52 protein-coding genes and 2 pseudogenes (2 of these 54 cut by a window edge) are annotated in these 55,855 nt (G+C 70.2%); 28 read left to right on the forward strand and 26 right to left on the reverse strand.

The genetic code is table 11. The features are described 5' to 3' along the window. From ACIGO6_RS08945 to ACIGO6_RS08960, 4 genes are all read left to right on the forward strand, one after another. On the forward strand, window positions 1–574 hold the 3' end of the coding sequence (locus ACIGO6_RS08945) for an NtaA/DmoA family FMN-dependent monooxygenase (protein ID WP_399873301.1). The gene continues 803 nt to the left of window position 1, outside the view; only the last 574 of its 1,377 coding nucleotides appear in the window; the start codon falls outside the window, past its left edge; it ends in the stop codon at window positions 572–574. 75 nt (window positions 575–649) lie between these two features. Continuing rightward, complete coding sequence (locus ACIGO6_RS08950) at window positions 650–1,804, forward strand: LLM class flavin-dependent oxidoreductase (RefSeq protein ID WP_399873304.1); 1,155 nt, start codon at window positions 650–652, stop codon at window positions 1,802–1,804. 85 nt (window positions 1,805–1,889) lie between these two features. Next, window positions 1,890–2,447, forward strand: coding sequence for an NADPH-dependent FMN reductase (ssuE, locus tag ACIGO6_RS08955; RefSeq protein WP_399873306.1), 558 nt, complete (start codon window positions 1,890–1,892; stop codon window positions 2,445–2,447). An 80-nt stretch (window positions 2,448–2,527) separates the two neighbouring features. Further along, the gene (locus ACIGO6_RS08960; RefSeq protein ID WP_399873309.1) at window positions 2,528–3,685 is read left to right on the forward strand and encodes an LLM class flavin-dependent oxidoreductase; all 1,158 of its coding nucleotides are present in this window, start codon (window positions 2,528–2,530) and stop codon (window positions 3,683–3,685) included. A gap of 89 nt (window positions 3,686–3,774) precedes the next feature. On the opposite strand, the gene ACIGO6_RS08965 is transcribed toward ACIGO6_RS08960, so the two are convergent. Further along, a complete protein-coding gene (locus ACIGO6_RS08965) occupies window positions 3,775–4,665 on the reverse strand; it encodes an SDR family oxidoreductase (protein WP_399873312.1) in 891 nt (296 codons plus the stop codon). Window positions 4,666–4,904: 239 nt separating this feature from the next. On the opposite strand from ACIGO6_RS08965, the gene ACIGO6_RS08970 reads away from it, so the two are divergent. The 4 genes from ACIGO6_RS08970 (at window position 4,905) to ACIGO6_RS08985 (ending at window position 9,483) form a co-directional block, all read left to right on the forward strand. Continuing rightward, entirely contained in the window at window positions 4,905–5,735 is an 831-nt protein-coding gene (locus tag ACIGO6_RS08970) for a PP2C family protein-serine/threonine phosphatase (protein ID WP_399873314.1), read from the forward strand. A gap of 52 nt (window positions 5,736–5,787) precedes the next feature. Further along, the gene (locus tag ACIGO6_RS08975; protein WP_399873315.1) at window positions 5,788–6,804 is read left to right on the forward strand and encodes an MASE1 domain-containing protein; all 1,017 of its coding nucleotides are present in this window, start codon (window positions 5,788–5,790) and stop codon (window positions 6,802–6,804) included. Window positions 6,805–7,078: 274 nt separating this feature from the next. Then, entirely contained in the window at window positions 7,079–8,638 is a 1,560-nt protein-coding gene (locus tag ACIGO6_RS08980; protein WP_399873317.1) for an APC family permease, read from the forward strand. A 23-nt stretch (window positions 8,639–8,661) separates the two neighbouring features. Then, window positions 8,662–9,483, forward strand: coding sequence for a siderophore-interacting protein (locus tag ACIGO6_RS08985; RefSeq protein ID WP_399873320.1), 822 nt, complete (start codon window positions 8,662–8,664; stop codon window positions 9,481–9,483). A gap of 299 nt (window positions 9,484–9,782) precedes the next feature. Here ACIGO6_RS08985 and ACIGO6_RS08990 read toward each other — a convergent pair whose 3' ends face one another. Together ACIGO6_RS08990 and ACIGO6_RS08995 are read right to left on the reverse strand one after the other, a co-directional pair. Then, window positions 9,783–10,721, reverse strand: coding sequence for a sigma-70 family RNA polymerase sigma factor (locus ACIGO6_RS08990; RefSeq protein WP_399873323.1), 939 nt, complete (start codon window positions 10,719–10,721; stop codon window positions 9,783–9,785). Window positions 10,722–10,731: 10 nt separating this feature from the next. After that, complete coding sequence (locus ACIGO6_RS08995) at window positions 10,732–11,922, reverse strand: NAD(P)/FAD-dependent oxidoreductase (protein WP_399873325.1); 1,191 nt, start codon at window positions 11,920–11,922, stop codon at window positions 10,732–10,734. A 160-nt stretch (window positions 11,923–12,082) separates the two neighbouring features. Between ACIGO6_RS08995 and ACIGO6_RS09000 the strand changes: the two genes are divergently transcribed. Beyond that, a complete protein-coding gene (locus ACIGO6_RS09000; RefSeq protein WP_399873327.1) occupies window positions 12,083–12,517 on the forward strand; it encodes a VOC family protein in 435 nt (144 codons plus the stop codon). A 197-nt stretch (window positions 12,518–12,714) separates the two neighbouring features. Here the strand turns inward: ACIGO6_RS09000 and ACIGO6_RS09005 are convergent, their stop codons facing one another. Then, window positions 12,715–13,110, reverse strand: coding sequence for a VOC family protein (locus tag ACIGO6_RS09005; protein WP_399873330.1), 396 nt, complete (start codon window positions 13,108–13,110; stop codon window positions 12,715–12,717). 113 nt (window positions 13,111–13,223) lie between these two features. Next, window positions 13,224–14,162 carry a helix-turn-helix domain-containing protein gene (locus tag ACIGO6_RS09010; protein ID WP_399873332.1) on the reverse strand — a complete coding sequence of 313 codons (939 nt, stop codon included), beginning with the start codon at window positions 14,160–14,162 and terminating at the stop codon, window positions 13,224–13,226. Between the two features lie 129 nt (window positions 14,163–14,291). On the opposite strand from ACIGO6_RS09010, the gene ACIGO6_RS09015 reads away from it, so the two are divergent. The 3 genes from ACIGO6_RS09015 to ACIGO6_RS09025 all read left to right on the forward strand — a co-directional run bounded on the left by ACIGO6_RS09015 (window position 14,292) and on the right by ACIGO6_RS09025 (window position 16,608). Further along, complete coding sequence (locus tag ACIGO6_RS09015) at window positions 14,292–15,335, forward strand: saccharopine dehydrogenase family protein (protein WP_399873335.1); 1,044 nt, start codon at window positions 14,292–14,294, stop codon at window positions 15,333–15,335. A gap of 126 nt (window positions 15,336–15,461) precedes the next feature. Then, complete coding sequence (locus tag ACIGO6_RS09020; RefSeq protein ID WP_399873338.1) at window positions 15,462–15,995, forward strand: 2'-5' RNA ligase family protein; 534 nt, start codon at window positions 15,462–15,464, stop codon at window positions 15,993–15,995. A gap of 346 nt (window positions 15,996–16,341) precedes the next feature. Beyond that, window positions 16,342–16,608, forward strand: a complete 267-nt coding sequence (locus ACIGO6_RS09025; protein WP_399873340.1) for a DUF4190 domain-containing protein — start codon at window positions 16,342–16,344, stop codon at window positions 16,606–16,608. Window positions 16,609–16,852: 244 nt separating this feature from the next. Here ACIGO6_RS09025 and ACIGO6_RS09030 read toward each other — a convergent pair whose 3' ends face one another. Further along, the gene (locus ACIGO6_RS09030) at window positions 16,853–18,853 is read right to left on the reverse strand and encodes an NAD-binding lipoprotein (RefSeq protein WP_399873631.1); all 2,001 of its coding nucleotides are present in this window, start codon (window positions 18,851–18,853) and stop codon (window positions 16,853–16,855) included. A gap of 365 nt (window positions 18,854–19,218) precedes the next feature. Between ACIGO6_RS09030 and ACIGO6_RS09035 the strand changes: the two genes are divergently transcribed. Continuing rightward, a complete protein-coding gene (locus ACIGO6_RS09035) occupies window positions 19,219–19,812 on the forward strand; it encodes a TetR family transcriptional regulator (RefSeq protein ID WP_399873342.1) in 594 nt (197 codons plus the stop codon). 14 nt (window positions 19,813–19,826) lie between these two features. Here ACIGO6_RS09035 and ACIGO6_RS09040 read toward each other — a convergent pair whose 3' ends face one another. Continuing rightward, window positions 19,827–20,849 carry an SMP-30/gluconolactonase/LRE family protein gene (locus ACIGO6_RS09040; RefSeq protein ID WP_399873344.1) on the reverse strand — a complete coding sequence of 341 codons (1,023 nt, stop codon included), beginning with the start codon at window positions 20,847–20,849 and terminating at the stop codon, window positions 19,827–19,829. A gap of 172 nt (window positions 20,850–21,021) precedes the next feature. On the opposite strand from ACIGO6_RS09040, the gene ACIGO6_RS09045 reads away from it, so the two are divergent. Continuing rightward, window positions 21,022–22,830, forward strand: a complete 1,809-nt coding sequence (locus tag ACIGO6_RS09045; RefSeq protein ID WP_399873347.1) for a flavin-containing monooxygenase — start codon at window positions 21,022–21,024, stop codon at window positions 22,828–22,830. Window positions 22,831–22,873: 43 nt separating this feature from the next. Here ACIGO6_RS09045 and ACIGO6_RS09050 read toward each other — a convergent pair whose 3' ends face one another. Further along, on the reverse strand, window positions 22,874–23,635 hold the full coding sequence (locus ACIGO6_RS09050; RefSeq protein ID WP_399873349.1) for an SDR family NAD(P)-dependent oxidoreductase: 762 nt from the start codon (window positions 23,633–23,635) through the stop codon (window positions 22,874–22,876). 141 nt (window positions 23,636–23,776) lie between these two features. On the opposite strand from ACIGO6_RS09050, the gene ACIGO6_RS09055 reads away from it, so the two are divergent. The 3 genes from ACIGO6_RS09055 to ACIGO6_RS09065 all read left to right on the forward strand — a co-directional run bounded on the left by ACIGO6_RS09055 (window position 23,777) and on the right by ACIGO6_RS09065 (window position 25,211). Next, a complete protein-coding gene (locus ACIGO6_RS09055) occupies window positions 23,777–24,403 on the forward strand; it encodes a TetR/AcrR family transcriptional regulator (RefSeq protein ID WP_399873351.1) in 627 nt (208 codons plus the stop codon). Window positions 24,404–24,574: 171 nt separating this feature from the next. After that, entirely contained in the window at window positions 24,575–24,760 is a 186-nt protein-coding gene (locus ACIGO6_RS09060; RefSeq protein ID WP_399873633.1) for a DUF1737 domain-containing protein, read from the forward strand. A 166-nt stretch (window positions 24,761–24,926) separates the two neighbouring features. Continuing rightward, window positions 24,927–25,211, forward strand: coding sequence for a transposase family protein (locus tag ACIGO6_RS09065; RefSeq protein ID WP_399873353.1), 285 nt, complete (start codon window positions 24,927–24,929; stop codon window positions 25,209–25,211). On the opposite strand, the pseudogene ACIGO6_RS09070 reads toward ACIGO6_RS09065, so the two are convergent. The 3 genes and pseudogenes from ACIGO6_RS09070 to ACIGO6_RS09080 all read right to left on the reverse strand — a co-directional run. Beyond that, a pseudogene (locus ACIGO6_RS09070) lies at window positions 25,172–25,447 on the reverse strand (FAD-linked oxidase C-terminal domain-containing protein); the annotation flags it as partial. The gene ACIGO6_RS09065 and the pseudogene ACIGO6_RS09070 sit on opposite strands and share 40 nt — an antisense overlap. Window positions 25,448–26,059: 612 nt before the next feature. Continuing rightward, a complete protein-coding gene (locus tag ACIGO6_RS09075) occupies window positions 26,060–26,401 on the reverse strand; it encodes a DUF3140 domain-containing protein (RefSeq protein WP_399873355.1) in 342 nt (113 codons plus the stop codon). Next, window positions 26,401–26,628 (reverse strand): DUF2945 domain-containing protein, encoded by a 228-nt coding sequence (locus tag ACIGO6_RS09080; protein WP_399873356.1) that lies wholly within the window; start codon window positions 26,626–26,628, stop codon window positions 26,401–26,403. Before ACIGO6_RS09080 ends, ACIGO6_RS09075 begins: the two co-directional genes overlap by 1 nt. Before the next feature lie 1,022 nt (window positions 26,629–27,650). Here ACIGO6_RS09080 and ACIGO6_RS09085 point away from each other — a divergent pair. Continuing rightward, a complete protein-coding gene (locus ACIGO6_RS09085) occupies window positions 27,651–27,902 on the forward strand; it encodes a hypothetical protein (RefSeq protein ID WP_399873359.1) in 252 nt (83 codons plus the stop codon). A gap of 220 nt (window positions 27,903–28,122) precedes the next feature. Here ACIGO6_RS09085 and ACIGO6_RS09090 read toward each other — a convergent pair. From ACIGO6_RS09090 to ACIGO6_RS09100, 3 genes and pseudogenes are all read right to left on the reverse strand, one after another. Next, window positions 28,123–29,352, reverse strand: a pseudogene (locus tag ACIGO6_RS09090) (2-oxo acid dehydrogenase subunit E2); the annotation flags it as partial. A 24-nt stretch (window positions 29,353–29,376) separates the two neighbouring features. Then, entirely contained in the window at window positions 29,377–32,031 is a 2,655-nt protein-coding gene (gene aceE, locus ACIGO6_RS09095) for a pyruvate dehydrogenase (acetyl-transferring), homodimeric type (RefSeq protein WP_399873361.1), read from the reverse strand. 262 nt (window positions 32,032–32,293) lie between these two features. After that, window positions 32,294–32,890, reverse strand: coding sequence for a GntR family transcriptional regulator (locus ACIGO6_RS09100; protein ID WP_399873364.1), 597 nt, complete (start codon window positions 32,888–32,890; stop codon window positions 32,294–32,296). A 429-nt stretch (window positions 32,891–33,319) separates the two neighbouring features. Between ACIGO6_RS09100 and lipB the strand changes: the two genes are divergently transcribed. The 3 genes from lipB to ACIGO6_RS09115 are packed head-to-tail and all read left to right on the forward strand — an operon-like array spanning window position 33,320 to window position 35,147. Then, entirely contained in the window at window positions 33,320–34,027 is a 708-nt protein-coding gene (gene lipB, locus ACIGO6_RS09105) for a lipoyl(octanoyl) transferase LipB (RefSeq protein WP_399873367.1), read from the forward strand. Between the two features lie 15 nt (window positions 34,028–34,042). Further along, window positions 34,043–34,561 (forward strand): hypothetical protein, encoded by a 519-nt coding sequence (locus tag ACIGO6_RS09110; RefSeq protein ID WP_399873369.1) that lies wholly within the window; start codon window positions 34,043–34,045, stop codon window positions 34,559–34,561. Then, complete coding sequence (locus ACIGO6_RS09115; RefSeq protein ID WP_399873371.1) at window positions 34,536–35,147, forward strand: DinB family protein; 612 nt, start codon at window positions 34,536–34,538, stop codon at window positions 35,145–35,147. Before ACIGO6_RS09110 ends, ACIGO6_RS09115 begins: the two co-directional genes overlap by 26 nt. An 86-nt stretch (window positions 35,148–35,233) precedes the next feature. Here the strand turns inward: ACIGO6_RS09115 and ACIGO6_RS09120 are convergent, their stop codons facing one another. Then, window positions 35,234–35,668 carry a nuclear transport factor 2 family protein gene (locus ACIGO6_RS09120; RefSeq protein ID WP_399873373.1) on the reverse strand — a complete coding sequence of 145 codons (435 nt, stop codon included), beginning with the start codon at window positions 35,666–35,668 and terminating at the stop codon, window positions 35,234–35,236. Between the two features lie 305 nt (window positions 35,669–35,973). On the opposite strand from ACIGO6_RS09120, the gene ACIGO6_RS09125 reads away from it, so the two are divergent. Further along, window positions 35,974–36,639, forward strand: a complete 666-nt coding sequence (locus tag ACIGO6_RS09125) for a maleylpyruvate isomerase family mycothiol-dependent enzyme (RefSeq protein WP_399873376.1) — start codon at window positions 35,974–35,976, stop codon at window positions 36,637–36,639. 330 nt (window positions 36,640–36,969) lie between these two features. After that, window positions 36,970–38,325: a D-alanyl-D-alanine carboxypeptidase/D-alanyl-D-alanine-endopeptidase gene (gene dacB, locus ACIGO6_RS09130; RefSeq protein WP_399873379.1), complete on the forward strand. Its 1,356-nt coding sequence runs from the start codon at window positions 36,970–36,972 to the stop codon at window positions 38,323–38,325. A gap of 420 nt (window positions 38,326–38,745) precedes the next feature. On the opposite strand, the gene ACIGO6_RS09135 is transcribed toward dacB, so the two are convergent. Next, entirely contained in the window at window positions 38,746–38,913 is a 168-nt protein-coding gene (locus ACIGO6_RS09135) for a hypothetical protein (RefSeq protein ID WP_399873381.1), read from the reverse strand. Between the two features lie 12 nt (window positions 38,914–38,925). After that, window positions 38,926–39,684: a DeoR/GlpR family DNA-binding transcription regulator gene (locus ACIGO6_RS09140; protein ID WP_399873384.1), complete on the reverse strand. Its 759-nt coding sequence runs from the start codon at window positions 39,682–39,684 to the stop codon at window positions 38,926–38,928. A 49-nt stretch (window positions 39,685–39,733) separates the two neighbouring features. Between ACIGO6_RS09140 and ACIGO6_RS09145 the strand changes: the two genes are divergently transcribed. The 4 genes from ACIGO6_RS09145 to ACIGO6_RS09160 all read left to right on the forward strand — a co-directional run bounded on the left by ACIGO6_RS09145 (window position 39,734) and on the right by ACIGO6_RS09160 (window position 43,535). Continuing rightward, window positions 39,734–40,123, forward strand: coding sequence for a DUF4406 domain-containing protein (locus ACIGO6_RS09145; RefSeq protein WP_399873387.1), 390 nt, complete (start codon window positions 39,734–39,736; stop codon window positions 40,121–40,123). Further along, window positions 40,123–40,797, forward strand: a complete 675-nt coding sequence (locus tag ACIGO6_RS09150; protein ID WP_399873390.1) for an NUDIX domain-containing protein — start codon at window positions 40,123–40,125, stop codon at window positions 40,795–40,797. Before ACIGO6_RS09145 ends, ACIGO6_RS09150 begins: the two co-directional genes overlap by 1 nt. Window positions 40,798–41,065: 268 nt before the next feature. Continuing rightward, window positions 41,066–42,898: a cholesterol oxidase substrate-binding domain-containing protein gene (locus tag ACIGO6_RS09155; RefSeq protein ID WP_399873392.1), complete on the forward strand. Its 1,833-nt coding sequence runs from the start codon at window positions 41,066–41,068 to the stop codon at window positions 42,896–42,898. Between the two features lie 280 nt (window positions 42,899–43,178). Further along, the gene (locus tag ACIGO6_RS09160; RefSeq protein WP_399873395.1) at window positions 43,179–43,535 is read left to right on the forward strand and encodes a hypothetical protein; all 357 of its coding nucleotides are present in this window, start codon (window positions 43,179–43,181) and stop codon (window positions 43,533–43,535) included. 346 nt (window positions 43,536–43,881) lie between these two features. On the opposite strand, the gene ACIGO6_RS09165 is transcribed toward ACIGO6_RS09160, so the two are convergent. The 9 genes from ACIGO6_RS09165 to ACIGO6_RS09205 all read right to left on the reverse strand — a co-directional run bounded on the left by ACIGO6_RS09165 (window position 43,882) and on the right by ACIGO6_RS09205 (window position 55,033). Continuing rightward, window positions 43,882–44,643, reverse strand: a complete 762-nt coding sequence (locus ACIGO6_RS09165; protein WP_399873397.1) for a LuxR C-terminal-related transcriptional regulator — start codon at window positions 44,641–44,643, stop codon at window positions 43,882–43,884. 31 nt (window positions 44,644–44,674) lie between these two features. Next, the gene (locus tag ACIGO6_RS09170) at window positions 44,675–45,733 is read right to left on the reverse strand and encodes an amidohydrolase (protein WP_399873399.1); all 1,059 of its coding nucleotides are present in this window, start codon (window positions 45,731–45,733) and stop codon (window positions 44,675–44,677) included. A 223-nt stretch (window positions 45,734–45,956) separates the two neighbouring features. Then, complete coding sequence (locus ACIGO6_RS09175; protein WP_399873402.1) at window positions 45,957–46,235, reverse strand: hypothetical protein; 279 nt, start codon at window positions 46,233–46,235, stop codon at window positions 45,957–45,959. A gap of 259 nt (window positions 46,236–46,494) precedes the next feature. Next, a complete protein-coding gene (locus ACIGO6_RS09180) occupies window positions 46,495–47,682 on the reverse strand; it encodes a Gfo/Idh/MocA family protein (RefSeq protein WP_399873405.1) in 1,188 nt (395 codons plus the stop codon). Window positions 47,683–47,748: 66 nt separating this feature from the next. Further along, entirely contained in the window at window positions 47,749–49,959 is a 2,211-nt protein-coding gene (locus tag ACIGO6_RS09185) for a right-handed parallel beta-helix repeat-containing protein (protein WP_399873408.1), read from the reverse strand. After that, window positions 49,956–51,422, reverse strand: a complete 1,467-nt coding sequence (locus tag ACIGO6_RS09190) for a M1 family metallopeptidase (protein ID WP_399873410.1) — start codon at window positions 51,420–51,422, stop codon at window positions 49,956–49,958. The genes ACIGO6_RS09185 and ACIGO6_RS09190 overlap by 4 nt, the downstream gene beginning before the upstream one ends. Further along, window positions 51,419–53,092 (reverse strand): extracellular solute-binding protein, encoded by a 1,674-nt coding sequence (locus tag ACIGO6_RS09195; protein ID WP_399873412.1) that lies wholly within the window; start codon window positions 53,090–53,092, stop codon window positions 51,419–51,421. The genes ACIGO6_RS09190 and ACIGO6_RS09195 overlap by 4 nt, the downstream gene beginning before the upstream one ends. Window positions 53,093–53,136: 44 nt before the next feature. Further along, window positions 53,137–53,997: a carbohydrate ABC transporter permease gene (locus ACIGO6_RS09200; RefSeq protein WP_399873636.1), complete on the reverse strand. Its 861-nt coding sequence runs from the start codon at window positions 53,995–53,997 to the stop codon at window positions 53,137–53,139. A gap of 88 nt (window positions 53,998–54,085) precedes the next feature. Further along, the gene (locus ACIGO6_RS09205) at window positions 54,086–55,033 is read right to left on the reverse strand and encodes an ABC transporter permease (protein ID WP_399873415.1); all 948 of its coding nucleotides are present in this window, start codon (window positions 55,031–55,033) and stop codon (window positions 54,086–54,088) included. A gap of 338 nt (window positions 55,034–55,371) precedes the next feature. On the opposite strand from ACIGO6_RS09205, the gene ACIGO6_RS09210 reads away from it, so the two are divergent. Next, a protein-coding gene (locus tag ACIGO6_RS09210; RefSeq protein WP_399873417.1) for a hydroxyacid dehydrogenase crosses the window boundary here: on the forward strand, window positions 55,372–55,855 show its start. 503 nt of this gene lie beyond the right edge of the window; only the first 484 of its 987 coding nucleotides appear in the window; the start codon lies at window positions 55,372–55,374; the stop codon falls past the right edge of the window.

Here is a 55,855-nt window from a genome sequence, read left to right on the forward strand (position 1 = left end):
CATCCTGCCCGCCGCGACCTTCGTGCTGGGCGACACCGACGAGGAGGCGGAGGAGCGGGCACAGGAGGTGCGCCGCCGGCAGGTCAGCGGCGCCACCGCCCTCAGGCACCTGGAGTTCGTCTGGAACCGGGACCTGTCGTCGTACGACCCGGACGGGCCGCTTCCCGCCATCGACCCGGACGTCGGTGAACGTCACATCGCCGAGGGCCGGGCCCAGGTCCGCATGTACCGTGACCCCCTGGCCACCGCCCGCGAGTGGCGCGAGCTCGCCGCGGCCAACAACTGGTCCATCCGTGACCTCGTCATCCACACCGGCAACCGCCAGAACTTCGTGGGCTCGCCGGCGACCGTCGCCAGGACCATCAACCACTTCGTGCAGGCCGACGCGTCCGACGGCTTCATCCTCGTCCCTCACGTCACACCCGGCGGCCTGGACGTCTTCGCCGACCAGGTGGTCCCCCTCCTCCAGGAACGGGGCGTCTTCCGCACGGAGTACGAGGGCCCGACCCTGCGGCACCAGCTCGGCCTCGCCCACCCCGACGACGTACGCCACGAGCAGCCGGCGGCGTCATGAGCTTCCCGCTCCCCGACTCTCCGTTCCCCCGGGGCCCCGTGCTCCCGTCGCCCTCCGTCACGCAGGAGCCCGCCCGTGCCTGACATACCCCTCGGTGTCCTCGACCTGGTGCCCGTCTCCTCCGGCTCGACGGCCGCCGAAGCCCTGCGCAACTCCATCGACCTGGCCCAGCAGGCCGAGCGCTTCGGCTACGCACGCCACTGGTTCGCCGAACACCACCTCAACCCCGGCGTCGCGGGTACCTCCCCGGCGGTCGTCCTCGCCCTGACCGCCGCCGCGACCTCCACCATCCGGCTCGGCTCCGGCGCCGTACAGCTGGGCCACCGCACCGCGCTGTCCACGGTCGAGGAGTTCGGCCTGATCGACGCGCTGCACCCGGGGCGGCTCGACCTGGGCCTGGGCCGTTCGGGCGGCGGCCCGCCCCGACGGTCCGCCACCGCGCCTGTGGCCGCCACTCCCGTCGTGGACGGCCGCGCTCCGAACGGCCTCCTCATCCCGCCCCGCTTCTCCTTCGAACACCTCCTCGACTCGCCCAGGATCGCCCTGCAGCGTGCCCTGCTCCTGCCGCCCGGCGCCGAACCACAGGACTACGCGGAGCAGATCGACACCATCCTCGCCCTCTTCGCCGGCACCTACCGCTCCCCGGAGGGCATCGAGGCACATGTCGTACCGGGTGAAGGAGCCGACGTCGAGGTGTGGATCCTGGGCAGCAGCGGCGGGCAGAGTGCCGAGACGGCCGGCGCCCGCGGTCTGCGCTTCGCAGCGAACTACCACGTCAGCCCGGCCACCGTGCTGGAGGCCGTGGACGGCTACCGCGCCTTCTTCCAGCCCTCGGAGTACCTCGACAAGCCCTATGTGAGCGTCTCCGCGGACGTCGTGGTCGCCGAGGACGACGCCACCGCCCGCGAACGCGCCGCCGGCTACGGCCTGTGGGTCCGCAGCATCCGCAGCGCCGAGGGCGCCATCGAGTATCCGACACCGCAGCAGGCCCGCGACCGTACCTGGACCGACGACGACCGGGCCCTGGTGCAGGACCGGCTCGACACCCGGCTGGTCGGCACGCCGGGCCGGGTGGCCGACCTCCTGGAGCAGCTCCAGGAAGCCACGGGCGCCGACGAGTTGCTCATCACGACGATCACCCACGACCACGCGGACCGGGTCCGCTCCTACGAACTGCTCGCGCGTGAATGGCACCGCCGGGGTCACTGGGCCCCACCGTCGGACACATGACCCGTGGCCCGCGTCCGGCCGGCCATCACCTGCGCACCGCCGTACTGCCCCGCCCCACCGCGTACTCCTGGAAGGTTCACCCACCATGGCCACCGTCCTCTCCGTCTCCGGAAGCCCTTCCGCCACCTCCCGCACCGCCCGCCTGCTGCGCCACCTGGACAAGCGGCTCGTCGCACAGGGGCACGAGGTGATCCCGCTCGACGTCCGCACCCTCCCCGCTGACGCGCTGCTCGGAGCCGATTTCCGGCACCCGGCGATCGTCGAGGCCACCGCCCTGTTCGCCCGGGCGGACGGGGTCGTGATCGGCACGCCCGTCTACAAGGCCGCCTACTCCGGACTGCTGAAGTCGCTGCTCGACCTGCTCCCGCAGTACGCGCTGACGGGCAAGACCGTGCTCCCCCTGGCCACCGGTGGCAGCACCGCCCACGTCCTGGCCATCGACTACGCCCTGCGCCCCGTGCTGAGCTCCATGGGCGCCGCGCACATCGTCCCCGGCTGGTTCACGCTCGACAAGGAGATCACCGGGAGCGACGACGGCGCACTGGTCCTCGCGCCGAGCGCGGCCGAACCCCTGGCGCAGGTGACGGACGCGTTCTCCGCCGCGCTGGGCGGCCGCACGACGCTGCTGGCGGCCACTGGATGAGTGCCCCGTGCGCCCCGTGCGTGATCGCCGTGGGCGTTCACCACACACCGTTTCGCGTGCGTCCCTGATCGGAGACCCGAGTGTCCCTCACGTTCCACTGGTTCCTGCCGACCAACGGCGACAGCCGCCACGTCGTCGGCGGAGGTCACGGCACCCCCGCCACGGCGTCCGGCCGGGACCGGCCGCCCACCGTCGCCTACCTCACCCAGATCGCCCGCGCCGCCGAGGACCTCGGCTTCGTCGGCGCGCTCACCCCGACCGGCGCCTGGTGCGAGGACGCGTGGCTGACCACCGCCATGGTCAGCCAGAACACCGAGCGCCTGAAGTTCCTGGTCGCCTTCCGGCCGGGTTTCGTCTCGCCGACCCTGGCCGCCCAGATGGCGTCCACCTTTCAGAGACAGACCGGCGGACGGCTCCTGCTGAACGTGGTCACGGGCGGCGAGAGCCACGAGCAGCGGGCGTACGGCGACTTCCTCGACAAGGACGCCCGGTACCGCCGCACCGGTGAGTTCCTGGAGGTCGTACGCGGGTTGTGGGAGGGCCGGACCGTCGGCCTGAGCGGTGAGCACATCCGGGTCGAGGACGCCCGGCTCGTCCGCCTGCCCGACCCCGTACCCGAGGTGTACTTCGGTGGCTCTTCCCCCGCCGCCGGCCAGGTCGCGGCGCGCCACGCGGACGTCTACCTCACCTGGGGCGAGCCGCCCGCCGCCGTCGCCGAAAAGATCGCCTGGATCAGATCGTCGGCCGACCGGGAGGGCCGCGACATCCGCTTCGGCATCCGCCTCCACGTCATCACCCGAGACACCTCCGAGCAGGCGTGGGCCGAGGCGAGCCGGCTCCTCGAAGGCTTCGACACGGGGACCGTACGCACCGTGCAGGCCGGACTCGCCCGAAGCGAGTCCGAGGGGCAGCGGCGCATGATGGAGCTGCATGGCGGGAGCCGGGAGAACCTGGAGGTCCACCCCAATCTGTGGGCCGGGATCGGGCTGGTGCGAGGCGGTGCGGGCACCGCTCTGGTCGGCAGTCACGACGAGGTCGCCGCGCGGATCGCCGAGTACCACCGACTCGGCATCGACGAGTTCGTCCTCTCCGGCTATCCGCACCTGGAGGAGGCGTACTGGTTCGGTGAGGGCGTCCTGCCGAGGCTTCGGGCGCAGGGACTGTGGACCCACCCGCTCCGCCCGGCCGACACCGCCCCGTGCCCGGCCCCACGGCCCGCTTCGTGCCGCCGCCCGTGAGGAACCCCAAGCCGACCTGCTCCGCAGATCACCGGCCTCAGCGTCTGCCGTTACGCCACGGCGAACCGTCTCCCGCGTGGCCGAGCCGCTCAGGGCAGCGGTGTCCCACCGGTCGCGTTGAGGATCTCCGCGGTGACGTAGCCCGCCTCCTGGGAGGCGAGATAGACGTACGCCGGTGCCAGCTCGGCCGGCTGAGCGGGACGGCCCAGCGGACTCTGCTTGCCGAACTCGGCCGTGTCCGGCAGCGTGGCCGGGATCAGCGGTGTCCACACCGGGCCGGGCGCCACGGCGTTCACCCGGATGCCGCGCTCGGCGACCATCTGGGCGAGCCCCTGGGTGAACGTCACGATCGCGCCCTTGGTCATCGCGTAGTCCAGCAGGTGCGGACTGGGCTTGTACGCCTGGACCGAGGTGGTGTTGATGACGCTGCCGCCGGCGGGGATGTGCGGCAGCGAGAACTTGGTCAGCCAGAACATGCCGTAAAGGTTGGTCCGCATCACCCGGTCGAACTGCTCCGTCGGGATCGCCTCGATCCCGTCGGGCTGTGCCATCTGGTAGGCCGCGTTGTTCACCAGTACGTCGATGCCGCCGAACTCCGCCCCCGCCCGGTCGACGAGCGCCCGGCACTCGCCCTCCTCACGGATGTCGCAGGACACGGCCACGGCCTTCTGCCCGGCCTCCTCCACGAGACGGCACGTCTGTCGGGCCTCGTCCTCCTCCTGCTCCAGGTACGTGAAGAGCACGTCGGCGCCCTCGCGGGCGAAGGCCAGGGCCACCGCGCGGCCGATGCCGCTGTCACCGCCCGTGATGACGGTCCTGCGGCCCTTCAGCCGGCCCGACCCGCGGTACGTGTCCTCACCGTGGTCGGGCGGCGGGTCCATCGGTCCGCTCCAGCCGGGGTGCGGCTGGTCCTGCGCGGGGAAGTCGGGGCGGGGGTACCGGTCGGTCGGGTCCTGCTGGTCACGCTGGTCGTCCGGCACGTCGGCCTCCTGTGTCTCGCTGTGTGTCGTACGGCGGCGGTCGCTCCGACCGTGTTCCCCGGTCGGAGCGACCGAAAGACACCGGGCACGCTCGGTGTGCCCGCCTTGCGGGCAGGTGCGAGACTTGCCGTGTTCGGGGCACAGGGAGGTGCCCTCCGGCCAAGGACGGGCGGATCGGATCATGCGAGGAGAGCAACCCGGCGGAGCCGGTAGGTCCGTGCGCGACCCCGGGACGGTCGATGTTCCGCAAGCGCCCGGCACCTGACAGCGAGGAGCTGCTGCACAGACTCGCGACGCTGACCACACGTGCGCGGGAGCTCGCCGAGCTGCGACGCTCGCAGGTGGAACTGGCCATCGCCCTGCAACGCGACATGCTTCCCGCCGATCTGCCCGTGGTCCCCGGCTTCCACCTCGCCGCCCGGTACGCGCCCGCCTACGCCGGACTCAACGTGGGCGGCGACTGGTACGACGCCTTCAGGCTCCCCGACGGCACGGTCGGCCTCTCGGTCGGTGACGTACAGGGCCACGCCATCGACGCGGCGGCGTTCATGGGGCAGGTGCGGGCCGGCCTGCGCGCCCTCGCCTCGGTGGCGGGCGAGCCCGGCGACCTCCTCTCACGTACGAACGATCTGGTCCTCTCCCTGGGCAAGGACCTCTTCGCCACCTGCACCTTCATGCGGTTCGACCCGGCCACCGGAGTGATGGAGAGCGCCCGGGCCGGACACATCCCCTGCATCTGGGCCACGGCCGACGGGAAGGCGGGGGTGTCCGACGACGAAGGGGGGCCGCCGCTGGGCGTCGTGGGCGGCGCCGAGTACCCGGTCACCCGGTACCGGCTGGCGCTGGGTGGATTCTTCGTCCTGCTCACCGACGGCGTGGTGGAAGGACCCGCGCTGAGCGTCGACGAGGGCCTGCGGAGAGTCGTTCGGCTGGCGGGCATCGCGGCCGTCTCCGGCACGGACGCACCCACCCTCGCGGCGGCCGTGCTGAAGAACGCCGAGCTGGTGGGACACGACGACGACGCGGCCGTACTGGTCGTGGGACACGACGCGCGCACCGTTCCCCCATAGGGCGGCGTCCGGGGTGGCTTCCGCCTCGCCGACGGGGCGCGGGCGGTGTCTGATGACTGGTGTGGTGGGTATTCGCGCGTGGCCCCGGCCGGTCGTCCTCGCTCTCGGGGTGCTGCTCGTCGCCGCCTGCTACTACGCGGCGGGACGGCTCGGGCTCATGCAGCAGCTCGTCGCGGAAGGGTCCGTGGTCACCCCCCTCTGGCCGCCCACCGGTCTGGCGGTGGCCTGTCTGCTGCTGTTCGGGCCGGCGTGCGTGCCGGGCATCGCCGTCGGCGCCCTGCTGGTCGTCGCCTCCATCACCCCTCCGGGGCCGGCCACCGTCGGTGTCGTGGTCGGCAACACGGCCGCCCCGCTGTGCGCCTTCCTGATGCTGCGCGCCGTGGGCTTCCGCACGGACCTGGCCCGCATCCGCGACGGTGTGGCACTCGTCTTCCTCGGGGCGCTGGCCGCCATGCTGATCAGTTCGGGAGCGGGCGTCGGCATGCTCGCGCTCGCGGGCAAGCTGCCCGCGGGGGACGTCTGGTTCGTCTGGCTGGCCTGGTGGGTGGGCGACGCCATGGGCGTCGTCATCGTCACGCCGCTGCTGCTCCTGCTGTACCGCCTGTACCGCGCGCGCCGGGCGCCGCCGCCCGGCCGGTGGGGCGAGGCCGCTGTACTCGTCGTGGCCGCGGGTGCAGTGGTGCCGCTGGCCGTGTACAGCCGGGTCAGCATGCTGTTCCTGGTGTATCCGCTGCTGATCTGGGCCGCGCTCCGCTTCCAGCTGGCGGGCAGCATGCCGTGCGCCCTCTTCGCCTCCGTCATGGCGACCGTGGCGGCCGGCGACCACGCGGGCTCCTTCGGGCGGCTGACCGACGTCGAGGTGATGGTGAAGCTGCAGGCCTTCAACGGCACCATGGCGCTCACCGCGCTGCTGCTCTCCTCCGTGATCAGTGAGCAGCTGCACACCCGGCGCTCGGTGGAGCGCGCCTGTCAGGAACTGGTCGAAGCGCTGCAACACCTGAGCGCCGGAACACCCCCGGGCGCACCCCGGCCCAGTGAGGGCGGGAAGACCGGCGGGACGGGGGAGTAGACGGTCCCCGGGCGGCCCCGGCCCGGGGTAGCCTCAGTATGTGACGCAGATCTCACGGAAAAGTCGGAGCGTCGGGAATCGGCCAGTGCTGCGATAACCGGATATCGGACACTCCTTGCCCGGCTACCGGTATTAGTGGACGAAACGGCTCAGCTCTCTTTGAAGTGAAGGTTGAGGGTCGGTCACGGCCCGGTAAACCATGGTGAAACGTACCGGCGGGGGAGCGGCACCAAGAACCGGAACCACGGAAACCGCAGGAATTAACGTCTCGTTCATGACTCAGCTGGACGTAAGGCCCGGGGCCGACGACACGGGCGACGGAGCCGCCGCCGAAGGCATGCGGGCGAAGGGCCTCAGCGGCAACTCCGTGGGACTGCTGGGCAGCGCCGTCATCGGGGTCTCCACCGTGGCCCCCGTCTACTGCCTCACCTCGACCCTCGGCTCCACCGCCGGTGAGGTCGGCGTGCAGATGCCTGCTGTGTTCCTCGCCGGGTTCCTGCCGATGCTGCTCGTCGCCTTCGCCTACCGCGAGCTGAACAAGGCCATGCCCGACTGCGGCACCTCCTTCACCTGGACGGTGAAGGCCTTCGGCCCGCGGGTGGGCTGGATGTGCGGCTGGGGCCTGGTCATCGCGACGATCATCGTCCTGTCGAACCTGGCCGGTGTCGCCACCTCGTACTTCTGGCTGCTCGCCGGGGAGATCACGGGGAGCGACTCGGTTGCGGCGCTCGACGGCAACAGGGCCGTGCACATCGTGACCTGTCTGGCGCTGATCGCCCTCGCCACCGTGATCAGCTATCGCGGGATGACGGCGACCAAGGGCCTGCAGTACACGCTGGTCGCCCTGCAGCTGCTGGTGCTGGCCGTGTTCGTCGCCATGGCCTTCAGCAAGGCGGGAGACGCCGACTTCGCCACCTCGGCGGAGTTCTCCTGGTCCTGGCTGAACCCCTTCGCCGTCCAGTCGTTCGCCGCCTTCACGGCCGGTCTCTCGCTGTCGATCTTCATGTACTGGGGCTGGGACGCCTGTCTGACGGCCAACGAGGAGACCAGCGGCAGCAGCCGTACGCCGGGCCGCGCGGCGCTCGTCGCCATGGTCGTGCTCGTCGGCTCCTATCTGGCCACCGGAGTCGCCGCGCAGATGGTCGTGGGCTCCGGCGACCAGGGGCTGGGACTGGCCAATCCCGAGACCTCGGACAACGTCTTCGCCGCGCTCGCCGGCCCGGTCATGGGCCCCGCGCTGGGCATCCTGCTGTTCGTCGCGGTACTGGCGTCGGCCGCGGCCAGCCTGCAGACGACCTTCATCCCGGTGGCCCGTACGGTGCTCGCCATGTCGGCGTACGAGGCACTGCCCGCCTCCTACGCGAAGGTGCACCCCCGTTTCCGCACGCCGGGCCGCGCCACGGTGACCGCCGGTGTCGCGACCGGTGTCTTCTACACGGTGATGACCCTGGTCAGCGAGCACGTCCTGGTCGACACGATCTACGCGCTCGGACTGATGATCTGCTTCTACTACGCCCTGACGGCCTTCGCCTGCGCCTGGTACTTCCGCGCCGACCTCCTGCGGTCCGGCCGCGACCTGCTGTTCAAGGGCGTCTTCCCCGTCCTCGGCGGAGTGCTGCTCGCGGCCGTCTTCGCCAAGACCCTCGCCGACATGTGGGACCCCGCCTACGGAAGCGGTTCGTCCGTGCTCGGGGTCGGCTCGGTGTTCGTCATCGGTGTGGGCCTGCTCCTGCTCGGCGTGGTCATCATGGCGGTGATGAGCCGGCGCAGCCCCGCCTTCTTCCGCGGCGAGGTGCTCACGAGGTCGACCCCCGCACTCACTGCCGAGAGCTAGTTAGCTTAGGCTAACCTTCTCCCATGGCGAAGGTCCGTCGGCTGGTGCCGCAGAATCCCAGGATGTTCCGTGCCCGCGTCGTGCGCACCGAACGTGTCTCCCCCTCGATGCACCGGGTGACCGTCACCGGAGCGGACCTCGGCGAGTTCCCGTGGCTGGGGTACGACCACTGGTTCCGGCTGTTCCTCCAGCTGCCCCACCAGCGCCGCCTGCGCCTGCCGGAGTTCACGGGCACCCGCTGGTGGCAGCCCTACCTGGAGATCCCCGAGGAGGAGCGGCCGCACTGCGCCAACTACTCGGTCGCCGACTTCCGCCGGCAGACGGCGGAGATGGACATCGACTTCGTGGTGCACCGCGACGCCACCGGCGCCGTCGAGGGCAGGGCGGCCATCTGGGCCTGCGCCGCCCGCCCGGGAGACGCCCTCGCCGTCCTCGACCAGGGCGTCCTGTTCGACCGGCCGCGCGACGCCTCGGAGGTCGTCGTCGTGGCCGACGAGACGGGGCTGCCCGCCACCGCGGGGATCCTGCGCTCGCTGCCCGGGGACACCGTGGGACGGCTCATCCAGGAAGTACCCACCGCCGACGACAGGCGCCCCCTGGACGCGCCGTCCGGAGTCACCGTCACCTGGGTGGTGCGGCGGCCCGGCGCCCCCGTACCCGGTGCCGCGGCGCTCGACGAGGTGCGCCGGCTCGACTCCGTCAGCCCGGAGGGGTACGCCTTCGTCGTCGGCGAGTCGACCCTGGCCACCGAGGGGCGCAAGTATCTGCACCGCCTCGGACTGCCGAAGGACCGCATCACCTTCTCGGGCTTCTGGCGGCACGAGACGTCGGCCCGGGCGGCCTGAGACGGCCTTGGGACGGCGGCGGCGCGTGGGTCGGCGGAACGCCTCGCCCCGCCGCTGGGCGCGGACAGCCGGCCGGCGCCCGCGTCGGTGGTTCGCGCCGATGCCGCCCGCCGGCCCGTGCTCGGTCCAGCCCACGATGTACGTGCCGGGCCGGTCGGTCACCCGTCCGCCTTCGTGCGGTGCGGTGCCCCACTCCTCGTCGAACCGCAGCCCCGCCTGGGGCACTCCGCGGTATCCGGCCGGGGGACGCCGCCCGCCTGACGGCGGTCCGCTCGGTGGGATGCGGGCAAGCTCTTGCGTCACCATGTGCCGATCGCCGGCGCGTCGGGATCGTGCCGCCGCCAGGCCTCGCCGAGGCGCGCGAGCCGGTCCGCGGCGGCGATGCCGTGCAGGGACGCGATCCTGCCGTCGCTGACCCCGAACGCCACGGCGCCCACGACCCGGCCGTCGACCACGGCGAGGACGGCCGGGGAGCCGTTGACCGGCGCGATGTGGAACGCGGGGGAGCCACCGGCCAGCCGTCGCTTCGCCGCAGTCGGCCTGAAGCCGGCCCGCACGAAGGAGGCGACCCGCTCGGGTGTCTCGTACCGCAGCAGCCGCCGCGCCAGTCCGGCGCCGTCCGAGACCGCCCTCACGTCGTCGGTGAGTAGTGCCACCAGCCGTTCGGTGCGCCCCGACGTGGCGGCGGCGAGGAACTCCTCCACGACCCGGCGCGCGGTCGCCGGGTCGGTCTCGCCGCCCCGGCGGCGCTCGGCGGTGACCCGGGTCCGGGCCCGGTGGACGTGCTGCTGACTCGCGGACTCGGTGATGTCGAGGATCCCGGCGATCTCGGCGTGGCTGTACGAGAACGCCTCACGCAGCACGTAGACGGCCCGCTCGACCGGCGACAGGCGCTCCATCAGGGTCAGCACGGCCAAGGACACCGATTCACGCTGCTCGAAGGTGTCCGCGGGGTCGAGCATCGGGTCGCCCTCGAGCAGCGGCTCGGGCAGCCAGGCCCCGGCCGCCCGTTCGTGGCGGACCTGCGCCGAGCGGAGCCGGTCGAGGCAGAGGTTGGTGAGGACCTTGGTCAGCCACGCTTCGGGCACCGCCACCCGCTCCCGGTCCGCGGCCTGCCAGCGCAGGAACGTGTCCTGCACGGCGTCCTCGGCGTCGGCGGCCGAGCCGAGCAGACGGTACGCGAGCGAGGCCAGCCGGGCCCGGCCGGCCTCGAACAGGTCGATGGCTGTGCTGTCCATGCCGAAGAGCCTATGCGGCGCTCCGCACGCCGGACGGGTCGAGCACGCCGGTCAGACGGCGCCGGCGCTTGGGCACGCCGAAGGTCGGGTGGGCGATGCCCCACCCGGCCCCCTTGAGTACGCCCGCCTTCAGTCGCGCGGCGGTCCGGCCGCCCAGATACCAGGACTTCGACCGGGCTTCCCCGTCCACCATCTGGAATATCGCGTCCCGCCTTCCGAGGCTGATGTGGTTGCCGAAGTACTTCAGGCCGGTGACCGGCACCTCGCTGCCCGTCAGGCGTGCGATGATCGCGGCGGTCGCCTGCATGTTGGTCAGACCGGCGGAGGCGCAGGACATGGGCAGGGGCCGGCCGTTGTCGCCGATCGCGTAGGCGCTGTCACCGGCGGCGTAGACGTCCGGGTGCGAGACCGAGCGCATGGTCCGGTCGACGACGATCTGGCCGGTCTCGGCGACCTCCAGACCACTGGCGGCCGCGATGGGGTGCACGGCGAACCCGGCCGACCACACGGTCACGTCGGCCGGGACGGACGTTCCGTCGGCGGCGATCGCCCGGGTCGGCTCGACGGCCTCGATGCGGGTGTGCTCGTGGACGCTCACACCGAGTCGGTCGAAGGCCCTGCGCAGGTGACGGCGTGCCTTGGGGGAGAGCCAGTCGCCCAGCTCGCCACGGGCGGCGAGCGCGACCGAGAGGTCGGGCCGGGACTCGGCGAACTCGGTGGCGGACTCGATGCCGGTCAGTCCTTCGCCGACGACCAGAACGCTGCCGCCCGCACCCAGGCCGGCCAGGCGCTCCCGCAGACGCAGCGCCGAGGAGCGGCCGGTCACGTCGAAGGCGTACTCGGCCGCGCCGGGGACGCCGCGGTGGGCGACGGAGCTGCCGAGCGCGTACAGGAGCGTGTCGTACGCCAGCTCCCCGTCCCCGTCCTCGCCGGTCACGGCGACGCTCCTGCGCTCGGGGTCGACACCGGTGACGCGGGCCGGGCGCAGCCGCACCCCGGTGCCGGCGAAGACGTCGGAGAGCTCGCGGAACGCGATGTCCTGGCCGGTCGCGAGCTGGTGGAGCCGCATCCGCTCGACGAACACGGGCACGGCGTTGACGACGGTGATCTCGGTGTCGGCGGGGGAGAGCCGGCGGGCCAGGTTCCCGGCGGCGAAGGCCCCGGCGTATCCGGCGCCGAGTACGACGATGCGGTGCTTCACGGCGTTGCTCCTGTCTGTCTCGTTCGCGTGCCCCTTGAACGAGACGGCGCCCCGATTGCTGACAGGTGCCGAGAGTGACGTGGGTCACCGAGGGGCGGCGAGCGGATGGCGAGCGAATAAGGGGGCGCCCGGCGGCCGGAGCCCCTGCTATGGTGCGCCGATGTCCCCGATCAGGAAGTTCCAAGTCACCTTCGACTGCGCCGATCCCGTGCGAGTCGCTCGCTTCTGGTGCGACGTGCTGGGCTACGTCCTACCGTCCCCGCCGGAGTCCTTCGCCACCTGGGAGGATTTCCACCGCACGCAGCCGGTCGAGAAGCAGGGGGCATGGTTCTCCTGCACTGATCCCACGGGCGAGGGCCCGCGCCTGTTCTTCCAGCGCGTCCCCGAGGGCAAGGTCGTCAAGAACCGAGTGCACCTGGACGTGCGGGCCGGCACCGGTCTGGTGGGCGAGGAGCGCCTGGCCACGCTCGAGGCGGAATGCGCACGGCTGGTCGAGCTCGGCGCGGTGCATGTGCGGACGCTGTTCGCCGACGAGGAGAACGAGTCGTGCATCGTGATGCAGGACGTCGAGGGCAACGAGTTCTGCCTCGACTGAGCGTCACCGCACGTCCGGCGGTCGGCGACCGGCCGCCGGACCTGAATGACTCGGACCAGAGCCTTCTTGTAGGCCACCGGTCACCGCGGCCCGCAGTGCACGGGTCAGCCGCACGTGCAGCGGACCCTCCGCCGGCCCGCCCAGCTCAATGAGGGTGCCCCACGCCGAGTCCGTCCGATCGTCCGTCACGGTCGCGGCTAGTTCTGCGGGGCCAGGGTGCGCAGGACGCAGAACTCGTTGCCCTCGGGGTCCGCCATGACGACCCAGTTCCGGTCTGCTCCCTGGCCCACGTCCGTCGTGGTGGCGCCGAGACCGAGCAGTCGGGTCACCTCGTCGTCGGTGCTGCCGTCGATCGGGCTGACGTCGAGGTGAAGCCGGTTCTTCACGGTCTTGCCCTCGGGCACCCGAATGAACAGCAGCGTGGGCGACATCTGGCGGGCCCGAACCTCCTCGACGGTCGGTACCCAGGAGCCGATCTCGACCTTGCCCTCACTCCGGTCGATCACCTCGAAGTCCAGGACTTCACACCAGAAGGCCGCGAGCCTCTCCGGATCGTGGCAGTCAACGGCCAACTCGGTGAACCTACTTGTCATGACTCCCCTAGGTGGTGCGAACGGGGATCATGGTATGGGCCAATGCCCGCCCGTGTCCTGCTCCCGGTCCCTCGCATGCCGATGGCCGGCGCCCTCTGCGCGGGACTGTTCCCTCAAGGTCGGAAGGTGCGGCGGTAGGTGTCGGGCGGGACGCCGACCGTGCGCTGGAAATGGCGGCGCAGGGTGGTGGAGGTGCCCATGCCGGAGGCCTCGGCGACGGTGTCGATCGTGTTGTCGGTGGTCTCCAGCAACTCCTGGGCGCGACGGATGCGTTGGGCGTGGAGCCACTGCAGCGGCGTGGTGCCGGTGAGGTGCTTGAAGTGGCGGGCCAGGTGGCGTGAGCTCAGGCCGGCCCGGCGAGCGAGGTCCTCGACGGTGAGGGGCTGGTCGAGGCGTTGGAGTGCCCAGGGGAAGAGCTCGCCGAGGGGGTGGTGGTGGCCCGGCTCGGGGACGGGGGTGGCGATGAACTGGGCCTGGCCGCCGTCGCGGTGGGGAGGGACGACCAGGCGGCGGGCGATCTTGTTGGCGTTGGCCGAGCCGTGGTCGAGGCGGACCAGGTGCAGGCACAGGTCCATGGCGGCGGCCTTGCCCGCCGAGGTGAGGACGTCGCCGTTGTCGACGTAGAGGACGTCCGGATCGATGGCCGCTGCCGGGTGCCTCCGGGCCAGCTCCCTGGTGTGGGACCAGTGCGTGGTGGCGCGTCTTCCGTCGAGCAGGCCGGCGGCACCCAGGACGAAGGCGCCGGTGCACAGGGAAGCAACCCGGGCACCTGCCCCGTGCGCCGCGCGAACCGCGTCGACCAGGTCCCCCGGGGGTTCGCGGTCGGTGTCGGCCCAGCCCGGGACGAGGACGGTGTCCGCCTGCACGAGGTGGTCGAGCCCGTGGTCGGGCTCCAGGCGGAAGTGACCGACGCGCACCGGGCCGGGTCCGCAGAGGGCGAAGTCGTACCACGGGTCCACGACATGGGTCAGGTCGGATCCGAAAACCTCCAGAGCTATGGAGAGTTCGTAGTGGAGCATGCCGTCGGTGACGGCCAACGCGACGCGATGCATGTCCGAAAGTGTATGCGGCATGTCGTTTCCGACGATCGCGCCAAGTCCCGTCCGAGGGACAGGATGTGGGTGTCAGGCCGCCGGTGGATCGACACCGCAGCGGACACTCGAGTACACGGGAGCAGTCTCATGACGTCAGACCGGCTGGTGGCGGTGTTCGGCGCGTACGGTCACACCGGACGGTTCGTGGTCGCGGAGCTCACCGCACGCGGATTCGTTCCGGTGCCGTCCGGACGCAACGCCCAGGCGCTCGGCAAGCTGGCCGACGAATACGGGCTCCAGGCCCGGCCGGCGTCGGTCGACGACCCGGCCTCCCTGGATCGAGCCCTGAGCGGTGCCGTGGCGGTCATCAACTGTGCCGGCCCGTTCGCTTCGACCACCGGCCCGGTGATCGAAGCCGCGCTCCGGGCCGGGATTCCGTACCTGGACGTGGCCGCCGAGATCGAGGCCAACCTCGACACCTTCGCGCACTTCCGCGAGCGGGCCCGGGACGCGGGCGCGGTGATCGTCCCGGCCATGGCCTTCTTCGGTGGCCTCGGTGACCTGCTGGTCACTGCGGCGATGGGTGACTGGACCTCGGCCGACGAGGCCCACATCGCCTACGCGCTCAGCAACTGGCACCCCACCGCCGGCACCCGGCTGTCGGGCGCGGTCTCCCGCGAGCGACGCGGCGGCGTACGCCTGCGCTACCGCGGCGGGCAGTGGGAGCGCCGCACCGATGCCGCACCGGTCGCGCAGTGGACGTTCCCCGAACCCGTGGGACGCCGGTCCGTGGTCGCGGAGTTCACCATGGCGGACGTGGTGACCGTGCCCCGGCATTTGGCCATTCCCGACGTCATCACCTACATGGACGCAGAGGCGGCCCGCGACGTCGCCGCCCCCGACACGCCTGCGCCGACCGCCGCCGACGAGAGCGGACGCTCCGACCAGACCTTCCTCGTCGACGTCGCCGTCCGCTCGGGTGGTGCCGAACGCCGGGCCACAGCAGCCGGCCAGGACATCTACGCCATCACCGCGCCCCTCGTCGTCGAGGCCCTCGACCGCGTTCTCACCGGCCGCGCCAGGGCCGTGGGCGTCGCCTCCGCCGGCGAGATCTTCGACGCCCCGGACTTCCTGCGGGCGCTCGCCCCCCGTATCGCCTTTGACCTGCACCCTCAGAAGCAGATCGCCTGACCCGAGTTGTTCGCGCAGGTCGGGCCTCGTAACGGGGCAGGTGGTCGGCCGGCGGTGGCCGTGGCGTGTCAACGCGACCCGTCGGCGAAGCCGCACCCACTCTCCGGCCGCCGGTAGGCTGCGGCGGTGCGCACGGTCGAGCTTCTTCTGGACGAGGCGGCGGAGCTGGCGGTCCTGGATGCCTGGCGGCGGCTGGCGGACGCGGGGCTGCCCAGTCAGGCGCGCCACCGCTCACCGACCAACAGACCGCACCTCACCCTGGCCGCCTGCCCGGAGCTGACTGCACCGATCCGCTGGGAGCTGACAGAGGTGGCCGCCGATCTGCCGCTGCCGGTGCGGTTCACCGGCGTGATCCGCTTCGAGAGGCCCACCTCGGTGCTGGCGTGGTCGCTGGAACTCGACTCCGCGCTGGCGGACTTGCACCGCCGGGTGTGGGAGGCGGTGGCCTCGGACAGCCCGCCGGAGACGCTCAGCCCGTTCCACAGCCCTGAGGGCTGGAATCCGCACATCACCCTCGGCCGTACCCGGCGCGCAGGTGCCTTCGCAGGCCGACGCGTCCCCGGCCTGCTGCCGCCCCCGCCACTGTCGGTACGACTGACCACTCTGCGCAGCTACGACACCGAGACCGGTTCCTTGGAAGTGCTGGAACCCCGCCGCTGAACGGTCCCGCCGCCACCGGTGCTGGGCTACCTGCCTCGTGCCCGCCGCCCGGCGCGCTCCCTGCGACACCACTGCCGCCGAAGACCGCACCGTTGGCCGTCCGCGGTGCCATCGGGTTGGCTCGGAGTTCGGCATCGCGGCGGCCCTGGAACGCCGAGACCGCGAGACCTCCCCCGACAGCAGCGCGGCTCCCGAGTCCCCGGGGCCGACCGACTATTCCGTCGGCAACTGCCGTTCAGAGACGAAAGTTTGGCGCCTTTCGGCAAGTGTGATCCGGCCGAGCCGGGCAACTGGTTGGAGAGCGAAGGAGCACAACACACAGAACCACAAGACTTCTGGAGACACCATGTCGACCTACAGCAGAACGGGCGCCCGGAGCAGGGCGAACGGACTGGCGATCGCGGGACTGGTCTGCGGAATCATCGGCCTTCTGTTCCTGCCCATCATCCTCGGCCCGCTGGCGATCACCTTCGGTGCCGTGTCGCTGCGGCAGACCGGCTCCGCGATGGCGAAGTGGGCCATCGGTCTCGGAATCGCCGACATCCTGCTCATGATCCTCATGTTCGCGCTCGCCGCCAACAACGGCGGCAGCTTCACCTGGCACTTCGGCTGACCCCGTCGGACCGGGTCGTACACGGCGCCTGCGTGACAGCTCCTTGAGCGCGCGGGCGTCGGCCAGGTCATGCCAGGTGCATACTGACGTGGACAGGACCAGTGGATGGAGGCCGGGCCTCCTGACCTCCGCGTCGGCACTTCCGCTCGGCGGCACCGCGCGCCACGGCGTCCGGGCGAGAACCATCTCGCCGTCCACGTTCGCAGCCGTCACGGGGCTTCTGGCACTCCGCCGCGTACTCACCTCACTCATGGGCGGGACCCGGCGCCGGTGCGCCGCCCGAGTTCCGCCGGGATTCGGGAAGCATGCCGGGCAGCGCCCTGCGCTCGCCGGGCGCGGCACCGGGGGCGTGGGCCTCCGCATCCGGCGACGTCACCACCAGGACTTCGTCCGAGGGAGCCCAGACGCGTCGTTCCGCCTTGCCCGGGGAAAGAGACACGCCGACATTCCGGCGCGGGGTGCACGCGTCGTGCGCCCGGTACCCGATCGCGCACTCCCCACGCCTGAGGGCGGACGCCACCACTGTGGCGAAGGACGCCACCCGTCCAGGCAACACGTACTGGGAGGCCGGGCGAAGGGCCAGGGCGCCGCCCCGTGTGGCAAAGAGTTCCTCGAACACCGCGGACATGCCGATGTTCTGGGAGATCCGGGCCATGACCAGGGAGGTCAGCTCGCCGCGCACAACAGCGTCCGACTCCGGTCCCAGTGGGGCCAGTGCCAGGGTGCGGTGGTCGCCGAGTTCGGCTACCACGGGCAGTGCCCGGCCCATCTCCTCTTCCAGCGCGCTCAGGGCCAGCAGCGTGAGCAGGGTCTGATCGTCGGGCCGGGCCCGGGGCGGTCCCGTGTCCGGTCCGAGGACGATCACACTGTCGTAGCCCGAGAGGTCGAGCGTGCGAAGGGTGTCCGGTCGGGTCGGCTCTCCGACGTAGTGCGAGACGGTGACCCTTTCGCCGTCCGTGAGGCCCGCGGTCACCGGTCCGTCGTCGGGACCGGTGACGACGTGAAGGTGTGAGCCCGGTCGTGCTGTGCGGCTGAGCAGGTCCATGATCAGTGGTGCGCGGCGGTTCCAGCCCAGCAGCAACGTCTTCGAGTGGCCGTGCTGTTGGTCCCCCGGGTCGGCCATGACGGTGAGATCCACAGCGGCACACTCCGGCATCGGGCGGGCCGTCCGATCGTCCTCGGCGACGACGATCAAACGGTCCCCCGGACCGAAACGGGCCTGGCACGTCGGTGTGAGCAGGGCACGTCCGTCGGCCGCCAGAAACCCGACGGCACACCACCGCTCGTATCGCAGCGAAATCTCGGCGAACGTCAGCCCCACGGCATCCGGCGCGTGAACCACGTGCAACTCGGCACCCGCCAGATCAAGGAGGTCCCTGAGCGCCCCCACCAGGCCGGGGTGCCGGGCGGCCTGGACGAGCAACCGTGCCGTGGTGGACTCGACGTCGAGGACGACACCCTGCGGTCCGGCGGCGAGACGGGCCGCCGCCAGGAACCGGTCGTCGCGCACGGCGGCCACGACCGGCGGGCCCGCCCGGGTGCCGAGCAGCGCCCGCAGGGCCAACAGGGCCCGGACCACCTCCGCGTCGGCGTCGTCGTCGTCGGCCGGCACCACCAGGACGGAATGCGCGGCGGCCGGAGTGAGCAGAGCGAGGGCCGCGGGGTCGGTCGGTGCCCCCGTACGGCAGACAATGCGTACTCCGCAGCTCATGCCCAGCGTGGTCTCCAACTCCGCGGCCATCTCCGTGGAGTCCCGGTCGGCGAGCACGGCGACGGCTCCCCGTACCCGGCCGGCCTGGGCCAGGACCATTTCACCGACCACGGTGAACACCTGGTCGGACCAGCCGAGCACCACCGCGTGCCCCTGCTCCAGTACCGCGGATCGACCCCGTCGCAGTTCTTCCAGCCGGTCACCCAGCCCGGTCGTGATCACACCCACCAGGGTGGACACGCACAGCAGGGCAATCAGTCCGAGGAACACGGACAGGAGCATCCGTAGCGGCGCGCCGGTCACCCCGCCGAGGCGCAGGGTCTCTGCGCTCGTACGCCACACCACGATGAGCCGCTCCGAGAGGGAGTGGGGCGCCTGGGGGTCCGTCCAGACCAGCAGTGTGCTGACGGGCACGACGATCACCAGGCAGCACACGGCGAGCCAGCCGAGCAGCGCCCCGGTGCTGCGGGCCAGTGTCCGGTCGAAGACATATCGCGCTCGGTGCCGCAAAGAAGCCGGCCGCTGTCGCCGCACCACGTGTACCTCCTACTGTCCCGAGCACCGCGTGTGCCGTCAGCGGAACAGTGCTGGTAAGGGATCGGCGACACACCGTGCCACCGGGATGTTCACCCGTTCGGGAGTGATGTGCCGAGCAATGTCTTGTCGTGGTCATGGCGACGGCCGCCGCCACCGCTGGGACACGGGCCCATCTGCTGCTCGCCCTGACGCTTGACAACGCCTTGCAGGGCGAGGCGTGGCGGTGCGTCCGGCGGATCATCGAAGGAATGCCGACGGCGCCCGGGGACAGCCGGAGTGGCGGCCGGCTTACCGGTCGGCCGCCCTCGGTACCTCACCGGACGTCGTTCCAGCCGCGCGCCCGGTCCGGGTACTCTCTCGGGGTGACGCAGCACCGTGCTTCCGAGGAGCAGCGGCCCGCGAACGAGGGGCGGAAGGCCGCGGCCCGTAATCGGGCCGCTTTGATCACTGCCGCGCGGGAGATCTACTCGGAGTGCGGCCTGGACGCTCCGCTGTCCGCCATCGCGCGTCGCGCCGGGGTCGGCCAGGGTGTTCTGTACCGGCACTTTCCCGACCGGGAGGCCGTGGCGACCGCGGTGCTGGAGGAGAACGTCCGACAGGTCGAGCAAGCGGCGGCGGAGGGGGAGATGGACCTGCCGCGAGTCCTCGGTGTCCTGACCTGGCACCTGACGGAGTCAGCGGCGTTCATCGGTGTCCTGCATGCCGACGGGGCGGGCAGCCCTGCCAGTGTCCCCTCCTATGCGCGGGCCCTGTCCGAGCGGGTCGAGCGTGCCCTGCGGGCACACCTGCCGGACGGCCACCGGCTGGCCGCGGCGGCCGACGACCTCATGATCGCCGTCGCCATGGTCTCCGGTGCCGTCACCGGCCCCACCCGAGAGCAGCGGGAGCGCCGGGCACGGGCGGCGTGGCGGCTTCTCGGCGTCGAGGTGGGTCCGGTGCGTCCCTTCACGGGGTGAGTGAGGCGGAGGCGTCAGCCCCCGTTGGACTGGCGGATGCCCTTCGCGAGTGCGTCGAAGCTGTACAGGTAGCCTCCGCCGGGCCCGCTCACGGTCATATAGGCCCTGGTCCCGCCGGGCGTGATGGCCACGTTGGTCGCCGATTCGAGTCCTCCGGCGGCGTGGGCCGGAACCTCCACGGTCGCCAGTCGCTCACCGTACTTGTCGTACACCGCCATCGCGGGGCGGCCGTGCAGACCCTGATACAGGTTGCCGTCCGCGTCCACCGCGATCGAGTCGGTCTGCGCGATGCCGCCGTCGACGCGGATGGCGGTGTGCCGCGAAGCCACCCCGCCCTTGCCGTCCAGGAGGAGGTAGGAGACGCGGTTCTGGGTCAGCTCGCTGAACCACAGCCCGCGATGGTCCGCGTCGAAGGAGATACCGTTCGGCGACGCCAGCCCGTTCGCGAGGACGGTGGCGTCCTTCCCCTCACGGTCGATCCGCACCACGCGGCCCTTCGCCTCGCCTTCGGACATGCCGCGTGAGTCGCTGAGGTACAGGTTGCCCTCTCGGTCGAAGGCGAGGTCGTCCGGGTTCATCCGTGCTCCGTCGACCTCGCCGGAGAAGAAGGTCCGCGGATCGCTGCCGTCCGGGGCCAGGCTCACGATGTCGCCGTGGGCGAAGTCGGTCAGGTAGATCCGCCCGTCGTGCGGGCTGAACTGGGCCGAGGTGTAGGCGCCGCGAGCGTCGGTGTGGACCTGCTCCGACGTCTTCTTCCGGACATTCACGCGCAGCACTTTGGGCTCGCCGGCCGGGGCGGTGACGTCGACGACGAGCAGCTTGCCGTCCTGGTCGAAGACCGGTCCCTCCAGCAGGGTCATCCCGGTCTGCTCGTGCACCTCCGTCAGGCGCATGACCTGTTGCGCGCGGATGGTCCGCTCGCCTCCGGTGGTTGCCGGAACCTGCGGTGCACCCGCCGTCTGCGTCCCGCACCCCGTGAGGGCCAGCACGCCGATCGTGGCGGCCCCGGCGAGGAGCCGGATCGGGAGTCGTCGCATGTGCGTCTCTCTTTCCTGTCCGAAAGTGTGCGGAAGCAACCAACAGCCAACCGGACAGTGCTGTCCGGTTGTTGTTACCGTAGAGCATGGCTGCTCAAATCCTGTGACTTCCCCTCCAGTTCATGGGTGAGTGGCTTCCTGGTGGCGAAGCGAAAGGAACGAGGCCCCCCACATGGCACATTCGCAGGAGTTGTCCCCCGAGGCACTCGCCGAACTCAAGGAGCGTTACCGGGCCGAGCGGGAGCGACGCGTGCGTCCCGACGGCGCCCGGCAGTACCTCGGGGCCGCCGCCGAGTTCGGCTACTACGCCGCCGACCCCTACGCGGGTAAGACGTCCGAGCGCGAGCCGCTCCGGGACCGAGTGGACGTCGCGGTCATCGGTGGTGGATTCGGCGGCATCCTCGCGGGCGCGCGACTGCGCCGGCAGGGCATCGAGCGCGTCCGCGTCATCGAGAAGGGCGGCGACTTCGGGGGCACCTGGTACTGGAACCGGTACCCGGGTATCCACTGCGACGTCGAGTCTCACGTGTACCTGCCGCTGCTCGACGAGACCGGATACGTGCCGGAGTGGAAGTACGCGCCGGGCGAGGAGATCCGCCGGCATGCGGTGCGCATCGCCGAGAAGTTCGACCTCTACGCGGACGCCTTGTTCTCCACGGCGGTCACCTCACTGACGTGGGACGACACCTGTGAGGCCTGGATCGTCACGACCGACCGGGGTGACGAGTTCCGGGCCACCTACGTCGTCACGGCCACCGGGACCCTGTCCGAGCTGAAGCTGCCCGGCATCCCCGGCATCGAAAGGTTCACGGGCCACACGTTCCACACGTCGCGCTGGGACTACGGCTACACGGGCGGCACTCCGGACGGCGGCCTCATCGGCCTCGCGGACAAGCGCGTGGGCGTCGTGGGTACCGGCGCCACCGGCATCCAGGTCGTCCCCAAGCTGGCCGAGGACGTCGGCCACCTCTACGTCTTCCAGCGCACCCCCTCCAGCGTGGATGTGCGCGCCAACCGCCGTACGTCCGCCCGCGACGTCGGGGCCGACGGTGAGGGCTGGGCACGTGAGCGCCGCGACAACTTCCTGCGCATCGTCTCCGGGGAGGACGTGGAGGAGGATCTCGTCGCCGACCGGTGGACCTCGTCGGCGGGCCTTCTCGAGAAGCTCCTGCCGAGCTTCCGCCGCCCGACCGACAGAGCCGCTTTCGAAGCGGCCTACGAGGTGGCGGACGCCGCCAAGATGAACGAGATCCGCGCCCGCGTCGAACGGACCGTCACCGATGCGGAGACGGCCGAGAAGCTCAAGCCCTGGTACCGGTACGCCTGCAAGCGGCCCACGTTCTCCGACACGTATCTCCAGGCGTTCAACCGCGACAACGTCACTCTGGTCGACACCGCGGACACCCACGGCATCGAGCGCATGACCGAGAACGGCGTCGTGGTGGGCGGTACCGAGTACGCACTCGACTGCTTGATCTTCGCCACCGGCTTCTCCGTCGGGGTGTCGGGCGTCCACTCCGGCAGGCTGCCCGTCCACGGCCGGGACGGCGTGCCCTTGCTGCAGGCGTGGGCGGAGCGAGGCCCGCGGAGTCTGCACGGGTTCACCAGCAACGGTTTCCCGAACCTGATCCAGTTGGGAGCCGTGCAGAGCGCCAGCAGCGTCAACTTCACCCACGTGCTGGACGAGCATGCCGTTCACGCCGCTGCCCTCGTCGCGGCCGCCGAAGCCGGGGGCGCCCTCATCGAACCGTCCCGTGAGGCCGAGGACGCCTGGATCGCCGCCCTCGGAGAGGACGCCCCCGACCACGCCTGGTTCCACGCCGAGTGCACTCCCGGCTACTACAACGGTGAGGGGCGTGGCCGGCCGAACGGCCCGACCGCCTACCCGCAGGGCGCCTTCGCCTTTCACAACCTCCTGAGGAAGTGGCGCGAGGAGTCCATGGACGAGATCCTGAGGCCCAGGAACCCTGCGCGGGCGTAGGTTCCGCCGGTTGCGAGTACCGCCGTGGACGACCGGCGCCGGATCAGACCGCCGACCAGCCGTCGTCCACGGGCAGAATCGCGCCGTTGATGTTGCTCGCCGCCTCCGAGGCGAGGAACAGGATCGCCGCGGCCTGTTCCTCCGGCTGGGACACACGGCCAAGGTTGACGAAGTGTGGCCCCAGTGCCGCCGGGCCGTGCGCCGTCCGGTCGGCATCCACCGCGATGGCGGTCGCAGTGCCGCCCGGGCAGATGGCGTTGGCGCGGATGCCGTTCTTGCGGTACATCACCGACAGCGACTTCGTCAGTCCCACCACACCGTGCTTGGACGCCGTGTACGCGGCGCCCGCCGCGCTCCCGCGCAGGGCAGCCTCGGAGGCAGTGTTCACGATGGTGCCGCGGCCCGCGGCCACCATGTGCGGCAGTACGGCACGGGTGAGGAGGAAGGGTGCCGTGAGGTTGACCCGGATGACCCGCTCCCACTCGGCGTCGCTCACGTCGGCCAGAGCCGACATGGTGTCCATGATCCCCGCATTGTTCACCAGGACGTCCACGCCGCCGAACCGTTCCACCGCCGTCGCCGTGACGTGGTCCACCACAGCCTGCTCACTCAGGTCGCCCGTGACGGCCACCGCCTTGCCACCCGCCTGCTCGATCTCCTCGACGGTCGCCGCAGCCCCCTCGGCGTTGAGGTCCGCCACCACGACGCGGTCGCCCTGGGCGGAGAAGGCCAGCGCGGCCGCGCGGCCTATGCCCGATCCCGCTCCGGTGACGATCACGCTGCGCCCGTTCAGACCCTTGGTCATCAACTGCTCCGTTCACGAGGACTGCCGACGCGGCGGACTGCTGCCGCACCGTGCCAGCACCCTACAAGTTTATGTCTCTGAGTGACATAAAGTCCTGGGGCAGAATGCGCATGACACCGATCACCGGCGCCGGAGGGCCAGATGACCGCAGCCCGTGGACGGACGGGGCGACCCCCGTTGACCGACGAACGCAAGGCCGCCATCCGGCTGGAGATCGCTCGCGCCGCGGTCGGCCTCTTTGTCGCCCAGGGCGTCGCCGCGACCACGGGCGAGCAGATCGGGCAGGCAGTCGGCGTTTCGGCGAGGACCGTCTGGCGCTACTTCCCCACCAAGGAGAGCTGCGTGCGGCCGTTGTTCTCGACCGGTATCGACACGATCGCCGCCGCCCTGCGGCAGTGGCGTCCTGGCCAGCCTCTCCATGAGGCCTTCGACGGCGTATGGACCAGCGACGAGGACCTGACCACACCGGACGTCGGGGCGCTGCTGCGACTGACCCGCACCGAACCGGGTCTGCGCGCGGTCTGGCTGCAGACCCGCGACGAAGCGGAACCTGCCTTCGCGCGTGCTCTCGCCGAGCGCGCCGGACTGCCCGACGACGACGCACGGCCGGCCATCTGGGCCGCCATGCTCAACGCCGCACTGCGCGCAGCCGTCGAACACCATGCCTACCGAGCGGCTGAGCCGGACTCCGGCGCCGTGCCCGTCCGGGCCGACCTCGCGACCACTCTGCGCACCGCTTTGGTTCTGACGGAGGCCGGCCTCACCTGACGGCAGGGGGCTCTGCCCCGTCCCGTGACACCGATGTCCTCACGGGAGCGGGCGCGGGGCCTTCCACGACTCTCGAGCACGGGAGAACCCCGCAACTCCTGCCCGCCCGTGAGTTCCGGACAGGCCGGCTCGGCGGCTTGGTCGACGGGTGAGTCTGAGATCATGCTCATCATGAGCACACCACCAGACGGACTGCCCAGGTACAGGGTGCTGACCGGTCCGGACGATGCCTCGTTCTGCCAACGTGTGAGCGAAGCGATGGACCTTGGCTACGAGCTGCACGAAGGCCCCGCTGTCACCTTCAACGGTGAGAATGTCGTCGTCGCCCAGGCGCTCGTCTGGCCGACACTGCCGTAGAGGCCTTGGGAGCGGTGGTGGTCGTGATCGGCCCCTGACGTGAGAAGAGCCGCACAGGTTGGGTGAGTTGTGAGGCCTACGTGGGCCCGTGCGGCCTGTTCCGTCGTGCCTCCGTCCCGCGTCTCCCGTGCAAACTCCGGCGAGTTGCTCGAAGAGTTCGCCCCAAGTGGCAGGCCGCCGGCGCTGGTACGGAACACGGCTGGCGTTCACCGATCGGCTCCTGGTCACGCTCGTGTACCTGCGCCACCGCCTGCCGCACGCCGCGCCGGCCAAGTTGTACGGGGTGGACCGCCCCACCCTCTTCGGCGCGATCCGGGAAGCCCGCCGGCTGACCGGCTGCAGGTGTCGGCCGGCACCGCACCGCCTGGAGGCGCCCGCCCCGGGCCGAGGAGCGGGTCGCCCCGGGGGCAGGGGGCGGGTGGCGCGGCCCAGTTCGATGAGGACCGAGTAGTACTCGCGTCCGGTCGCGCGGTCCATGCCGACCTCGCACATGCGGTTGGCGGACAGGTGGGCGTCGTAGGAGCGGGAGGTCACCTCGGCGGCTTCCTTGTCGGAGGACTTCGCGGCGTCGAAGGAGAGCAGGAAGTGCAGGTTGCCGTGGGCGGCGTGACCGGCGACGGCGGCCTCGAAGCCGTGCCGCGCCTGGAGCGCGAGGACGTCCTCACAGGCGTCGGCGCGCCGGGAGGGCGCCCACCAGTGCGGGCGACGCGATCACCGCCGAACGCCGGGCGTTCCACGACGTCGCCGCGGGGCGGCCGCGACGGGGCAGAGCGGCCCGATGACCTCTCGTCGAGTTCGGAAACGGCCGCAGCACTGCCTCGGTCAGGCCGTCGTTTCTGTCGTCCCCGTCCGCACTCACATGGAAGGTGAGGGAGTCCTTCATCAGTGGCCGCGGCGGCGTGTACGCCTTCGGAACGCCGCGCCCGGACAGGGAGACAGCCGCGCCCCCAACCACCCCGGCGACGCGACTCTTCCGGAGGGCGGGCCGCCAAACAGTTCTCGGTGGCCCGAAGTACGCGACTGTAGGTGTTCGGCGACACCTCCGGACGCTTGGGCGGCGCCGGCCAGATGCCGAGTCCCATGCCGCCGAGACGCCACCCGGTGCACGCCTCGGCGACCGCATCCGCTCGAAGTCGCTCGCCTCGGGCCGGCCGTGCGGCATGCTCGTCATTCACCAGAAGAAGTGCTGGGCCTGCCAGATGAGCTTGCGGGCGGTGTCGGGGAAGACCTCTCGAGGCGGCAGTCGAGCAGACCTCGGGCGGGACGGTGGGTCACCTGGCGCGCGGACCGGTCCAGCGGTCACTTCGACGGGTCGTGACCCCAGTTCATCAGGGAGTACCGCCAACGGGTGTCCGTCACGTCCCCGCTGGGACGCTGCTTGACGTGCCGGTGGATGTAGCCGACGACCTTGCGCATGTGAGAGATGTCGTCGTCGCTCAGATCGTCCTTCGGCGTGGCCAGCAGATCGATGATGCGGCGTCCAGAGGCATGTCCCACGCTTTCTCCGCCATCGCTTTGTCCGACGTCTTTTGACTCGTCGGTGTCCAGCCACTTCTTCAGCTCGCCGGAAGTCATATTGACCGCTTCGTTGAACTGCTTCTGCACACTGTCCCGGCTGTCGCTCTCCTTTTTGGAAGTCATCACGAGTTCTTGTCCTTCTTGCGCAGGGCGCCGGGCTTGTGCACGGCGGAGCGGCCGGATTTGTCGCTCTCCACTTCGTACTGCGGTTCGTCCTTGGATGCGTCGACGGTCCGGCCGGCTGCCCGAGTGCGCTCGGTGATCTTCTTTTTGATCTTTCCAGGCACAGTCTGGCCGTGGCTCTTCCACGAGACCTCGTCGCCCTTGCGGAAATTCTCTTTCCTCGGCACAGCGTTCTCCTTTCGGCAGGCCGAGTGCTCCGGCACGGAGCCGGTCGGCTCGGCCTTTATCCGGGTGCTCCGCCTTGTTCGACGTTGCCCAGGTGATGAACGCGCCATCGATCGAAAAGGTATGACGTCTCCTGTGCGAAACAGGCGCATTTGCTTTCAATGTATATACCCAGCGAGTAACCAGTACTAATGGTTGCAAACGTGAACATAACTTATGCGCGGAGTCGGCGGTGGGTGTTTCATGGTCCATGCCGACGGCTCCATGCCCGGTGAACGAGGACCGCGCCCCGTTCCCGGTCAGCAACGTCGTCGGCACCCCTCGATGTCGGTTCCGGCCGCGGGCCTGGCGGACGGCGGACTCCCCGTCCGCGTCATGTTCTCCGGCCGCCCCCGGAAGCGAACGCCAACTGTTGGAGATCGCGTACGAACTGGAGGCGGAACAGTCCTCCCCGCGCATCCAGGACTCCTGACATTCCGATATGGCCGAAATGCGGCCCAGTGGCAGACTCCCGGGTCCGCCGGCTGATGGAGGCGCAAGGGGTGCAGGACGACACCGTGAACGACGAAATCCCCGTCGAGGAGTCCGAGCTGTACGAGGAGGACGGCACCGACGCCGGGCACTACTACCGCCCCTGAGCACGCCGGTAGGCGGACGACGCCACCGCGCCGCGGAGGACACGACCTCGGCGTCCAACGGTTCGCCGGGATCTGCCGGCCTCTGCACAGGCGTCCCCTCAGGTACCTACCCCATCTCGGCAGGTCAGCGGATTTTTCGTCGGTGGGCCGCTCATCAGGGAAGCCGAGGACCATTGGCGCTGGACCGTGAGTGTGGTGGGTCGCAGCAGGAGCCGCGATAGGAGGAGATCGAGCCGGGCCACCCCGCCGATCCGACGACCAGCGCGCTCTGGATTTCGCCGGACGGCCCGGCCTCCCGGCGCGCGTCACACCTGCGTGGGGGAGGCCCCCGCACAGGCGAGCGACTGCGGCTGGCCCCGTACCCTCCGCAGCAGCTCACGGCGGCGGTGGCTGAGGCCCTGGACGCCTACGACGTAGTCGTCCTCCTGCCGAGGTACCGGTGCTACCCCGAACGGGGGACCGAGACGGCACACGACGTTCTCGGGAATCCGGCATGGAACCGGGAGCTGCCCGTCGACGCGAACTGCCCCGCGGGCGACGACCGGCACGTGAACCGCGCCGACCTGCGCCTCCTGGGCTGGACCTCGCCGGGCGACGGCCCGACCCGCACGAGCAGCTGCCCGAGCCCGACCAGATGAAGCCCCACGGGCCTGCCCGCATACAGGCCCCGCCTGGCCCTCGGACACGACCTTCGGGCCGTTCTCATGTGCGCACTCGGGTCCACGAGCGGGTGAGGGAGTCGCGTTGACGTCCCGGAGCAACCGCCGGAGTCGACGGATCTCAGGATGGCGGTACCTCCGGGGGCGCCCTTCCACTCTTCGCGGACGAGTGGTTTCCGACCGCGCCAGATGTGCACTTCTACAGGCCCAGCTCAGCGGCGAACTCGCCGGCCTCGAGGACCTGCTTGACCGCCGTCAGGTAACGGGCCGCGTCGGCGCCGTCCACCAGGCGGTGGTCGTAGGAGAGCGTCACGTAGGTCATGTCGCGCACGGCGATCGTGTCGCCGAGCTCTGGGTCGGAGACGACGACCGGGCGCTTGACCGTGGCGCCGATGCCCAGGACGGCGACCTGGTTCAGCGGGACGATGACCGTGTCGAACAGCGCACCGCGCGACCCTGTGCTGGAGACCGTGAAGGTGGCGCCGGCCAGGTCGTCCGGAGCGATCCTGTTCGTACGGACCATGCCGGCCAGCTCGGCGGTCCGCTTGGCGATACCCGCGATGTCGAGTCCACCCGCGCGCTTGATGACCGGGGTCATCAGGCCCTTCTCCGAGTCGACGACGATGCCGACGTTCTCGGAGTCGAAGTAGGTGATCGTGCCCTCGTGGTGGTTCAGGCGGGCGTTGACGACCGGGTGGGCCTTCAGCGCCTGGACGGCGGCCTTGACGAAGAACGGCGTCGGGGAGAGCTTGACGCCCTCGCGGGCGGCGAAACCGTCTTTGGCCCTGGCACGAAGCTGCATCACCTTCGTGGTGTCGACCTCGATGACCGAGGACAGCTGGGCCTGCTCGTGCAGGGCCTTGTGCATGTGGTCCGCCATGGCCTTGCGGATGCGCGGCAGTTCGACCGTCTGGCCCCGCAGCGGGGAGGCCTCCAGAGCGGGGGCCTTCGGCGCGGCGGCAGCAGGGCCTACGGCATTCGCGGCAGTAGCCGGAGCGGTCGTCTTCGTGGCCTCGGCGGCGGCGATGACGTCCTGCTTGCGGATGCGGCCACCGACGCCGGTGCCCTCGACGGTGGACAGGTCAACGCCGTTCTCCGACGCGAGCTTGCGCACCAGCGGGGTTACGTAGGCGCCGTCGTCCGCGGGTGACACGGCGACCGGCGCGGTGGCCGGAGCCGGATCCGGGGCGGCGGGAGCGGCAACGGCGGCACCGATCACGGCGAGCTTGGCGCCGACCTCGGCGGTCGCGTCCTCGGCGACGGCGATCTCCAGGAGAACACCGGCGACGGGTGAGGGGATCTCGGTGTCGACCTTGTCGGTGGAGACCTCGAGCAGCGGCTCGTCCTCGGCGACCTCGTCACCGACGGCCTTCAGCCAGCGGGTGACGACCCCTTCGGTGACGCTCTCACCGAGGGCGGGCAGGGTTACAGAGACGGACACGGACACGGCAGTTCACTCCCTTCCGGTCAGGCCGTAACGCTGGGCCGCGGCGTCGCACATGTGTGGCTTCACGTCGCCACGGGCGGCGAGTGTGCGCAGCGCGTGTACGACGATGGACTCGGCATCGACACCGAAGTGGCGGCGTGCGTTGGCCCGGTTGTCGGAGAGACCGAATCCGTCGGTGCCCATGGAGGTCCACTGCTGCGGCACCCAGGGAGCGATCTGGTCCGGGACGGCGCGCATCCAGTCGGAGACGGCGATGACCGGCCCCGGTGCGTCAGCCAGTACTTCGGTGACGTACGGGGTGCGTCCTTCGGCTTCGGCCTCCATGGCGTCGCGACGCAGCAGCGTCCAAGAGGGCGCCGACCAAACGTCGGCGGCGACGTTCCAGTCGGCGGCGAGCAACTCCTGGGCCTTGAGGAGCCAGTGGATCGCGGTGCCGGAGGCGAGTAGTTGCAGGCGAGGCGCGTCCGCGCCGGCGCCGTCGGCGGGCCGGTAGCGGTACAGGCCGCGCAGGATGCCCTCCTCGGTCCCCTCAGCCTGCGGCATCGGGGGCTGGATCTTGGTCTCGTTGTAGACGGTGAGGTAGTAGAAAACGTCCTCGGGGGTCTCGCCGTACATGCGGCGCAGTCCCTCGCGGACGATGACTGCGACCTCGTAGGCGAAGGCGGGGTCGTAGGGAAGACACGCGGGGTTGGTGGAGGCGATGAGATGCGAGTGGCCGTCGGCATGCTGGAGTCCCTCGCCGGTCATCGTCGTCCGCCCTGCGGTGGCGCCGACCACGAACCCCCGGCCCAACTGATCGGCCAGTGCCCAGAACTGATCAGCCGTGCGCTGCCAGCCGAACATCGAGTAGAAGATGTAGAAGGGGATCATCGGCTCGCCGTGCGTCGCGTACGACGTCGCGGCGGCGGTGAAGGAGGCGAGCGATCCGGCCTCCGTGATGCCCTCATTGAGGATTTGACCGCTGGTGGATTCCTTGTAGTAGAGGAGCTGGTCGCGGTCGACGGGCTCGTACCTCTGACCCTTCGGGGAGTAGATCCCGGCGGACGGGAACAGCGACTCCATGCCGAAGGTGCGGGCCTCGTCCGGCACGACGGGCACCCAGCGGGCGCCGGTCTCCTTCTCCCGCATCAGGTCCTTGACCAGGCGGACGAAGGCCATGGTGGTGGCGATCTCCTGGGTGCCCGACCCCTTGGCGAGCGCGGCGAACGGCTTGTCGGCGGGGGCGGGGAGCGGGCGGGGGACGACACGGCGGGTCGGCGCGGGGCCGCCGAGTGCCCGGCGACGCTCCTGAAGGTAGGCGACTTCCTCGGAGTCGGCCCCCGGATGCGCATAGGGAACCAGGTCCTCACCCAACTGAGCGTCGGGGATGGGCAGGTCGAGGAGGTCACGCATGGCGCGGAACTCCTTGCCGGACAGCTTCTTCATCTGGTGGTTGGCGTTGCGGGACTCGAAGCCGGGGCCGAGGGTCCAGCCCTTGACGGTCTGGACGAGGACGACGGTCGGCGCACCGTGATGGTCGAGGGCTGCCCGGTAGGCGGCGTGGACCTTGCGGGGTTCGTGTCCGCCGCGTGAGGTGCCGATGATCCGGGCGAGATCCTCGTCGCTGAAGGGGCGGGCGAGGTCGGCCAGCGCACCGGTGAAAAGACGCTCGCGGATGTACGCGCCGTCGCGGGCGGCGAAGGTCTGCAACTGGCCGTCGGGCAGGGTGTCGAGGGCGTCGAGGAGCAACCCGTGGGAGTCGGTCGCGAGAAGACCGTCCCACTCCACGCCCCAGGGGACCTTGACGACGTTCCAGCCGGCCGCGCGGAACTGTGCCTCCAGCTCCTGCATGATCTTGAAGTTGCCGCGCACCGGGCCGTCGAGGCGCTGCAGATTGCAGTTGATGACGAACGTGAGGTTGTCGAGTTCCTCGCGGGCGGCGAGGGCGAGGGCGGCCGTGGATTCGGGCTCGTCCATCTCGCCGTCACCGAGGAACGCCCAGACGTGGCTGCGGCTGGTGTCCTTGATCGCGCGGTGGTGCAGATAGCGGTTGAAACGTGCCTGGTAGATCGCCGAGAGAGGGCCGAGCCCCATGGACACGGTCGGGAACTCCCACAGCCAAGGCAGTCGCCGAGGGTGCGGGTAGGACGGCAGGCCGCCGCCTCCTGCCTCCATCCGGAATCGGTCCAACTCGGCCTCGCTCAGGCGTCCTTCGAGGAACGCGCGGGCGTAGATGCCGGGAGAGGCGTGGCCCTGGACGTAGAGCTGATCACCGCTGCCGTCGGCATCCTTGCCCTTGAAGAAGTGCTGGAAGCCGACCTCGTAGAGCCACGCGGCCGACGCATAGGTGGCCATGTGCCCCCCGAGACCGCCGCGTTCGTTGCCGCGGGTGACCATGGCCGCTGCGTTCCACCGGTTCCACGCCGTGATCCGCGCTTCCATCGCCTCATCACCGGGGTAGGCCGGTTCGGCGGAGGTCGCGATCGTGTTGACGTACGGAGTCACGGATTGCGGTGGCAGCGGTACTCCCGCCCGGCGCGCGTGATCGACGACGCGTTGCAGCAGCCGCCCCGTGCGCTGAGGCCCGACAGCGCCGACCGCACCGTCCACGGAGGCGAGCCATTCGGCCACCTCCTGCGGATCGGGTTCGGGAAGCTGGTCCAACTGATGGATCGGGGACATGGCATAGCCCTTCTGTGAAGCGGGCCGACCGGAACCGGACAGGCCTCTTGGCGGCCGGTTGTGTGGGTGGAAGCGGCCGGCTGGTAGTCGTCGAACCCCTCGTGACGCTCCATAAACGGAAGATCGATTTCTCAAGGCGGAAGCTACGCGCGGTCGGGGCGCAGGGTCAATCGCTACCGGAAAGTAATTTGCAATGATCGATCAAAAGTCCCCTGTGGGGCTGGTTACCCGCTCGTCGGGACGGACCCCTGGGGCCTCTGTTTCAGGCGCTCCTCGACGCGTGTGCGTAGTCCATGACGTGGAGCTCCATCAGGCGGCCCAGGTGAGGGTCGCCGCGGCGCAGGCCTTCGAGGATCTCCTCGTGGTCCTCCGCGTTGTCGTGCAGCTCGGTGCGCAGCCAGCGCAAGGAGAGGCGCGTCCACGCTTCCACGCCCAGCCAGTCCCAGTGCCGGATCAGGACAGGATTTCCGCACGCGTGGACGATGGTGCGGTGGAAGGCCACCCCGTGCAGAGCCTGTCCGTCGGTGTCCGCTTCGGCGGCTGCCCGCCGCATCGCGAGCAGGCGCCGCTCCAGTGCGGTGACGTTCCCGGCCAGCCGGGGGGCGGCCAGCATGACGGCGCGGCGCTCCAGGGAGGCGCGCACCAGGTACACGTCGCGCAGCTGGTCCAGATTCAACTCTCGGACCCGCACACCCTTGTTGGGCGTGGACGTCACCAGGTCCATGGTTTCCAGCTCGCGCAGAGCCTCGCGCACCGGTGCCTGACTGATGCCCAGTTCGAGTGCGATCCGGCGTTCCACAATGCGGTCCCCGGGCTCCCAGCGGCCGGCCACGAGGCCTTCGAGGACGAACGTCCTCACGCGCTCGTGCAGGGGGGCCCGCTCCAGCGAGGCGCCCGATCTGCCGGATCCGCGTGAAGGGGGAGTCGTGGGGTCTGTGTGATCTGCGGGAAGCGTCATATCTCGGCTCTCCTCAGGACGGAACTTTTGAGCAATGATCGATCATTGGCTATGGTACTCCCACGACGAACCGCATACGTGGCTAACTCCGGCTGCCGCGTGTGGATGCTCCGGGTGTGGGCCCGGCCTCGCGACCTGTCGATCTCTCACCAGCGCCACAGCACACGCTTCCGTACCCTGCCTTGCCGAACGGCGCTGGGTCTGTCATCCACGGGCCACACACGCCGACCGCTGGGCCCTGCCCAGGCGAAGCAAGACCCGAGCATCGCCTTTTCCCCCACGCGAGTCCCCGGGCTCGCCGGGAGTTCCCGCCCCAAGAGAGGAGCCTGCGTGGTGAACGCGCCTGAGGAGGGCGAAGTATCGGATGGCCAGCGCTTGGAGCGAGTTGACCTGGGCGAAGTGCCTTACGAGGTAGCGCAGGCGAACATGGCGCACTGGGTGGAGGAGCGCAAACAGGGCCTCGTGTCGAACAGGCTCTTCCTGCTCACCCATCCGCAGGTGATCACCTACACGGCCCGGACTCCGAAGGACCAATTGCCAGGTGCGGACTCGCCGATCGGTCTGGTGCGGACCGACCGCGGTGGGCATGCCACTTACCATGGTCCCGGCCAGCTCATCGGTTACCTCGTGCTCAATGTCCGGCAGCTCGGCCCCCGTGGCCTGATCCGCCGTGTCGAGCAGGCGCTGATCGACGCCCTGGACACGCTGGGCTTCCCGGCGATCCGCCGGGAGACGCCAACCGGGGCCGACAGCCTCGTTGGGGTGTGGACCCCGGATCACCGCAAGCTCGCCTCGATCGGCATGCGCATCAGCGGGAGCATTTCCAGCCATGGCTTCGCCCTCAACGTCGCACCCGACCTGAGCGTCTACACCACCTTCACGGCCTGTGCCCTGCCCGGCGTACGCATGACCTCTCTGGCCGAACTCGCCGCTGAACGTGGCATGACGGGTCCGACAGACGAAGATGTTCGCGACGCAGTTGCCCAAGCGGTCAGCTCGCGTCTGGGCCGCCGCGGGACTGACATGCCGGGCAGATAGGCGACCGGACAGCCCATGACCCGCGCGACCGCCGGCGGCAGATCCCCGGTCGAAACCGGGGCTAACGAGCCCCACGACCTGCACAACGATCCGGACGAGCTGCAGAACGTCCACGACCATCCCGAACAGGCGGAGGTCCGCTCCCGGATGACCCGCCGGCTCTACGACGTACTGCGAGGGCGCGGCGACAACTTCCACCACTGGATGACCTCGATGTACGACATCGGTGAGGTGGGCCACGCCCCCACCCTGAGCGGCCTCGACGAGTCCACCTACCAGCCCTGTCCGGCAGCACCTGTAACCCCATCCCCACCACCGCCCCACCTGCTGCACCCCGTCCGGCACGCCGGTCACCCTCCGCCCACAGTCCGCGAGAACCGGGAAGGGCTGGCCCTTCCCGTCATCGGAAGGCGGGAAGCGTCGACGAGCCGATACCCAGCAGCCGAAAGACAAGGAGAGGTTCGCCGCCAGTGGTGGACAGAGATCATGCGGGCGGCAGACTGGCCCCATGACCACATCGGAACCCAAGGCTGATCTTCACTTCTACCTGCAGTCCGCCCGTGATGCCCTGCTGTGGAAGCTCGAAGGGCTCTCGGAGTACGACGTCCGCCGTCCGTCGACGCCGACCGGCACCAACCTTCTCGGCCTGGTGAAGCACGCGGCGAGCGTGGAACTGGGCTATCTCGGCGACACTTTCGGCCGGCCTTCCGGCGAACCGCTGCCCTGGCTGGAAGACGGTGCCGAGCCCAACGCGGACATGTGGGTCACGGCCGACGAGTCACGCGAGTACATCGTTGATCTCTACCGCCGAGCGTGGACCCACGCGGACGCGACGCTCGACGCGCTGGCCCTGGACACGATCGGCAAGGTGCCGTGGTGGCCCAGCGGCAAGGACGAGGTGACGTTGCACCACGCCGTGGTGCGCGTGATCGCTGACACGCACCGACACGCCGGTCATGCCGACATCGTCCGGGAGCTCAGGGACGGCGCCGTGGGGATGAACAAGGGCAACGACAGCATGGCGCCGGGCGACGCGACGTGGTGGGAGAACCATCGCAGCCAGTTGGAGCTCGCAGCTCGGGAAGCCGACCGACGCACGACTTCTGACCAGAGCGGCTGAGACAGCTGGAGGCGAGAGGTGCGGCTGCCTGCCAGGGCGGCTGCACACAAGGCAGTGAGGGCACCTCAACGAGTCTCACTCGGCCCCTACGCGTCGAACGCCTGGGCGACGGCAAGGCTGTCTTCGTAGACATGATGCCGAGTGACAAGGCCGTCCTCGACGGTGAGGTGCAAGGCGAACCGAGCGCGATAGGCACGTCCGGTGGAGCGGGCGGTCTGACGGATCTCGCCGAGCACGACCGCATCGCGACCGTCGACAAGGATGCGCTCGATCTCGGTCGCTGCCTGCCCGGGCACGTGGTGCTCGGCGAGCTCGCGATAGTGGGCGGCGGCATCGGCGCGGGTGGAACGGTGACGGATCCATGGGGTAGCGGTCCGACCGTGCTCGGACTCCGGCCAGTCCAGCTTCCAGTCGCCCCGCTCGGCGTACATCTCGGCGATGCTCTCCGGATCGCCCTCACCGATCCGGCGCAACAGCTCATCCACGACAGTGCGGGTCGTCGCGGGTGCGGCTGTGGACATCACCCATCACTCCGATCAGGCATCCGCGCCCCACTGACGCGGCGAGATCAGCATTTTTGCCAGCACCGAGGGACCGGCGCCATTACCTCCCGAGTAACGGCACGAAGCATCAAGGTCCAGGCCGGTGCCCCCGGTAGCCACCGTCAGCGATCGTCGGGGCCGATGGTGCAGACGCCTGAGAAAAGATCGCTCACGGGCGATGACTTTGCTCCGGAGCAAGAGTCTCCTTGGGGAACACCCCTGCCGGACACCCGCTGTTCGGGCGGAGGCGATGCAGATCACGAGTCTTGACAGGAGTCCCCCGCATGACTGATCCGGCACTGACAGCAGACCGCAATCGCGGGACCGGGGTCTGGCCCTTGATCCACGCCGAGCGTGCGGCGCTGGCGGCCGACCTCGCAGATCTGACGGACGAGCAGTGGGCCACGCCATCGCTCTGCGCCGGTTTGACGGTGCGTGAGGTTCTGGCACACCTGATCGCGGGCGCGCGCCTCAACACCGTGAGCTGGCTGGCGGGTGTGATCCGCTGCCGGTTCGACTTCGACCAGCAGGTGGCCATGCGGCTGGCCGAGCAGCTCGGCGCGACCCCGGGCGAGACCCTTGAACGTTTCCGGCGTGTCGTCCCGAGCACGACCAAGCCCCCCTTGCCCGCCATCGCCATGCTGGGCGAGACGATCGTGCATGGAGAAGACATCCGGCGCCCGCTGGGCATACGCCGCGACTACCCGATCGGGGTCGTCACGGAGACGGCCGAGTACTACCAGGGCTCAGACCTCGTGGTCGTTGCCAAGGGACGCATCGGTGGCCTGAGACTCGCAGCGGATGACGGCCCGTTCGCGACCGGTTCCGGGCCTCTCGTGTCCGGCCGCACCTTGGCCCTGGTCATGGCCATGACTGGACGTGCGGCGTATTGCGACGATCTCGAAGGCGACGGGGTGGAACTCCTCCGCAGTCGCTGCGGGACAGCGTGACAAAAGGCCGGCCGATGTGGAGCGGGTCTGCGGCCACCTGATCTTGGTTCGGTTTCCGATGCATGCTCCCGGCTTGGCACTGATGACCCGAAGACCCCTTCCCCGTGCATGAAAGGGCAACAGAATCGCCCGGACGGCGCCCGAACGGCTCCTCCACGAAGACAGTCGACAAGCAGTTCCGCAATCCGCTATACGCCATGAGGCGGTCGTGAAGAGTTGCAATACATTCACACTCGGTCATTGTCTGATCCAGCGCTCCACACGACTGCTGGTAGCGTGCCCGCCGTTCCACCCCACAGAACGAAGTACTCGATCCTTGGATTTCACTTTATGACTGGTACGCCAGACGAAATCTCCACGAACGCATTCGTCCCGGGCGGACGCCGTCGGCACCGCAGGGCAAGAGTGGGTCGCATCGGTGTGCGACGTGCCCTCGTGCTCGCGATGGCCGTGCCCGTGGCCTCCGCCACGCTGGCCGGTACCTCGGCCTTCGCCGCCGACGACAGCGCCGCGAAGGCGCAGGGCATCTCGGTCGACGACCTCGACGCCGACGACGCGCAGTTGGTCAAGAACCTCAACGAGCGCGTCGCCGACGAGCGCCTGGGCTCCGAGGTCAGTGGCGTGGTGCTCGACGCCGACTCGGACACCGCCCTCTGGGACCACAACGGCTCCACCACTCTCATGCCGGCCTCCAACGCCAAGCTCGCCACGGCGACCACCGCCCTGACGCTGCTGGGCGCGCATCACGAGTTCACCACGAAGGTGGTGTACGGCGACGGCACCCTCACTCTCGTCGGCGGCGGTGACCGCACCCTCACCAGCGACGACGTCGACGAATTGGCCAAGACTGCAGTCGACGGGCTCAAGGCCGCGGGGCTGACCAACGTCAAGGTCCGTGTGGACGACAGCCTGTTCGCCGACCCCAGCCTCGCCCACGGCTGGAACGAGGGCTACTACCCCACCGAGGTCACGCCGGTCCGTTCGCTCGTCGTCGACGGCGCCGCCGTCAACGACACCGCGATCAACGCCGGCAACGTCTTCGCCGAGAAGCTCGCCGCGCGGGGCATCACCGTCGACGGCGACGTCGGCCGCGCGACGGCGAAGCCGTCCGACGTACCGGTGGCGCAGCACAAGTCGGCGCCGCTGTCGGACATCGTCAAGAAGATGCTCAAGACGAGCGACAACAACATCGCCGAGACCCTGCTGCGGATGTCCGCCGTGGAACTGGGGAAGCCGGCCACCTTCGAGGGCGGCGTCGAACTCGTCCGTCAGGTGTTGAGCTCGTACGGGGTGTCTCTCGACAACTTCGAGATGTACGACGGCAGCGGCCTCTCCCGCGCCGACCGCATCCCTGCCGCGACCCTCGCACAACTCCTCGACGCGATCACGGAGAGCCCCGCCCTGAGCTCGATCCTGGACGGTCTGCCGATCGCCGGCGAGGCCGGTGCCAGCCTCGGCCCGGAGTGGGGACGCTTCGACGACGCCAACTCCGAGTGTGCCGTGGGCAAAGTGCACGCGAAGACCGGCACGCTCACCGGAGCCGTCGCCCTGAGTGGTGTCACGCAGACCGAGGACGGCGAGTGGAGGATCTTCTCCTTCATCGAGAACAACTCGTCGGCCGACCCGAGCGACATCAAGGACGCCATGGACGGCCTCGCCGCGACCGTGAACGGCTGCTGGGCCTGATCGGCCACCGCGTCTGACCTCGGACAGCACGGTACGTCTGCGCGTCGCCCATCGGCGGCGCGCAGACGCGTGAACCTCCCGGCCGCTCCCGCTCGTGCTTCCCCCTTGAGAGCCTTCCGTGCAGGCGACTGGTTGAGGAGATTCGGTGGAAGATCTCGCCGACGCGATGGAGCGCGCCGGCATGTCGGAGGGCGGGGCCATGGTCCTCGACCGCGACCCGGGGGGCAGTCGTACGTGGCCTTCCGGGCATGGCTGTCCGCCGGGCGGACTGCCGGGTGCCCGTTGTTGGCCACCCCCGCACTGCACAGCAGCACCTACGTGATGCGCCAATGGGACTCACCGCCGTGGAACGAACGGTCCCCCTCCGAGCGCCTCCTCGTGATGTGCCAGAAGCATTCCGGACCGCGTTCGTGTCGCGGCTCACCGTCCGGCGCCGGCGGGCCCGCTCAGCCGGGCGTGTTCCGCGGCGGCGATCACGGTCTCCCGTTCGGCCCGTTCCAGCAGGCCGGCTGCCAGCCACCGTCCGCCCAGCTCCCGCGCCGAACGTACGAAGTCACGGTGTGACGCGAACGGGGACCGTGCCCACACGGCGTCGAGGATTCAGCCGGCCGCCAGGACTTCCACGCCGCGAGCCGAGAGCAGCTCGACGACCGGGTGGTGGGGGTCGACGTCCGTGATCAGTCCGCTGATCTCCTCCCAGGGCAGGACGCGGAACCCGGAGGCGGTGCCGATCTTCTCGGACGAGGCGAGGATGTAGGTGTCCGCGGCCCGTGCGGCCAGGGCGCGCTTCATCGCGGCTTCCTCGGCGTCGCCGGTGGTGAGTCCCGCGTCCGGGTGGACGCCGGTGACACCGAGCAGGCACAGGTCCGCGGAGATGTTCTGGGCGGCCTCGACCGCGGCCGCGCCGCAGGCGACCGCGGAGTGCTTGAAGATGCGGCCGCCGAGCAGGAAGATCTCGGCCTGCGGGTGCTTCAGCAGTGCGGCCGCCACGGTCGGGCTGTGGGTGATCACGGTGCAGGCCAGGTCCCGCGGGAGGGTGCGAGCCACGGCGAGGGCGGTGGTGCCGCCGTCCAGGATCAGTGCTCCGCCCGGTCGCACCAGCGCGGCGGCCGCCGCGGCGACCCGCTGCTTGCCGTCCGGGGTGACCGCCTTCCGGGCGGCGTAGTCCGCCACGGCCGGGGAGACGGGCAACGCCCCGCCGTAGACCCGCTGGCACAGCCCCTCGGCGGCGAGGTCGCGCAGGTCGCGGCGCACGCTGTCCTCCGAGATGCCCAGGTCGGCGGCGACGTCCTTGGCGACGATCTTGCCCTCGCGGGCCAGCAGGTCCAACAGGTGATCGCGCCGTTCAGCTGCCAGCATTCGCACTCCTTCGTGTTCTTGCACGTTTCTGCATGTATGGTAGCGCCCCATGACCGACAAGCCGATGCTCATGCTTATCGCCGGGCCCTACCGATCGGGCACCGACGGCGACCCACAGGCCATGGCCGCGAACCTCGCCCGTCTCGAAGCGGCGGCGTGGCCGGTTTTCGCCGCCGGACACGTCCCCGTGATCGGCGAGTGGGTGGCGCTGCCCGTCCTGCGCTCGGCCGGCGCGGGTCCCACGGACCCCCTCGCCGACCAGGTGCTCTATCCGACCGCCGAGCGCCTGCTCGCCCATTGCGACGCCGTGCTCCGACTGCCCGGCGACTCCGCCGGAGCCGACCAGGACGTTGCCACGGCCCGCCGTCGGGGCCTGCCCGTCTATCGCGACGTGGCCGAGATCCCGCACCGCACCCCACGGGAAGGCAGGGCCGCCTGATGGACCGCCCCGGCATCGACACCCCCGACCACCGCGGCCGCACCGGCCTGGACCGGGCCGGACGCGACCTGGACCGCAACGCCGGCGTGGTGATCCGTGACGTGGAACTCACCTCCCAGGGCTGGCACGTACTGCGCCGCACCACCTTCGACTACCGACGCCGTGACGGACGCTGGGAGACCCAGCAGCGCGAGACCTACGACCGGGGCAACGGCGCGGTCGTCCTGCCGTACGACACCGATCGCGGACTCGTGCTGCTCACCCGCCAGTTCCGCTACCCGGCCTACGTCAACGACCACCCGGACGGCATGCTCGTCGAGGCCGCGGCCGGTCTGCTCGACGACGACGACCCCCTTACCGCCATCCGGCGCGAGGCCGCCGAGGAACTCGGCGTCACGCTCGGCCCGCTCACTCACGTCCTCGACGCCTACATGAGTCCCGGCTCCGTCACCGAACGACTGCACTTCTACGCCGCGCCCTACACACCGGCCGACCGCACCGGAAACGGCGGCGGACTCGAGGAGGACGGCGAGGACATCGAAGTCCTCGAACTGCCCTTCACGGAAGCTCTCGCCATGGTCCGCGACGGACGCATCGCCGACGGAAAATCGATTCTGCTCCTGCAGTGGGCCGCTCTCCACGGCCCCTTCGCCCCTGCCCCGGGGACCGGCTGAGACGGCCACGCCGAGCGGCTCCGAAGAACGTCCCGGTGTTCGACGTCCTCGCCGTCTGCGGTGTGCGCACGGGACGGGAAGGTCATCGGGGGGCGGCCAAAGCGATAGCGGGTCGGGCTTCCAGGAGCAGGCGATTCGCGAGATGTTCACCCGATCGCGTAGATCAAACGACCATATGACTACAGGGCTCCTGACTGCCGGTTAGCGTGCTCGATCAGCCCGGCAGCGCTGGTTCGGGGTGGGGCGAGGTCAGGGGAGGTTCTGCGGGATGACGGACGACTCTTCGGTTCGGGGCGACGGGCTGTCGCGGCGCAGGTTGCTCGCGTCGTCAGTCGCCGCGGGCGGCGCGGTCTGGCTGCTGCGCGGCGTGGTCCGGCCGGGCAGCGCCTACGCCGACGCGCCGTCGCCGCCCGACTTCCCGGCCGGGATCGACGTTTATCGGCGCGTCTACGAGAACTGGGCCGGCGAGATCCGCGCCGACCAGTTGTGGACGTGCGCGCCGCGCACCCCGCAGGACGTGCTCGACGTCGTGAACTGGGCCTACGGCGCGGGCTGGACGGTACGCGCCCAGGGGAAGCGGCATGGCTGGGCTCCGCTCACGGTGGCCGACGGCACACCCGCCTCGTCCCGGGTCATCCTGGTGGACACCACCGCACACCTCACCGGGATGTCGCTCGAGCGGCAGGACGCCGACGGGTCGGCTCTGGTCCGGGTCCAGGCCGGAGCCCTGCTGGAGAGACTCCTCGCGTTCGCCGGAGCGCACGGATACGGGGTCGTCTCCGCGCCGGCACCGGGGGAGCTGTCGGTCGGCGGCGCGCTGGCCATCGGCGCACACGGTACGGCCGTCCCTGCCCTCGGCGAGAACCCGTCACCCGGCCACGGTTACGGCTCCTTGAGCAATCTGATCACCGAGCTGACCGCGATCGTCTGGGACGACGACGCCGACGGGTACGTCCTGCGGACGGTCGGCCGGGACGAGCCCGACTGCGACGCGATCCTCACCCACCTCGGCCGTTCGCTCGTCACCGAGGCAGTGCTGCGGGTGGGCACGGATCACAACCTGCGCTGCCGGTCCTTCCTGGACATCCCTGCCGCCGAACTGTTCGCCGCCCCCGGTGCCCCGTCCGGCACTCGGACCCTGGCCGGCTTCGTGGACAGGACGGGCCGGGCGGAGGCGATCTGGTTCGCGTTCACGGACAAGCCCTGGCTGAAGGTCTGGAGCGTCACCCCGGAGCGGCCGTTCGCCGCGCGCGCGGTCGACGGACCGTACAACTACCCCTTCTCCGACTCGCTTCCCGAGCCGGTGGCCCGGCTCGCCGGAACGCTGGTCTCGGGAGCCTGGGCGAGCGCCCCGCTCTTCGGGCAGGTCCAGTACCTGCTGGCCAAGGTCGCGCTGACCGGGGACATCACCGACGTCCTGCTGTCGGGAACCCTCGTGCGGGACGTCCTGACCGGCGACGTGCTAACCCACCTGCTGGCGGGCGGGCTGCGCTCGGACCTGTGGGGCGCCTCCCGCAACCTCCTGGAGTACGTGCGGCCCACCACGCTGCGCGAGACGGCCAACGGCTATGCCGTCCTCACCCGCCGCGCCGACCTGCAGTGGGTGGTCAGCCAGTTCGCCGACTTCTACCGCAGGCTGCTCGCCGAGTACGCGGCACGCGGCGAGTACCCGGTCAACGGCCAGGTGGAGATCCGGGTGACCGGCCTGGAGGATCCGTCCGTGTGCGGCGTCCCCGGCGCCCGGCCACCGCTGCTGTCCGCCCTGCGGCCGCGTCCGGACCGGCCGGAGGTCGACACGGCCGTGTGGATCGACGTCCTCTCCTTGCCGACCACACCCACCCTGCACCGCTTCTACCGGGACGTGGAGCAGTTCCTCCTGGCCATGGACGGGGACCGGGCGACGGTCCGTGTGGAGTGGTCCAAGGGCTGGGGCTACACCGACACCGCCGCGTGGTCCGACCCGGACGTCCTCACGCGGGCCGTCCCCGCCGCCCTGCGCGTCGGGGGCGGCCCGGGCTGGGACGAGGCGGTGGCGATCCTGGACCGGCTCGACCCCCATCATGTGATGTCCAGCCCGTTCCTCGACGCGCTGCTGCGCTGAGCGGGCGGACCCATCGTGCACCATCGGAGACGTGCCGCACGCCCTGCTGTTTCCGCGGCCGGCTGCGGTGGTCCACCACGGAGGGGCCCGTCTCTCGTTCAGTGGCGGGTGGGAGCCGTGTTGCTCGGCGGCCATGGCCCCTATCGGGATCGTCGCCGACTGTCAAGTCACGACATCCAGCGGCGTGACGTGACGCGTCTGGCAGGGCGTACTTGAGACATGGGCCTCCACAGGGCCGCTCGGTAAACCCCACGATCTTCCTTGCTGGAGGAGAATCACCATGCAGCGCATCCTTTCGACGCAGCGCCTTGTGCTGGCCACCGCCTCGACCGCCCTGGCCGCGGGAGGTGTGCTGATACCCACCAGTGCGTCCGCCGCTCCGGCGACGCCGCATGCCGGCAACGTGACCGCGACTGCAGCCGACCACGGTGGCCACGGCAAGCACAAGAAGAACAGCCAGGGCAAACACAAGCAGGACGGCAAGTACAACAAGGGTGGCAAATACAGCAAGAACAATCGTTATGGTGGCGCCAAGAACGGCAACAACAATGGGCCCGTCACGATCATTATTATCGGGAACAACAACACGGTCAACGGGAACGGTAACGGCAATGGGAACGGGAATCTTTTGACCTGACTTCTGCGGGCGGAATCGAGTTCACGGCCTGGCTGGACGGCGACGTCCAGCCAGGCCGTCGAAGGACGGCACGTCCAAGCGGCGGGGTCTCCGCTTCGCGATGGTCCTTGCCTCGGCTGCTGTGGTTACCGGGGGCAGCAGTGTCTTCGGCAACGGTGGCACCGGGGGCTCCGGTGGTGGCAGCATCTTCGGCGACGGAGGCGCCGGTGGCCTCGGGGGCTTCAGCGTCTTCTGATCCCCACCCCCGGGCCACCACGGCCGGGGCGGAGGCCTTGCCGGCCTCCGTCCCGCAGACCGCGAGGCTGCGGCACGCCTGCGGTTCAAGTCTCGTGTTGCCGGGTTCGCGTCAGCGGGAGGGTTCGATCCCCCAAGCCGCGGCCCGGGCGGCGGCCGCCGCCCGGTTGGGGAGGTCGAGCTTGGCGAGGATGTGCTCGACGTGGGTCCCCACGGTGCGTGGCGTGACGTACAGCCGCTCGGCGATCTCCTTGTTGGTGCGGCCGGTGGTCAGTTCGGCCAGCACCTGGAGTTCCCGTTGAGACAGTCCGCCCGGCCGCCGCGCGTCGGCCGGGGCAGCCTTCCCGGACGGCGGGACCGCGTGGTGGTCGACGACTGCGGCGAGTGCCTCGGTGAGCAGGGTGACCACGGAGCGTGCCGGATCGGGTGTGCGCCGTGGTCGGCGGGTGCTGACGTTCAGCATCCCGACGTACCGGCCGTCGTCGGCGAACAGGCATTGGGCCACTCCGTCCTCGATGCCGAGGGGGCCCAGCACATCCTGAAAACCCGGTGAGGCAGCCAGGAGCTGCCCGGGGACGTCCCTGAGCCAGAGACCGCCCCGGGTCGGGCAGCGGAGTACGTGGAACACCGGGTCGTGGTGGAGACGGGTCTCGATGTACGCCGTGGCGTCGTCCGGGTAATTCCCAGCCAGCGTGGTGTGGCGCCGGCGCAGCGGATCCCACCGGGCCAGCGAGGCGTGGTCGTAGTCCATCACCTCCGACAGCGTCGTCAGGACCGAGTTGACGCCGGTCGCGCCGCTCACGGCGCTCCTGGCGGCCTCACGAACGTGGACGGCCGCGTCCAGGATGTCCGCCGTGCTCCGCTCCGCTGCCATTCCCCAAGGATGATCATGTGGCCGGATTACGTCAATCGCCGAGGGCGTCGTGCACGATCCGACCGTCCATGACGGTGAGGACCACGGGCATCTTCGGGATGTCATGCGGGTCGACGGCGAGCAGATCTCCGTCGAGCACACAGAGGTCGGCCACCTTGCCCGGCTCCAGGGAGCCCTTCCAGTCGTCGGCGAAGTCCTGCCAGGCCGCGTCGATCGTGTACGTGCGGATCGCCTCGGCCAGGCCGATGCGCTGCTCGGGGCCGCTGACCCGGCCGGCGGCTTTCGACTCGCGCAGCACCATGGTGGCGACGCCCTGACGCCAGTCCGGGTGGGTCACGGGGGCGTCGGACCCGCTCGCGACCCGCACGCCGGCGTCGAGGGCGTGACGGTAGGGCCATGCGTACGCGGCCCGTTCAGCGCCGACGAACTCCTCCTCCATGTCGGCGACGGTCCACTTGATGGTGGGATTCATGTTGACGCCGAAGCCGTGCGCGGCCAGCACCTTCATGCTGTGGGCGGTGAGGAAGTCGCCATGGATGATGTAGTGGCGGGCGTCGTCCCGGGGGTGCTCGGCCATCGCCGCGGCGAAGGCGTCCGCGACGATGTCGATGGCCCGGTCGCCGGTGACATGGACGCCCAGCTGGTGCCCGGCTGCGTGCGCATGTCGGATCATGGCAACGATCTCGGCGGTCCGCTCGGTGTCGGTCTCGCCGCCGACGCACAGTGAGCCGCAACCACCGCCGACGTACGGCTCGTTCATCCAGGCGGTCTTGTTGGGGACTATGCCGTCGGCGAAGACTTTGACCCCGTGGATCGCAAGGCGGCGCGGATCGGCGTCGCCCGACTCGTCGTGGGCGGGGAGGGCGCGGGCGAACTCTTCGGCGGTGCTCGCCATTCCGGTGGGTAGCAGCGTCGCGCCCCGCAGGTCGACCACGCGGGTGCCGGGTCCGACGAGCGGCGCGACGTCCTCCCGTCCGCCGACGGCACTGATGAGCCCACCAGTGACCGCCAGCGCCGAGGCGACGGAGAACTCCGCATCGACCGTGACCACCCGCCCGCCGAGAAACACCAGATCCGCATACGTGTCCACAACAATCCCTTCGAAAGCCGGGCGCGCAACGGGCACCCGCGAACCATCTCCCGAGGACTATGGCCACCTCCCGACCCGGCGCACATCGGTCGTTCCACCGATGCCCGTCCTCCCACGCGACTGGCTGTCTGTCAGCAAGGCAGGTCAGGTGTTACCGAAGCCCGCGTACTGGTGTGAGGTGCGCCGAGTGCCGACCGGTTCGGCTTGGAAGCCCGTCACGTGATCAGTCCTCTGTGAAGGAGAGGCAGACGGCGTCGGGTTCAAGCACCACCTGGTCCTGGGTGAAGCAGTCGGCCTGCTTGGTGGCCACCTCTGCTCCGCAGCTCCTGCAGACCAGGTTGGGCCCGTTGGTGCCGCTGGGGCCCTGGCAGCAAGCGCTCAATCGATCCCAGTCAGGGTGCATTTCGGTGTTGACGACGTCGTCGGGGTGCACGACAAAGCCGGGGACATCGATGGCGAACTCGCTGAGCCGGAAGTTCGGGGCGTAGGTGCCGCTCGGCATCCGGGACGGCCGTGTCCGGACACCGGGAGTCTCTGAGGGCGGGACCAGCGGGGGAACCTTGACCTTGGTGACCGCTGTCGTGAGCGGGCATCGGCAACGGTCACACAAGAAACGCGGCATGTTGCTGATTCTGCAGGTCCGAGAACGGTCCCTCACCTCCACCCTCCTGGGGACACTGCGACCCGATCCCAGGGCACGGGGCAGTCGTCGGAAACGCCCTCGCCGAGGCCGTCCGCGGCCGGCACCCGACAGCGGCCGGTCAGGCGCGGATCTGACCGTTCTCGAAGTACGCCGCCAGGGCCGGGTCCAACGGCGTTACGCGGCGGGGTGTGCCTCCGTCGCGGAGGGAGGCCGTCGCCCGGACGCCCGCCGCCACCGCCATCCGGGCCGCGACCGGCGAGGTGTCCGTGCGACCGCCCTCCCGTACGAATCGCAGGAACTCGTCCACCAGGAGCGGGTCGGCCCCAGCGTGACCCGCCTCGTCCTCGACGGCCGGAACGTCGTGCACCTCGTCCGCCTCCGGGCGGTAGCCGGAGCGACGGGTGTTCCAGACCTTGACGCTTCCGCCGGGTCCGTCACCGAAGTTCTCCAGTCGGCCGGCGTCGCCGATGACCGTGTAGTTGCGCCAGTAGTCGGGCGTGAAGTGACACTGCTGGTAGGCGGCCAGCACTCCGTTGTCGAGGCGCATGTTGAGGAGCGAGACGTCCTCCACGTCGATGACGGGGTTGAGCGCCCGCTGGGTGTGCGGCGGCCAGTGGCCCTCCTTCGTGTACCAGTCGTCGGTCTTCGGGTCACCGGGTGCGCGGCGGTGCGGATTGTCGCCGTAGACCATCAGGTCGCCCAGCGCCTGCACGTCCCGGGCGTATCCGCCGGCCAGCCAGTGCAGGACGTCGATGTCGTGGGCGGCCTTCTGCAGCAGCAGTCCCGTGGTGAAGCGGCGTTCGGCGTGCCAGTCCTTGAAGTACCAGTCGCCGCCGTAGCCGACGAAGTGCCGGATCCAGACCGTCTTGACCTCGCCGACGGCCCCGCGCCGCACGAGGTCGCGCATCATCCGTACGACCGGCATGTGACGCATGTTGTGGCCGATGTACAGCCGGGTACCGGTCTCGTACGCCGTGCGCAGGATGGCGTCGCAGCGCTCGACGGTGATGTCGAGCGGCTTCTCGACGAAGACCGGCTTGCCCGCGCGGAGCGCCTCGCAGGCCAGGTCGGCGTGGGTGTGGTCAGGCGTGAGGACCAGCACCGCGTCGATGTCGGGGTGGCCGATCACCTCCCGGTGGTCGGGGGACAGGAGAGCTTCGGGGAAGGCCGCGGCCGCCTCCGCACGGGCGCGGGAGTCCGGCTCCGCCAGCGCGGTGACGCGGGCGCCGGAGCCGGGTCGGTGTGCGGTGCGGGCGAGTGAGCCGCGCAGTCCGTAGCCGAGCACACCCATACGGAGGTCGGTCATGGCTCTTCCTTCGTTCGTCAGGGCGTTCGTCGGGCCGTTCGTCGGGCCGTCCGGGCGGTGGGTTGGTCAGGGGTGGGCGAGTACCTGGGACAGGGCGACCCGGCCGTTTCCGGACACGGCGATCCTCACGGTGCGGGTACTGCCGTCCAGGTTGACCACGGTCGGGCGCAGGGCCTTTCCGCTGACATGGATCGTCCGGTCGTCGGTGACGACGTCGAAGCCGGCGGTGGTCATCGAGGCGTCGTTCCAGACCTCGATCCGGCGGACCCGGTGGGTGTCACCGAGGTCCACCTGCCACCAGGCGCCGGGCCCGGACAGGGTGCGGGTGTCCGTGGTGATGTCGCCGTCCAGGGCCCGGTCCGCGGTGGCGGTCCCGTCGGTCGAGGACTGGGTGGCGGTGCCCGTACGGGCCAGGTCGGTGCGCAACTGCTCGACCGGGCCGCCGTGGGCACCGGCCCGTGCTGCGACGGCGAGCGCCGTGGCCGGCAGCCGGTCCAGGCCGGTGAGGTTGTCCGTCATGGTCGAGCCCCGGCCGGACAGCGCGGGCGCGCCGGTGTCCGTCCAGTTGGACCGGGCCGTGTTCTCGACGCCGTAGTCCGCCCAGTTGGACACCCACTTGTAGCCGATGCGGGTGATGACGTTCCGCTCGACGAGGATGTGCGAGGACTGCTCGTCGAGGTAGATGCCGTTGCCGTCGCGCTCGGTGTTGCCGAACGCGGAACGGTTGATGTAGTTCTCCGACACGACCGTCCCCGGCTGCGCCCCCTGCGTGTATATGGCGCCGCCGTCGTGCTGTGCGTGCGCCACCTCCATGACGTCGGTGATCCGGTTGGCCGTCACCCTGTTGTCGCGCAGGACGGAGACCTGCGCCTCGGGCTGGTTCCAGCCCCAGCCCACGGAGATCCCGGAGTAGGGGAGGTGGCTGAGGGTGTTGTGCTCGACGGTGAGTTCCGCCTCGTAGCCCGCCCAGATGCCCACGGAGTCGGTGTACTCGACGCCGGAGCGGCTGATGGTGTTGTACGCGACGGTGTTCCGCTCACCGGCGAGTGCCTCCCGGGGCCGTGGCTCGGTGTCCCCGACGTAGATCGCGCCCGACGACAGGTCGGTGAAGGACGAACGGGTCAGGGAGCTGTCCTCGGTGCCGGCCTCCAGGACGGCACCGGCGCCGCCGAGCCGGCTGAAGTCCGCCCGGTCGATACGGATGTGCCGGCCGCCGCGCACGGTGACGGCCGCCGTCGGTTTGGTGTAGTGGCGGCCGGCGTGGTCGACGGGTCCCGTGGCGCCGGTCAGGGTGAGACCGGCCTGGGCGCCCGCGTAGCCCTCGTCGGTGTCGGGCTGACGGTAGGCGGCGTACGCGAAGCCGATTCCGCCGACCGTGATGTCGTGGGCGCCGTCGAGGACGAGGAGCCGCTCCGTGTGCGGGGCGACGGTCCTGGCGCTGCGCATGTTCTCGCCCTTGCGCGGCAGGTAGGTCACGGTGTGTGTCTCGGAGTTCCACGCGAACTCGCCCGGGCGGTCGAGGAGTTCGGGGGCGTTCTCGAAGAACGCGACTCCGCTGTAGCGGGTGGAGTCGACCGTCGTGGAGTCCCAGGCGGGTCCCGTGCGGTCGGTGCCGCTGGAGGAGTTGGTCCAGCAGGGCTGGGCGAAGGTGAGGAGGTCCCCGCTGACGCCGGCGATCCGGCAGTGGTAGTTGCGCCAGCGGACGCGGATGACGGCCTCGGCGTCCGTGGGGCGCTGCCACCGGGCGATGCCGGTGGCGTCGGCCCCGGTCATGCCGGCCTTGGTGGCGTCGCAGACGGCGGCCGCGCACGACGCGCCGCGGGCGCGGACGGCACGCTTCCCGTCGACGAAGAGCTGGCGCGGGGTGACTCCGGCCGGGACGGCGGCGGTCCAGGTGCCGTCGCTGTTCGGGGCCCAGCCGGTGACGGCCCGGCCGCCGGACAGCACGGGACGGGCGCCGGGAGCCGCCGCCCAGGTGACGGTGCGGCCCTCCCCACCGGAGTCGGCGGCACCGAGCCGGAGCGGTTCGGTGCGCTCGTACGTACCGTCCTGGAGCAGTACGCGGACGTCGCGGCCGGTCTCGGTGCGGGCCTTGTCCCGCGCGCCCTCCAGAGAGCAGGGACGGGAGACGGTGCAGGAGGTGCCGGTGCCGTCGGGGGCCGCGTACACGGTGCGGGGCCGTGGGGCGGCCTCGGCCGTGGGTGCGGTGAGCAGGGCGGCGAGGCCCGCAGCGCAGGCGGCGGCGGTCAGCCGCAGGGCGTTCGTCGAGAGGTTCACGCGTCGGCCTTCCAGTCCGGGTGACCGGGCATGGGCGGATTGAGGGCCCCGAAGAGCCAGTCGCGCAGGAAGCCGTCGAGGGACCGGTCACCGGTGACGTTCACGGTGTGACCGATGAAGTCCTCGCTGGATACGTTGCGGTCCTTGAACCGTTCGGGCCAGATCCGCATCACACGGTCGAAGGCGCGGTCGCCGATCCGCCGGCGCAGGGCGTACAGCACGAGCGCGCCGCCGTCGTAGATGTTGGTGCCGCCGAGGGCCTTGGGCAGTCCGGGCGGTCCGTCCTTGGCGCGGATCGCGTCGAGCCTGCCGTAGGTCGTCCTCATCCTGTCGGTGAGGACGGACCAGCCGCGCTCCTCGCTGTACAGCGCGGCGTAGTACACGGCGGGGCCCTCGTTGAGCCACGCCTGCTGCCAGTCGGCGGGGGTGACGGAGTCGCCGTACCACTGGTGGACCAGCTCGTGGACCATGGTGCTCTCGTACGCCGGATGGCCGTTCGCGTTCGGTTTGAACCAGTTGGTGGAGAAGAGTGAGAGGGTCTGGTTCTCCAGGGCGTTGCTGTACCCGTCGTAGATGTGGACGCCGTAGACGGAGAACGGGTAGCGGCCGAACTTCGCCTCCGACCAGGCCAGATGATCGGCCGTGCGGGCGACGACCGGCGCGAACTCGTCCTCCCGGCCCTGCGGGACGACGTGCCGCAGCGGGAGCCCCCGGTGACTGGTCCCGTACAGGTAGGTGCCCTTGACGACGGCGATGCCGATGAGTTCGGTCGCCATGCGCTCGCGCAGGCCGAAGTGCCAGACGGTGGAGCCGTTCGCGCCGGGGGTCTTGTGCAGCAGTTCGCCGTTGGCGGTGGCGACGAAACCTTCGGGCGCGCTGATGTGGAAGGTCCAGGTCGCCTTGTCCGAAGGCGTGTCGTTGCACGGCAGGAAGGTGTCGGCGCGGGAGGACTGGGCCGCGGAGGCGAAGCCGCCGTCACTGCCGAACCTCCAGCCGGTGAGGCCGAGCCGGGGCGCCTTGCCGTTGCCGTGGTAGCGGACCGCGATGGTGAAGGGCCGGCCGTCGCGCAGGGGGGACGCCGGAGTGACGGTGAGTTCCTGGCCGCTCTTGCCGGGTGCGATCGCCCATGTCGCGGGAGCGCCGTTCACGGTGACGGAGTCGATGGTGTGGCCGTCGGTGTCCAGGTTGAACGCGGACAGGTCCTGGGTGGCCTTGGCGTTCATGCGCACCACGCCGGTGAAGTCGTACGTCACCGGGGTGAAGTCGAAGGTCAGGTCGTAGTGGAGGACCTGGTAGCCGCCGTTGCCGAGGGTCGGGAAGAGGGGGTCGCCGACCCCGTCGGAGCCGGGAGTCGGATCGAAGCGGGAGGAGCGTGCGGAGGCGGGAGAACCGAACGCCGGCACGGCCACGGCGGCGGCGACCGCGGCGCCGCCGAATCTGAGGGCGGAGCGTCGCGTCGTCACTTCTTCCCCTTCTGGACGGCTTCCTCGAACTCGCCCCGGGCCTGTTCGGCGCCCTTGGCGAGGTAGTCCTTGACCAGCTGGTCGTAGGCCGACATGGGCTTGCGGCCGGCGATGATGTCCTTGAGTCCGTCCTGCTTGAGCGTGAGCAGGCTGCCGCTGCCCTTGGAGTCCCAGGTGGGGGAGGAGTACTGGAGGGTGGGGGACTGCTCCATCATCGGGACCATCGTGCTCAGCGTCTCGTGCACATGGCGCACACCCGCCTCGGAGTCGGCGCTGTAGACCGCGGGGACCGCGGACGCCAGGAACTTCCAGGGGACGGTGACGTCCTGGCTGCCCTGCTTGGTGAGCGCCGGGTTGCCCTTCGCGTCGCGCGTGAAGTCGGTGCCCTCGACGCCGTAGTTGATCAGCGTGTACTCCAGGCTGCCGAACGGCGAGGCCGCGAAGTCCGCCAGCGCGAGCACCTGCCGCACGCGGTCGGCGGACGCCTTCCTCAAGTGCGTGTTCTGGAGCTCGACGTTGTCCGTCCAGGCGACGGCGTCCTTGCCGAACGGCACGAAGGGCCTCGGGTCGTACGACGCGTCGATCGCCTTCATCGCGGCGATGTAGCCGACGCCGGGTGCCAGGTAGGTGGGCAGGCCGTCGTAGACGTACACGCCCTTGCCGTTCTTGAACATGTCCGTGTACTGCGCCTTCTGCGCCCCGGACATCTGCAGCGTGCCGGGGTAGTAGCAGCCCGCCTTGTAGAGCGTCCGGGCCGTCTCGACGGCCTGGCGGTACTCCGGTGTCTCCAGGTCGGTGGTGAACCTGCCGGTCTTCGCGTCGAGCCGCCAGAAGTAGGGGGCACCCGCCGACATGGCGAGCACGCTGGTGACCCCCGCGATGATGGCGTAACGGTCTTGTGCGGGACGGGTCAGCTCCTTGCACGCCTCGACGAAGCGGTCCAGGCCGGTGATCTGGTCGAGGCTCGTGATGCCGATCTGCTCGAACAGGTCGTGGCGGTAGAATCCGGCTCCGCCGGTGCCGGTGCGGGCGATCGGGATGCCGTAGAGCTTTCCGCCGAAGATCGCGGCCTGCCAGGCGGCCTTCGGTATCGCGGCGAGGTTCGGGTAGTCCTTGACGGCGTCACCGGCGAGGAAGGGGGTCAGGTCGGCGCACTTGGCCTCCAGGAAGGCGGCCTTGTTGTCGACGCCGCCGACCTCGGGGTACATGAAGAGGTCGGGCAGGCTGTCGCTGGCGACCATAGTGGAGAACTTGGTGCCGTAGTCGTCGGCCGGCACCGCGGTGATGTCGACCTTGCCGCCGAGCAGCTTCTCGATCTCCTGCCAGGCGGCGTTGCGGGAACGGCCGGGCGGGGGAGGGGAGAAGGTCTCCAGGGTCGCGCTGATCGTGGACGCGCCCTTCAGCGGGGCGCCCTTCGTGGCCCGCAGCGGCTTCGCCGGATAGCGGAAGTAGCCCTGCGGGACGCCCTGGGCGGTGCCGGGCAGGTCGGGGGTGAGACCGATGTTGCGCACCGTGGTGCGAGGCAGCAGCGAGGCGCTCTTGGCCTCCGCCTGCGCCTTGGTGCCGCCGTCGCCGCAGGCGGCGAGCAGAGGGGTGGCGGTGAGTGCGAGACCGGCGCCCGCACCCATGCGGAGCAGTGCTCTTCGGTTGAGGGGAGTGGAGCTCGACACGGAAATCTCCTTGAGAGGTGGGACGGGGCCGGAACTGCTCGCGCTCAGCCCTTGACGGCCCCGGTGAGCACGCCCTTGGTGAAGTAGCGCTGGAGGAAGGGGTAGACGAGCAGGATCGGCACGACGGCGATCACCAGGACCGCCATCTGCACGGCCTGCTGCGGGGCGAGTGCCTCGCCGGCGGAGACGCTGTTGAGGCTCTGGCCCTGGAGGACGTAGGTGCGCAGCACCATCGGCAGCGGCCACTTGTCGGAGTCGTTGAGGTACAGGAGCGCGTTGAAGAAGGCGTTCCAGTACGTGACGGCGTAGAAGAGGCTGATCACGGCGAGCACGGCCTTGGACAGCGGCAGCACCACCCGTACGAGGACGGTCAGGTCGCCCGCTCCGTCGACCTTCGCCGCGTCGTACAGCTCCTCGGGCAGGTTCATGAAGAAGGACCGCAGGACGACCAGGTTGAACGCGCTGACCAGGGTGGGCAGTACCAGCGCCGCGTAGGTGTCGTAGAGGCCGAGGCCCTTGACGAGCAGGAAGTTGGGGATGATCCCCGCGTTGAACAGCATGGTGAACAGTGCCGTCATCAGGATGAAGCGGGAGCCCGTGACCTCGCGGCGGGACAGCCCGTAGGCCATGCCGATCGTGGCAAGGAGGCTGGCGAGCGTACCGACGACGGTGATGCCGACGCTGACCAGCAGCGCCCGGGTCACGACGCCGCCGGTGAAGATGGTGCGGTAGGCGTCGAGCGTGGGGTGGTCGGGCCACAGGACGAGGCCCGTGGAGCGGATGATGTCGCTCTGGGAGGCGAAGCTGGTGCCGATGACACCGAGCAGCGGGTAGGCCACGGCGGCTACCACGATCACGAGGGCCACGCCCTTGGCCAGCCGGCCGGCGAGGGTCGGCTTCTCCATCCACGGCGGCCGGCCGTCGGACTTCTTCACCGCGGGGCGGCCGGCCCGCTTCGGCGGCTGCGTGGGTACGGAACCGGGCTGTGTCTTCTCAGCGGTCAGCACCGCGGTACACCCCTTCGTGGCCGAGGCGGTGGGCGAGTTTGTTCGCGCCCAGGACGAGTGCGGTGCCGATGACGGCCTTGACCAGGCCGACGGCGGCGGCGACGCCCCAGTCGTTGTCCTTGATGCCGTGGTAGTAGACGTAGGTGTCCAGGACCTCACCGGCGTCCGGGCCGACCGCGTCGCGCTGGAGCAGGATCTGCTCGAAGCCGACGGAGAGGATCTGCCCGAGGTTGAGGATGAGCAGGAGGATCAGGACGGGGGCGATGCCCGGCAGGGTGACGTGCCAGAGCCTGCGCCCGGGGCCGGCGCCGTCGATCGCGGCCGCCTCGTACTGCTGTCTGTCGATGTTGAGCAGCGCGGCGAGGATGATGATCGTGCCCCAGCCCGCGTCCTTCCAGGCCACCTGGAGGGTGAGGAGCCAGGGGAATGCGTCGGGGTCGCTCATCATGTCGTAGCGCGGCAGACCGAGCCCCGCGAGGACGTCGGGCAGGAGGCCGGCGCCGCCCAGGAGCTGCTGGAAGATCGAGACGATGATCACCCAGCCGATGAAGTGCGGCAGGTAGACCACGCTCTGCACGAAGCGTCTGATGCGGTCGCTGGTGATGCTGTTGAGCAGCAGGGCCAGGGCCACGGGGACCGGGAAGAAGAACACCAGCTGGATGAGGGCGATCTCCAGGGTGTTGGACGTCGCCGTCCAGAACGCCGTCTCACCGAACGCCGCGGTGAAGTTGGAGAAGCCCACCCAGACGCTGTGCATGTACCCGAGGTACGGCTCGTAGTCCTGGAACGCGACGACGTAACCGAGCAGCGGCACATAGTGGAACACGATGAAGTAGAGCAGTCCGGGCAGTGCGAGCAGCAGCATCACCCGGTCCCGCTTGATCCGTTGCCACAGGGTCCGGTCCTTCGGCAGCGGGGGTGCTGATTCAGCCATGGCGCGTCCTGTTCGGCTGGGTGGCGCTTGGTGACCTTCTGCGGCGGCAAGTTAGTAAGCGGTTAACCCCACCGTCAATAGATGTGGAGGAACGGCTGTGTTACACATCGCTCCCCGTGTGGATTTCCGCAGGACGTACCCGTAAAAGGCGTTCAAAAGCGCCCAGTTGAGCGGTCCCGATGCTTGACGGCCGGGCCCGGGGCTCCCTAGCGTGCCGGTCATTCCATAGAACACGATTACTGTCCGGAGGCAGGGTGCGAACCACCGAAGAGGTGCCGGCTCGTTCCGGGGCCGATGGAACATCGACGGCACCCAGGCGGCCGCGCACGGTGCTGGTCATGAGTCCCGGACTGCTCGACGTCGTCTTCCCGCCACCCGTGCGGGCCCGGCTGGAGGACATCGCCGACCTGAACGCCCCCTGCGTCATCAGCGAGTTCGTCTCGCCGGACGCCGCGGCGGCCCTGGCCGGAGCGGAGGTCCTGCTGACCGGCTGGGGGTGCCCGCCGGTCGACGCGGAACTGCTCGCACGGGCACCCGCCGTACGGGCCGTGATCCACGCGGCGGGAACGGTCAAGACGTTCCTGTCCCCGGCCGCCTTCGACCGGGGCATCGTCGTCTCCTCCGCCGCGGCGGCCAACGCCGTGCCGGTCGCCGAGTACACGCTGGCCGCCATCATCATGGGCGCGAAACGGGTGTTCCCGCTGGCCGAGCTGTTCCGCTCCCGTCGCACCCACCGCACCGGGGCCGACCTGGACCGTCAGCACTGGCTCGGTACGCACGGGCTGACCGTCGGGGTCGTCGGCGCCTCCCGGATCGGCCGCC

The sequence above is a fragment of the Streptomyces sp. NPDC053750 genome (assembly GCF_044544295.1).
Classification (GTDB): Bacteria; Actinomycetota; Actinomycetes; order Streptomycetales; family Streptomycetaceae; genus Streptomyces.

What these genes read in the sequence shown, in the direction of transcription:
- ACIGO6_RS09155 (WP_399873392.1), top strand. Translation starts at nt 41,066, where the DNA reads ATGACGGACGACTCTTCGGTTCGGGGCGACGGGCTGTCGCGGCGCAGG.
- ACIGO6_RS09200 (WP_399873636.1), bottom strand. Translation starts at nt 53,997, where the DNA reads ATGGAGAAGCCGACCCTCGCCGGCCGGCTGGCCAAGGGCGTGGCCCTC.
- ACIGO6_RS09120 (WP_399873373.1), bottom strand. Translation starts at nt 35,668, where the DNA reads ATGTCCACAGCCGCACCCGCGACGACCCGCACTGTCGTGGATGAGCTG.
- ACIGO6_RS09205 (WP_399873415.1), bottom strand. Translation starts at nt 55,033, where the DNA reads ATGGCTGAATCAGCACCCCCGCTGCCGAAGGACCGGACCCTGTGGCAA.
- aceE (WP_399873361.1), bottom strand. Translation starts at nt 32,031, where the DNA reads ATGTCCCCGATCCATCAGTTGGACCAGCTTCCCGAACCCGATCCGCAG.
- ACIGO6_RS09125 (WP_399873376.1), top strand. Translation starts at nt 35,974, where the DNA reads ATGACTGATCCGGCACTGACAGCAGACCGCAATCGCGGGACCGGGGTC.
- ACIGO6_RS09075 (WP_399873355.1), bottom strand. Translation starts at nt 26,401, where the DNA reads ATGACTTCCAAAAAGGAGAGCGACAGCCGGGACAGTGTGCAGAAGCAG.
- ACIGO6_RS09165 (WP_399873397.1), bottom strand. Translation starts at nt 44,643, where the DNA reads ATGGCAGCGGAGCGGAGCACGGCGGACATCCTGGACGCGGCCGTCCAC.
- ACIGO6_RS08970 (WP_399873314.1), top strand. Translation starts at nt 4,905, where the DNA reads ATGTTCCGCAAGCGCCCGGCACCTGACAGCGAGGAGCTGCTGCACAGA.
- ACIGO6_RS09045 (WP_399873347.1), top strand. Translation starts at nt 21,022, where the DNA reads ATGGCACATTCGCAGGAGTTGTCCCCCGAGGCACTCGCCGAACTCAAG.
- ACIGO6_RS09180 (WP_399873405.1), bottom strand. Translation starts at nt 47,682, where the DNA reads ATGACCGACCTCCGTATGGGTGTGCTCGGCTACGGACTGCGCGGCTCA.
- ACIGO6_RS09010 (WP_399873332.1), bottom strand. Translation starts at nt 14,162, where the DNA reads ATGCATCGCGTCGCGTTGGCCGTCACCGACGGCATGCTCCACTACGAA.
- ACIGO6_RS09055 (WP_399873351.1), top strand. Translation starts at nt 23,777, where the DNA reads ATGACCGCAGCCCGTGGACGGACGGGGCGACCCCCGTTGACCGACGAA.
- ACIGO6_RS09175 (WP_399873402.1), bottom strand. Translation starts at nt 46,235, where the DNA reads ATGCCGAGCGGCACCTACGCCCCGAACTTCCGGCTCAGCGAGTTCGCC.
- ACIGO6_RS09025 (WP_399873340.1), top strand. Translation starts at nt 16,342, where the DNA reads ATGTCGACCTACAGCAGAACGGGCGCCCGGAGCAGGGCGAACGGACTG.
- ACIGO6_RS09140 (WP_399873384.1), bottom strand. Translation starts at nt 39,684, where the DNA reads ATGCTGGCAGCTGAACGGCGCGATCACCTGTTGGACCTGCTGGCCCGC.
- ACIGO6_RS09115 (WP_399873371.1), top strand. Translation starts at nt 34,536, where the DNA reads ATGACCACATCGGAACCCAAGGCTGATCTTCACTTCTACCTGCAGTCC.
- ACIGO6_RS09015 (WP_399873335.1), top strand. Translation starts at nt 14,292, where the DNA reads ATGACGTCAGACCGGCTGGTGGCGGTGTTCGGCGCGTACGGTCACACC.
- ACIGO6_RS09000 (WP_399873327.1), top strand. Translation starts at nt 12,083, where the DNA reads ATGTCCCCGATCAGGAAGTTCCAAGTCACCTTCGACTGCGCCGATCCC.
- ssuE (WP_399873306.1), top strand. Translation starts at nt 1,890, where the DNA reads ATGGCCACCGTCCTCTCCGTCTCCGGAAGCCCTTCCGCCACCTCCCGC.
- ACIGO6_RS08975 (WP_399873315.1), top strand. Translation starts at nt 5,788, where the DNA reads ATGACTGGTGTGGTGGGTATTCGCGCGTGGCCCCGGCCGGTCGTCCTC.
- ACIGO6_RS09060 (WP_399873633.1), top strand. Translation starts at nt 24,575, where the DNA reads ATGAGCACACCACCAGACGGACTGCCCAGGTACAGGGTGCTGACCGGT.
- ACIGO6_RS09145 (WP_399873387.1), top strand. Translation starts at nt 39,734, where the DNA reads ATGACCGACAAGCCGATGCTCATGCTTATCGCCGGGCCCTACCGATCG.
- ACIGO6_RS08985 (WP_399873320.1), top strand. Translation starts at nt 8,662, where the DNA reads ATGGCGAAGGTCCGTCGGCTGGTGCCGCAGAATCCCAGGATGTTCCGT.
- ACIGO6_RS08990 (WP_399873323.1), bottom strand. Translation starts at nt 10,721, where the DNA reads ATGGACAGCACAGCCATCGACCTGTTCGAGGCCGGCCGGGCCCGGCTG.
- ACIGO6_RS08980 (WP_399873317.1), top strand. Translation starts at nt 7,079, where the DNA reads ATGACTCAGCTGGACGTAAGGCCCGGGGCCGACGACACGGGCGACGGA.
- dacB (WP_399873379.1), top strand. Translation starts at nt 36,970, where the DNA reads ATGACTGGTACGCCAGACGAAATCTCCACGAACGCATTCGTCCCGGGC.
- ACIGO6_RS09150 (WP_399873390.1), top strand. Translation starts at nt 40,123, where the DNA reads ATGGACCGCCCCGGCATCGACACCCCCGACCACCGCGGCCGCACCGGC.
- ACIGO6_RS09005 (WP_399873330.1), bottom strand. Translation starts at nt 13,110, where the DNA reads ATGACAAGTAGGTTCACCGAGTTGGCCGTTGACTGCCACGATCCGGAG.
- ACIGO6_RS09110 (WP_399873369.1), top strand. Translation starts at nt 34,043, where the DNA reads ATGACCCGCGCGACCGCCGGCGGCAGATCCCCGGTCGAAACCGGGGCT.
- ACIGO6_RS09050 (WP_399873349.1), bottom strand. Translation starts at nt 23,635, where the DNA reads ATGACCAAGGGTCTGAACGGGCGCAGCGTGATCGTCACCGGAGCGGGA.
- ACIGO6_RS09160 (WP_399873395.1), top strand. Translation starts at nt 43,179, where the DNA reads ATGCAGCGCATCCTTTCGACGCAGCGCCTTGTGCTGGCCACCGCCTCG.
- ACIGO6_RS09040 (WP_399873344.1), bottom strand. Translation starts at nt 20,849, where the DNA reads ATGCGACGACTCCCGATCCGGCTCCTCGCCGGGGCCGCCACGATCGGC.